Source organism: Thermoanaerobaculia bacterium (genome assembly GCA_018057705.1).
Taxonomy (GTDB): domain Bacteria; phylum Acidobacteriota; class Thermoanaerobaculia; order Multivoradales; family JAGPDF01; genus JAGPDF01.
Genome location: JAGPDF010000023.1, coordinates 1 through 57,671 on the forward strand (window position 1 = coordinate 1; position 57,671 = coordinate 57,671).

The following is a 57,671-nucleotide window of genomic DNA, read 5'->3' on the forward strand; positions in this document are numbered from 1 at the left end:
ACAACGTCCTCGCGGTGCGCGGCGACGACAGCGGTTACCAGAAGCCGCTGCGCGAGGGCAGGAGCGCCAACCGCTTCGCCTCCGACCTGGTGACCCAGATCGACGCCATGAACCACGGACGCTACCTGGCCGAGGATCTCCTCGACGCCGAGCCCTCGCAGTTCTGCATCGGTGTCGGCGGCTATCCCGAAAAGCACTTCGAGGCGCCGAATCTCGCAACCGACGTGCGCCAGCTGAAAGCCAAGATCGCGGCCGGCGCGAGCTACGTCGTGACCCAGATGTTCTTCGACAACCGGCACTACTTCGCCTTCGTCGACGCCTGCCGGGAGGCCGGCATCACGGTACCGATCATCCCCGGGCTGAAGGTCCTCTCGGCGCGCTCGCAGCTGTCGTCGATCCCACGGAACTTCTACGTCGAGATTCCCCTGGCGCTCGCCGATGCCGTCGCCGCGGCGCCCGAGCAGGAGGTCCTGGAGGTCGGCGTCGCATGGGGGAGAAAACAGGTCGAGGAGCTCCTGGCCCGCGGCGTGCCCTCGGTGCACTTCTACGTCATGCAGAGCGCCGGCCCGGTGCGGCAGTTGATGAAGGACCTGCGATAACCGTCGCGAGGCCGGGCTCGCGCGGGGCTGCGGGGGCTTTCGCCTGGAGGGTGCCGGCGCTGCTCGCTCTGGGCCTTCTCGGCCCCACCTTTGCGACGGGCTGTGGGCGGGGAGAGCCGACAGCGGCTGCGCCACAGCCATTCGCGGAAATCCGCTACCAGGATGTCGTCGTGGACCAGGCGCTCTACGGCACCTTCGATCCGGCGACCGGCGTCCATACCTGCGCCGACGAGTCCCGTGACAGCTTCGTCCTCGCGGGCGGGGAGAGTCGTGGCTACACGCTGGCCGTCGAAGGCGCGGTGGAGCTCGAGCTCGGTGGTTGCGCCGAGGGGACGCCTGGACCGGGCGACGGACTGCGCCTGCGCATCCAGTTGCCGGACGGGAGGGTGCAGGAGGAGGCGGTCGCGCTCGGTGGCGGAGCCGGTTGGGTCGAGCGCCGGGTCGCGCTCGCCGCTCCGGATCCGGCCGGCCGGGAGAAAGCCGGGGGCAAGGTACGCTTCGAGCTCTCTGCCGAGCGGGCCCAGGGCGGGCGGGTCTTTGTGGACACTTTCGCGCTGCGCAGCGAGCGGCCGGCGGCGCCGGCTCCCGTCGCGCGGCGCGTGCTGCTCCTCTCCCTGGACGCTTTCCGTGAGGATGCCATCGGAGCGCTGGGTGGAGGCGCCCGGACGCCGGTGCTGGACCGCCTGCTCGGCGGAGCGGAGCGCTTCACGCCGCACTGGGCGCAAGAGATCTCGACCAAGACCTCGCACGCTTCGATGCTGACCGGCCTCCCGGTCGCCGTTCACGGCGTGGACCGAGAGGAGCGCCCGCTTCCGGCCGGCGTCGCGACCCTCGCCGAGCGCCTCGCGGCGGGCGGCGCCTCGACCGCCGCCTTCCTGCAGACGGCGCCGTTTTTCGCCGAGAAATTCGCCTTGAACCAGGGGTTCGTGACCTACCGGCTGAAGGCCTGGACGGTCGAGCAGGAGCTCCGGCTGGCGGCGGACTGGGCGAGCGCGCACCGGGAGAAGGCCTCGTTCCTCTTCGTCCACCTCTACGGCGCGCACTCGGATTTCGGCATCCTCCCCTACGAGGCGGAGGGCGTCACGCGCGCGGACGTTGCGGAGAGGTTCGGCGTCGCCGGCTACGGCTGCCGCGGCGAGAGCTGCGCCAGCCGGATGCTGCTCGGGATCAACTACGGCGCCGTGCCGCGCATCGACCGGGAAGCGGAGATCGTCCGCTGGCTCTACGACCGCGGCGTGGAGACGCTCGACCGCCAGCTCGGCACCTTCTTCGACGACCTCTCCCGCGCCGGGCTCTGGGACGAGACGCTCGTCATCGTGACCGGCGACCATGGCGAGTCGTTCGACGAGCACGGCTACTTCCTGCACACGACGCCGCACGAGGAGACGCTGCGCGTGCCGCTGCTGGTGAAGTGGCCGGGCGAGTCGCCGCGTGCCGGCGTGACGACGGAGCGCTTCACGACCGCGCTCGACCTCGCGCCGACGATCCTCGCGCACTTCGGGCTGCCGGCCGGCGATCTCCCGGGCCACGATCTCGCGCACGCGGCCGCCCGGGCGGGCCGGCTCATGATCTCGAAGGACGCCGTGCGCCTCGACGACCTGAAACTCGTCTTCGCCACCCCGGAGTTCCCGCGCGCCCTCTACGACCTGGCGGCCGATCCGGGGGAGCGGACGAACCTCCTGCCGGCGCGCGAGGCCGACGCCGCGCGGCTCGCCGAGGTCCATCGCCTGGCCATCGCCGCGGCGGGGCGCAAGGCGGCGATCAGCGGACGGACGGACGCCGAAGCCCAGCCGTTCACGCCGGAAGAGGTCGAGAGGCTGCGGTCGTTGGGCTATCTGTAGCGGTGGCCGCGAGAGCGCCGGCGGTCATCGGTGGTATCGCCGAGTCCCCAGTGCTCGGTCGGGACCCCAGTCGATTGGATTTTCTTTCTGGAGGTTGGGGCCCCCCGCCACTGCGCTATGGGAACTCGGCGATCCCACCGCCGCCCGCCTCTCAGCGCTGGCAAAGCCGGCGGCCGGCGAACTCGTGCTTTTGACTTCAACCCGGAGCTGACGTAGCCTACGTGGCACATCACGAGGGCCCGGGGAGTTTGCGGGCACGGCAACCTGGGGCAGACACCCAAGGTGCTCACCGGCGGAATCTGCCGGGATGCGGTCGCGAAAGCGGCAACGAAGTGTCTGAAGCGAAGACGCCTCGTGATGATGATCACGGGGCGTTTTTGTTTTCCGAGGAGTGCACATGAGTCGACCGACAATTTCAGCGGCGCCCATTCCGGCCGCCCTGGCAGATACCGAGGCGCGCACCGCGGCGCTGCTCGAGGCGCTGGACGAGCGCATCCTCGTCCTCGATGGGGCCACCGGCACGGCGCTCCAGGGCTTCGACCTCGCCGCCGAGGACTTCGGGGGAGCGGCGCTCGAGGGCTGCAACGAAAACCTCTGCATCACCCGGCCGGAGGTCGTGCGCGGCCTCTCGCGCTTCTATCTCGCGGCCGGGGCCGACATCGTCGAGACCAACTCGTTCGGCTCGACGCCGCTGGTGCTCGGCGAGTACGGCCTCGCCGACCAGGCGTTCGAGATCAGCCGGCTGGCGGCTGCGCTGGCGCGCGAGGCCTGCACCGAGTTCGACGAGCCCGGGCGGATCCGCTTCGTCTGCGGCGCGATGGGTCCGACGACGAAGGCGATCTCGGTCACCGGCGGCATCACCTTCGAAGAGCTGGCGGAGAACTTCCGCGTCCAGGCGCTGGGCCTGATGGCCGGCGGCGCCGATTACCTGCTCGTCGAGACCTGCCAGGACACGCGCAACATCAAGGCGGCCCTGATCGGCATCGAGGAGGCGTTCGAGGCTTGCGGCTGGCGGATTCCGGTGGCGGTCTCGGTGACCATCGAGGCGACCGGGACGATGCTCGCCGGACAGGACGCCGAGGCGCTCGCGGTTTCGCTCTTCCACGCCGACCTGCTCTACGTCGGACTCAACTGCGCCACCGGCCCGGCGCTGATGGCCGATCACCTGCGCACACTCTCGACGCTCTGCCGGACGCGCGTCGCCTGCGTGCCGAACGCCGGGCTCCCGGACGAAGACGGCAAGTACCGGGAGGGCCCCGAGGTCTTCCGCGAGGTCTTCGGGCGCTTCCTCCACGAGGGCTGGCTGAACCTCGTCGGCGGCTGCTGCGGCACGACCGACAAGCACGTCGCCGTCCTCGCCGAGGTCGCGCGCGAGCACCGGCCGCGGCCGATCCCGCATCACCAGCGGGCGCTCGTCTCCGGCATCGAAGCGGTCGAGCTCGAAGTCAGCAACCGGCCGCTGCTGGTCGGCGAGCGCACCAACGTCCTCGGCTCACGGGTCTTCAAGGGGATCATCGCCAGCGGCGACTACGAGGGTGCCGCCGAGGTCGGCCGCGCGCAACTTCGAGCCGGAGCGCAGGTGCTCGACGTCTGCCTGCAGGATCCCGATCGCGACGAGCTCGTGGACGTCGAGCGTCTCCTCGAGAAACTCGTGCGGGTCGTCAAGGCGCCGCTGATGATCGACTCGACGGACGCCCGGGTCATGGAGCGCGCGCTCACCTGGTGCCAGGGCAAGTCGATCCTGAACTCCATCAACCTCGAGGACGGGCTCGCCCGCTTCGAGAAGGTCGTGCCGCTCGGCCGGCGCTTCGGCGCGGCGTTCGTCGTCGGGCTCATCGACGAGACCGGGATGGCGGTCACCGTGGAGAGGAAGCTCGAAGTGGCGCGGCGGAGCTACCGCATTCTCACTGAGGAGATGGGCGTCGCGCCCGAGGACATCTGGTGGGATCCGCTGGTCTTTCCCTGCGGCACCGGCGACGAGGCCTACCTCGGCAGCGCCGCGGCGACGATCGCGGGCGTGCGGGCGGTGAAGGCGGAGTTCCCGCTCACCAAGACGATCCTCGGCATCTCGAACGTCAGCTTCGGCCTGCCGCCTTCAGGAAGAGAGGTGCTGAACTCGGTCTTCCTCTATCGTGCGACGCTCGCCGGTCTCGACGCCGCGATCGTCAACACCGAGCGCCTCGCCCGCTTCGCCGAGATCCCCGACGACGACCGGCGGCTCGCCGAGGCGCTGATCGATCTCGAGCTCGGTGACAAGACGGCCGGCGAGGCGGCGGTCGCCGCCTTCACCGCCCACTTCCGCGAACGCAGCGGCCAGAAGGGCAACGCCAGCGCCGAGAGCCGCGCCGCCCTGCCGCTCGCGGAGCGTCTGGCGCGCGCCATCGTCGAGGGCAGCAAGATCGGTCTCGAGGCCGACCTGCAGACGGCCCTCGGCGAGGAGCGCTACAGCGATCCGCTCTCGATCATCAACGGGCCGCTGATGGCCGGGATGAGCGAGGTCGGGCGCCTCTTCAACGACAACAAGCTGATCGTCGCCGAGGTGCTGCAGTCGGCCGAGGTGATGAAGGCGGCGGTCAACTTCCTCGAGCCGCACATGGAGAAGACGGAGTCTTCCTCGCGCGGCAAGGTGCTGCTCGCGACGGTGAAGGGCGACGTACACGACATCGGCAAGAACCTGGTGGACATCGTGCTGTCGAACAACGGCTTCCAGGTGGTCAATCTCGGTATCAAAGTGCCTTCGGAGCAGCTGATCCAGGCGGTCGAGCAGCACCGGCCGGACGTCATCGGTCTCTCGGGGCTGCTGGTGAAGAGCGCGCAGCAGATGGTGGTGACGGCCGGGGATCTCTCGGCAGTCGGCATCGACACGCCGCTTCTCGTCGGCGGCGCGGCGCTCACGCGGCGCTTCACCCACAGGAAGATCGCCGCGGCCTACGGCGGCGTCTGCACCTACGCCAAGGATGCGATGCACGGGCTGAAGCTGGTCGAGCGGCTGATGGATCCGGCGACGCGCCCGGCGCTCGAGCAGGAGATCGGCGCCCTGCTGGAGCAGGACAGCGTCGATTCGCCCGTCGCCTCCGGAGCGCCGGTCGAGGAGAGCGCGGCGCCGAGGAAGTCGGCCGTGCGCCGCGACCTCCCGGCGCCGCCGCCCCCCGACCTCGAGCGCCACGCGGTGACGCTCGACCTCGACGCGGTCTGGGGAGAGCTCAATCCGCAGATGCTCTACGGCAAGCATCTCGGCATGCGCGGCGTGGTGCGGAAGCTCGCGGAGGAGGGCGATCCGAAGTTCCGCAAGCTCGAGGCGGTGGTCGACGAGCTGAAGGCGGTCGCGCGCCAGGGCGGCATGCAGGCGAAGGCGGTCTGGCAGTTCTTCCCGGCGCGCTCCGAGGGCAACCGGTTGACGCTGGTCGATCCGAAGACCGGCGAAGTTGCCGCCTCCTGGGAGCTGCCACGCCAGGAGGGCAGCGATGGCCTGGCGATCTCGGACTACGTCCTCGACTCGGATCACGTGGCGCTCTTCGTCACCACCGCCGGCGCCGGGGTGCGCGAGCAGGTGGAGAGATACAAGCAGGCCGGCGATTATCTGAAGAGCCACACCTTCGCGGCGCTGGCGCTCGAGACCGCCGAGGCCGCGGCCGAGTGGCTGCACCGGAAGCTCCGCACCGATTGGGGCTTCCCCGACCCGCCGGAGACGACGCCGCAGGACCGCTTTCAGGCGCGCTACCGCGGCAAGCGCTACAGCTTCGGCTACCCCGCCTGCCCCGACCTCTCCGGCCAGCAGCAGCTCTTCCGGGCCCTGCGCCCCGAAGAGATCGGCGTCGAGCTCACCGAGGGCGACATGATGGACCCGGAAGCGAGCGTCTCCGCCCTCGTCTTCCACCACCCCGACGCGCGCTACTTCGGCGTCTGAGGGGCGGACGTCTCCCCATCGCCAGGGACACTTGACGCTGGGTGATACTGTATCTAGTATTGCTGCCGCATGAGCCGGGTGGAGAAGCTGCTGGGGAAGATGCGGCGGAATCCGCGCGACTGGAGGATCGAAGACCTGGTCCAGGTTGCCGCCCGACAGTGCCTCCAGGTGCGGAATGACGGCGGGAGCCACTTCATCTTCTCCGCCCCCGGCGTGAACCTGCACCTTTCGATTCCGTCGCGGCGACCGATCAAGCCGATCTACATCGAGCGCTTCCTGGCGCTGATCGATCGAGCGATCTCTGCAAAGCAGGAGCTCCCATGACCATCGAGAAGATCCCCCGCGTTCGCCAGCCCAGCTCATTCGAGAGCTACCGCTTCGAGATTCGTTCTCTTTCTCCAGCCGAAGGCGGCGGATTCCTGATCTCCTTTCCCGATCTGCCGGGCTGCATCTCGGACGGAGAGACGATCCCCGAGGCCTTGAGGCACGGCAAGGAGGCGTTTGTGTCGTGGGTGTCGGCGCGCCTTCACGACAGGCTTCCGGTCCCGGAACCTTCCCGGAACGAGGAGCGTAGGCTCGAGGCGTATTCAGGTCGGTTCGTGCAGAGGATCCCGCGCTCCCTGCATGCGGAGCTTGCGGCCAGGGCGGAAGCCGAAGGTGTCTCCCTGAACTCTCTCGTGCTGGCGCTCATCGCCAACGGCCTTGGACGCCTCCGGAATGTGAATCTGGACCGAGACGAGGTGGCGATCGTCGCCGAGCCGACCGCCGCCTACCGAACCGCCAAACGCGCCCGCGCAAGCGCTGCCCGAAGATCCAAGCAGACCTGAGTCGAGCCTGCCGCGCGAGGAGTCGACAACTACGAACTGCCCCGACCTCTCCGGGCAGCAGAAGCTCTTCGCCGCCCTGCGTCCATAGGAGATCGGCGTCGAGCTCACCAAAGGCGACAGGATGGACCCCGATGCCAGCGTCTCCGCCCTCGCCTTCCACCACCCCGACGCGCGCTATTTCGGGGTCTGACGGGGAGAATCCACGGGGCGTCGAGCGCTTCGAGCGCCGGCCGCCGGTGTATCCTCCCGGCATGGTCTACCGAAAGCCGGCGCGCGCGCTGGCACCGCCGAACGAAGGCCCTTTTCAGCGGGTGTACCGACCATGAGGAGACTGCTCGTCGTCACGGCCCTGTTGGAGAGTGGCACCGGTGTGGGGCTGCTGGTCGTTCCGACGCCGCTCGTCCAGCTCCTCCTCGGGGCGGCGCTCGACGGGCCCGGGGGGCTGCTCCTGGCGCGCTTCGCCGGGGCGGCGCTGGTGACCCTCGGTCTCGCCTGCTTCTTGGCGCGCGACGACGACAGGAGTCCGGCCGCGCGCGGTCTGGTGGTCGCCCTGACGTTCTACAACGTGGCCGCCGCCGGGGTGCTCCTCTACGCCGGCCTCGGTCTCCACCTCTCCGCTATAGGCCTCTGGCCCGCCACCGCCTTGCACGTCGCGATGGCCATCTGGTGCGTCGCGCGCCTGCGGTGAGGTGCGCGCGCAACTTCGGGGTGTGCGAGGGACGGACTAGGCGGGCCCGACGACCGGGCGCTCGGTGAGAGCTCAGGGCGCCAGCAGGTGGAAGAGCGGAGAGGCGCCGGCGCGGCGGTCGAACGTGACCGTCGCCTCCGCCCCGGCCTCGCGCCCGGTAGCTCCGATGACGTAGTCGGCGAAGTCCGCCGGCCCCTCCTCGAAGGCGTTGAGGGCTTGCCAGGCGAGCTCCGACCGCTCGATGGAGAGGTCATCGGCCGCGAGGAGGCCGCGCACCAGGGCTGCGATCTGGATTCGGGAATACCGATAGCCGCGCTCGAGCACCCAGACGAGCTCGCAGAGCACGACGAGCGTCACGAAACCGGGCGTCTCGACAGTGCAGGAGGTTTCGACGACTCGGGTGGCCGCACGCGTCTGGCGCGGGTCGTCGCGCACCAGGTAGCGCACCAGCACGTTCGTGTCGAGGGCGATCACCCGGCCCCGTCCAGCGCACCCGCGATCGCGGCGGCATCGATCTCGGCCAGCGAAAGCGGTCGCGGGGGCTTGGGCAGCAGGCCCTTGAGGTCGCGCAGCGATCCCCCGACGCGAATCACTTCCAGCCTGTCGTCTCCCGTGACGATGACCTCGAGGCGCGAACCGGCGCGCAGCCCCAGCCGCCTGCGGGCCGCTGCCGGCAAGGTGACCTGGCCCTTCGAGCTGACTGTGATCGTCATAGGTTCTCCTTCAACGCCTTACTTCTTCGCCTTACATTCTACAGCGAAACGCACGCGTGGGTGGATTGCGACGCCAGGCAAGGACTGCCGCGGCAGATTTTGACTTTGGGTGAAATCTGTCGCAGGCCTTTCCTATCCAAGAGGTCGTCCGGAGAGGCGCATCGACCCGGATTCCCCTCGGAGTGGCGGGTTGATGCGGCACACCGCAAGGCGGGGTGCGGGGCCTCTGGGGCTACCCATTGGAGCGGCCTTCCAGAGGGGAGGGGATGCTAGGTTTTGCCCGCTTCCGAGAGCGAGGATCTGGCGATGAGCGACGGCAAGACCGGCGAATCCGTACCCGACCTTGAGCTGAGCGAGACCCAGCGCGCGGCGATTGCCCGGCTGGCGAAGGACGAGGTGGTGATCAAGCCGCCGTTGAAGCTGGCGCGCGGCGCTCACCTGGTCAACGACGACATCGAGCGTTCGGCGGCTGCCGACGACCCGGAGGTCTTCTGGGCGGAGCGCTCGGAGCTCATCGAGTGGATCGAGCCGTTCCACACCGTGCGCCGCTTCGAGCCGCCGCATCATGAGTGGTTCCTCGGCGGCAAGCTGAACGCCACCGCCAACTGCATCGACCGTCACGTCCACTCCGACCGGCGCAACAAGGCGGCGCTCATCTGGGTCGGCGAGGACGGCGAAGAGGTCACCTACACCTACAACCGCCTCTACCGCGAGGTGAACCGCTTCGCCAACGCCCTGCGGCGCCTCGGTGTGATCAAGGGCGACCGGGTCATCATCTACATGCCGCTCGTTCCCGAAGGGATCGTCACCATGCTCGCCTGCGCGCGCATCGGCGCCATCCATTCGGTGGTCTTCGCCGGCATGGGCACCCAGGCGTTGCGCTCGCGCATCGTCGATTCGGGCGCCAAGGTCATCGTCGCGACCGACTACACCTTCAGGCGCGGCAAGAAGATCTCGTTGAAGCCCACGGTGGACGAGGCGGTGCGCGACCTCACCTTCGTCGAGCACGTCGTCGTCCATCGCCGCGGCTCGCGGCCGGGCGACGCGCCCTTCTCCTTCGAGAGCTCGCGCGAGGTCGACTTCTACGACATCCAGCAGGCGCGCGAGATTCACTGTCACGCCGAGCCGATGGACTCGGAAGATCCCCTCTTCATCCTCTACACCTCCGGAACCACGGGCCAGCCGAAGGGAGTCGTCCACACCACCGGCGGCTACATGGTCGGCGTCACCTATCTGTCGCGCGCCTTCTACCAGATCGGCGAGCGCGACATCTACTGGAGCACCTCGGACATCGGCTGGATCGTCGGCCACTCGTTCATCGTCTACGGCCCGCTCTCGGTCGGCGCAACGGTCTTCTGCCGCGAGGGTGTGCCCGACTATCCGACGCCCGAAGTGACCTGGGAGCTGGTCGAACGCTTCGGCGTCAACCTGATGTTCACCGCGCCGACGGCGCTGCGCATGTGGATGAGCCACGGCGAGGAGGCGCCGAAGAAGTACGACCTCTCGCGCCTGCGGCTTCTCGCCTGTGCCGGCGAGCCGCTCAACCCGGAGGCGCATCTGTGGGCGCAGACGCATCTCGTCGGGCAGGGTGGCGGCATGGTGGTCGACAACTGGTGGCAGACCGAGATCGCCGGCCCGGTGCTGGGGACGCTGCCGACTTTCGAGGCGCGGCCGAGCAAGGTCGGCAAGCCCCTGCCCGGCGCCGTGGTCGACGTCGTGGACCGGTTCGGCAACTCGATGCCGGACGGGCAGGGCGGCCTCCTCGTGCTGCGCGAGCCGCTGCCCTACATGCTGCGCACGGTGTGGGGCGACGACGAGCGCTATCAGCAGTACTGGCGCCAGGTGCCGGGCTGCTACGCCGCGGGCGACATCGCGGTGCGCGACCGCGACGGCTACTTCGCGGTGCTCGGCCGGGCCGACGACGTGATGAACGTCGCCGGGCATCGCATCGGCACCGCCGAGGTCGAGAGCTCGCTGCTGCGCCACCCGTCGGTCGCCGAGAGCGCCGTGGTCGGCCTCCCGGACGACGTCAAGGGCGAGCGCATCAAGGCGTTCGTCGTGCTGAAGCCGGGCGAGCTCGCCGGGCCGGGCCTCATCGGCAGCTTGAAGGACCACGTCCGCCAGGACCTCGGCCCGATCGCGCAGCCCTCGGACATCGAGATCCGGACCTCGCTCCCCAAGACCCGCTCGGGCAAGATCGTGCGCCGCTTCCTCAAGGCGCAGGAGCTCGGCGAAGACCCCGGAGACCTCTCGACCCTCGCCGACTGAGGGCACCGTCAGCGTCCGGCGCCCGCAGGAGCGCCCGTATGACCGTCGTCATGCGAAGGGGGGCGCGGTACTGCTAGCTTTCAGGCATTCCCGAGAGGAGTGCCTCTTGACCCACCGACCGCGCGGTTCCCGTCGCCGTTGGATCCTTCCCCTGGTGTGGACCGGCTTGGGTGTCGCGGCGGTGGCCGCGGTGACCGCGGTGACCGCAGTCACCGCGCTCATCCCGATGACCCAGGCCGACTTTCATCTGCCGGGTACCCAGATCGGCGACGTGCCGAAGGGAGTCCTCGGCACCTCGGACGAGTGTCGGACCTGCCACGGTGACTTCGACGTCGAAGACGAACCGTGGGCGACCTGGGCCGGGAGCCTGATGGGGCTCGCCGGGCGCGACCCGCTCTTCTTCGCGCAGATGACCACCGCCAACCAGGATGTCGCCAACGTCGGCACCTTCTGCCTGCGCTGCCACGTGCCAATGTCCTATGTCACCGGCCATGCGAGCGATCCGACCGGCGGGAGTCTCGACGAGGTGGACCGCGACGGTGTCACTTGCCACTTCTGCCACAGTCAGGTCGACCCCGTCTATGTGGCGGGGCAGAGCCCGGCCGAAGACGCCGCAATCCTCGCCGCTCTGGCCGAGGTGCCGACGAGCTACGGCAACGCGATGTTCGTGCTCGACCCGCAAGGGGTGCGGCGCGGCCCCTACTCCGACACGGACGCGATACACGAGACGATCGACTCGCCGTTCCACCGGTCGGGCGACATGTGCGGCACCTGCCACGACGTCGGCAACGTCGCGGTCTCGAAGCTTCCTAACGGCACCTACCGCTACAACCTCCTCGACCAGCCGACGCCGGACGCGAATCCGTGGATGCAGTTTCCGCTCGAGCGCACCTACACCGAGTGGAAGCTCTCCGAGTTCGCGGCGACCGGCGTCGACCTCGGCGGGCGCTTCGGCGGCACCGGCGGACCGGTGGTCGAAACCTGCCAGGACTGTCACATGCCGAAGACGACGGCGAAGGGCTGCTTCTTCGGCCGCGAGCGCACCGACCTCGCCCGCCACGAGTTCGCGGGTGCTGCGGCGCCGGTGCTCGATCTCATCCTCGAACACCAGGCCGACAACCCGATCGTCGATCCGGCGCTCATCCAGGCCGCGCGGGCGCGGTCGGTGTCGATGCTGCGGCGCTCGGCGACGCTCGATCTCGTGCAGGACGGCGCCGAGCTCGTCGTGCGGGTGACCAACCAGTCGGGCCACAAGCTGCCGACGGGGCATATCGAGGGCCGGCGGGTCTGGATCCACGTGCGCTTCTTCGACGCCGCCGGCGCGGTGGCCGGCGAACACGGGCACTACGACTCGGCCGAGGCGCACCTCGACGAGGCGTCGACGACCGTCTTCGAGATGCACGTCGGACTGAGCGACGACGCGGCCGGAGATACCGGATTCCCGCCCGGCATCACCACCCACATGGCGCTCGCCGACACCATCATCAAGGACAATCGCATTCCACCTCGCGGCTTCAGCAACGCCGCCTTCGAGGCCGGCGGCGCGCCGCCGGTGGGGGCGGTCTATGCCGACGGCCAGTATTGGAGCGACAGCCGCTTCGCGGTGCCGGCCGCCGCGGTGCGTGCCGAGGCCGAGATCTACTACCAGAACACGCCTCGGCACTACATCGAGGCGCTGCGCGACGGCAATGTCACCGATGACTGGGGGCAAACGCTCCACGATCTCTGGACCGCCACTGGCCGCGGCGCGCCGATCGAGATCGCCCGGCGGGCGATCCCGCTCGGCGTCGAGGCCATCTTCGCGGACGGCTTCGAGTCCGGCTACACGACGGCCTGGTCGACGACCGCACCTTAGAGCGCCCGAAATCAGGGCGACGCAGGCGTCGCCTCGGCTGTGCGGCTGCGTACCGCCTCAGGCAGGCTGGGTGGACTCGGATCGCAGCGCTGCGAGGACTTCGTCGACGCCGTAGTCGCGCTCTCCCGGCGGCAGAAAGAGGCGCAGTGAGTCGAGATCGTCTCCGGCGGTGAGGAGCGGCGGCTCGGGTGCGCCATGGATCTGCGGCTCGGCGAGCGACACATTGGCGAGCAGGCTGTTGCATAGGCACTTCCGCCCCACCGTCTGCGCCGCTTCGCCGCCCTTGGCGACGAACGCCTCGACCGGCTCGGCAGCGCAGCGATAGCCGATGCCGCCGTCCTCGCGGCGGTAGGAGCTCCTCAGAAAGCCGAGGTTGCAGACGCGCTCGCGCTGCTCGTAGACCGCCTCTTCCGAGAGCGTGCCGGGAAGATCCACGACCTTGAACGGGAAGCCGGTCGGGGAGGCGCGCGGATCGGTGCGGACCCCGGAGAATCCCTCTTCGACCCGGGCGATCACCGCCCGGCGCAGCGCCGGATCGAGCCCCGACTCGCGGGTGAAGGCGAAGGCGGTGCCGACCTGGATACCGTGGGCGCCGAGGCGTCGGGCTTCGGCGAGCGCGCCCGGTCGGCCGCGGCTGCCGGCGAGCCAGAAGGGCTTGCCGAGCTCGCGGAGCTTCGCGAGATCGACTTCGTCGCGCGGCCCGTAGAGCGGCTGGCCGAGGGCGTCGAAGCGCGCCGCGCCGCGCGGCGGCGCGTTGTGGCCGCCGGCGGCCGGCGCTTCGACGATGAATCCGGTGATGGAGCCAGCGGGTCCGGTGGCGCGCTTGAGCAGGATCTGCGCCAGCGAGGCCGAGGAGATGATCGGCAAGAAGAAGGGTTGCGCGAGCGCCGGCGACACTCCCGCAGAACCCAGGCCGAGCGCCGCCGGATCGAAGGCGATCCGGAGGTCGGCGGTCTCGTCGCTGGCGGTGTCTCCCGTCAGCGGCACCGAGAGCGACGCTGGCCGGTGCCCGGAGAGCGCCTCTAGGGCAGCGGGAATCTCGATCGGAATGCCGGCGCCCATGAGGACGTAGCCGACGCCGGCGAGCATCGCACCGTAGAGCGTCGGCAGAGTCGGCAGGACGATCTTCTGCAGCAGGTTGATGCCCACGGTGCCGTCGTGACCCTCGCGCGCGAGGTCGACCTCGATGAAGCTCGCGAGAACGTTGAGGCCCAGGAGCTCGCGGCCGGGTTGCAGAGTGTGGCGAGCGACCTCGGCGAAGCGCGCGCCGGGGGCGATGCCGCCCGCCACGAAGTAGCGTTTCAGTACCCGGTCGACGAGCTCCCGATACGGAAAGCGGGCCATGGAGCGGCGCAGATCGCCGCTCTTGTCGCCGAGCTGCAGGCGGCGGGCGAGCTGCACGTCGAGCGCCGTGCCCGAGACCACACCGAGCCCCCCGGCGGCGGCCACGGCGCGTGCCAGACGCCATCCCGAGACGCCGACCCCCATCCCGCCCTGAATCACTTCCGGATGCTTCGCCTCGTGCATGAGAGCTCCTCGCGCCGAGATATTACAGCAAGCAGACGATCGGTGATGGCAGAGAAACATCGAGGCGCCGGCCCGGAAGGAGAGGCCGGTGGTTTTCCCTCGACTTGGAGTCGGGCCGGGGACTATGCTGGCGCCACTTTCGAGGGATGGACGAATGGCCTTGAGGCTGACCTGCCCGAATTGCGGCTCGCGCCCGCATACCGAATTCTGGTTCGGTGGCGAGGTCGAAGCTCGGGCGGAGGAGCCGCAGGTGGAGTCCGGCGGCGGGAGGAGCGCCGCCGCCCTCGAGGCCGACTTCGCGCACGTCTGGCTGCGCAGGAATAGCTGCGGCATCCAGCGCGAGCGGTGGTTTCATCACGCCGGCTGCCGGCGTTGGCACACGGCGGTCCGCGACACGCTCACCAACGAAGTTCATGACCGTCGCTGACGACCGTTCGGCCGGCGGTCGCCCGCACTCGGGGCGATTCGAATTCGAGGGCCGCGAGGTCGTGGCGGCGGCGGCGGACACGGTCGCCTCGGCGCTCTATCGCGCCGGCCTCCGCACCTTCTCGCGGTCGTTCAAGTACCACCGCAAGCGCGGTCTCTACTGCCTCACCGGCGACTGCCCGAACTGCCTGATGACCGTGGACGGCGAGCCCGCGGTACGCACCTGCACCGCGCCGGCGGCGGGCGTTCGCGCGGTGCAGCGGGGGAGCGGCTGGCCGACCGCCGGGCACGATGCACTGTCGATCCTCTGGCGCCTTCGGGCCCTCCTGCCGGTGGGCTTCTACTACAAGTCGATGATCCGGCCGCGCTGGCTCTGGCCCCTGGCGGAACGTGTCATCCGCCGGATCGCCGGGCTCGGTCCGGTCACCCGGGGCCTCTCGGTCGCAAGCCGCGAGCGTCTCTACCATCATCCCGATCTGCTCGTCGTCGGCGGCGGCCTCGCCGGCCTCGCCGCGGCTTGCGCCGCGGCGGAGCGCGGCGAGCGGGTGGTGCTCGCCGACGAGGGTGCGATCGGCGAGGGATTGGTCGCAGGCCCGCTGCGCGCCCGCGTCGACGCCTTGCGCGCGCGCCTCGGGCAGCTTTCCGCCGGCGGCGCGATCACCGTGCTGGAGCGCGCGACAGCGGTCGGTCTCTATCCCGGCCCCCTGGTGCCGATCGCGGGAAAGGACTTGCTGCATCTCGTTCATCCCGGGCACATCGTCGTCGCGACGGGCGCTGTCGAGCGCCATGCGGTCTTTCCCGGCAGCGACCTGCCCGGGGTCTTCCTGGCGCGCGGCGCGGCCCGGCTCGCCGGAGTCCACGGACTGTCGCCGGGCCGGCGGATCGTTCTGGTCGCGACGCACGCCGAGGGCATGGACCACTTCGATACCCTGCGCGCCCACGCCGCCCGTGAGTCCGCTAGAGATTCCGCCAAGGATTCCGACTGCACGGTAGTCGCCGTGGTCGCCCCAAGAGCGCTCGCGGCGCGGGTGCCCGTCGGCGTCGAGGTCCTGCACGACGGAGCGGTCGTCGCCGCCCTGGGCAGGGGTGCCGTGCGTGCCGTCGTGGTCGAAACCGCCGCCGGCCGGCGGACGATCGCTTGCGATGCGGTGGTCCTCGCCCTCGGCTTCGAGCCCAGAAACGGCCTGTTGCGGCAGGCGCTCGGCGAATCCGTGCAGGGCGCAGGAGATGCGGTGCTCCCGGGATGCACACCGGCCGAGGCGGAGGCCTCCGGAGTCCGGGCGGCCTCGCCCGACGCGACGATCGCCGTCGCGCTTCCCGCGGGCGAGCGCCCGCTTCCCGCTGTCGCGGCTCGAGGGTTCGTCTGCCTCTGCGAAGACGTCGAGGCCGGCGAGCTCGCAGAGGCCTTCCGCGAGGGCTTCCGCTCCACCGAGCTCCTCAAGCGCTATACGACGATGACCATGGGCGCCTGCCAGGGGGCGCTCTGCCAGTCACACCTGCGAGCTTTCGTCTGCTCCCGGTCGCAGGGGGTGACTGGAGCGATCGGAGCGATCGGAGCGAGCGGCGCTGCCGATGTGAGCCGGCCCACCGTCGCCCGTCCGCCGACGCGTCCGGTGCGGCTCGAGGATCTGGCGGCAGGGGTGCGCGTGCCGCTCGAGTACCACACGGCTCTGCACTCCCGGCACCGCGCTTTGGGCGCCGTCATGGAGTGGACGGGCACTTGGAAGCGACCGTCGAACTACGGCGACGTGCTCGGCGAGTACCGGGCGGTGCGCGAGAACGTGAGCCTCATGGACGTCTCGACGCTCGGCAAGTACCACGTCGCCGGACCGGATGCCGCGCGCTTCCTCGAGCGGCTCTACCCCTGCCACGTCGCCGATCTCGCGCCGGGTCGCAGCCGCTACACGCTGCTGCTCAACGAGGCCGGCTACATCTTCGACGACGGCCTGGTCTGCGCACTCGGCGACGGCAGCTACTATGCGACCTTCACCTCGTCGGGCGCCGACGCCGCGGAGTCGTGGCTGCGCGAGTGGGCCGAAGCCTGGGGGCTCCGGGTCCATATCGTCAATCAGACCTGGTCACGCAGCGCCATCCACGTGGCCGGTCCGCGCACCCGCGACCTGCTCGCGAAGCTCACCCCGGATGCGGTCGACAGCGCCGCGATCCCCTACGGCGGCGTGCGCGAGCTCGAGGTCGCCGGAGTGCGCTGCCGCGCCCTCCGCGTCGGCTTCGTCGGCGAGCTCTCGATCGAGTTCCATCATCCGACGCGGCGCAGTCCGGAGCTCTGGGACGCGCTCTCATCTGCCGGCGCGGACTTGGGACTCCGGCCGCACGGTCTCGACGCGCTGAAGCTCCTGCGTCTCGAGAAGGGGCATTTCATCGTCGGTCTCGACACCGACTTCGACAGCACGCCGGCCAAGGTCGGCGCCTCCTGGGCGGTCAAGATGGAGAAGCCCGAGTTCGTCGGCCGCACCGCGCTCGAGCGCCTCGGGCGGATTCCACGCGAGCGCTCGCTCCTGCCGATGCTCTTCGAGGGCGAGCGCGCGCCGGAGGAGGGGGCGCAGCTCTTCGTCGGCGGTGCGCATGTCGGCCACCTCACTTCGTCGCGCTTCTCGCCGATCCTCGGCAAGGGCGTGGCGCTCGGGTGGGTGCGCCATCCGGAGGGCTCCGCGCCGCTGGCGATTACGGCGCGCGACACCCGCGGCGAGCTCCAGGGGCTGGTGACACGGGCGCCGTTCTACGACCCGCACGGGGAGCGCCTGCGTGCTTGAGATCGGCCGCTTCCACGCCGCGATCGTCGAGTGCCACGCCGGCGCGGCGGCGCTCGACGCGCTGAGGATCCCGGCGGATGTGCATGCCTGCCGGGTGGCGCCGGACGAGCTGCTGCTGCTCGCGGCACCGGCGAGGGCGGCAGAGCTCTTGCAGCGGGCCTCGGCGCACCTCGCGGTCGTCGAGCCCGGCGCGCTGGTCGCCGACCAGAGCGACGGCTGGACGATCTTCAGCCTGGCGGGCGACGGCGGGATGAGTGCGCTCGCGCAGCTGGCGCAGTTTCCGATCCGGGAACGCCGTCCGGCGTTCCTCCAGGGAGCGGTCGCCGGCGGTGCCGCGAAGCTCCTTCTCCTGCCGGGTGTCGTTCACATCCTGGTGCCGTTCGCGCTCCGGGACCATGTCGAAGGCCGGCTGCGCGACGTCTGTGCCGCGCGGCCGTTCCGTCTGGCGACGAGCGAGTCGCCGTTCGCGCCGATCTTCGAGGTCGCCGCCGGGAGTCCGACGGGGCCATCCTCCGGATTTCCCACCTGAGAGCGCCGGCCATGTCCCCCTCGGCGCCCGCCATCTACCTTCCCGAGCACGAGCTCGCAGCGGCCTACGACGTCGTCGTCATCGGCGGCGGCGGCCACGGTCTGGCGACCGCCTACTATCTGGCGCGCGACCACGGCGTGCGCCGGGTCGCCGTCCTCGAGCGCGCCTACATCGGCTCGGGCGGCACGGGAAGAAACACCACCGTGCTGCGCGCCAACTACAAGACGCCGGAGACGATCCGCTTCTACCAGGCGAGCTTCGATCTCTATCGGACGCTCGCCGAGGAGCTCGACTTCAATCTTCTGCGCTCGGAGCGCGGGCTACTGTGGCTCGCGCACTCCGAGGCGCAGGTGAACAGCCAGCGGGAGCGTGCCCTCCAGAACCAGGTCTACGGCGTCGACACCGTCTATCTGGGCGCCGCCGAGGTCGCAGAAGCCTGCCGGGAGCTCGACATGACCTGCGGCGGCACGCGGCCGATTCTCGGCGCGGCCTACCATCCGCCGGGCTCGATCATCCGCCACGACGGCGTCGTCTGGGGCTATGCCGCGGCGGCCGAGCGCCTCGGGGTGCAGGTGCATCAGGGGGTCGAGGTCACCGGCCTCGCGCTGGCGAACGGCCGCTGCACGGGCGTGCGCACGAACCGTGGCGAGATCGCGGCGGGCGCCGTTCTCTGCGCGGTGGGTGGCTACGTCACCCGCATCGCCGACATGGCGGGACTCGCTCTCCCGATCGTCACCCATCCGCTGCAGGCGTTCGTGACCCAGTCGTACAAGCCGGTCCTCGACCGGATCGTCGCCTCCGCCGACCTCCACATCTACGTCTCGCAGAGCGCCCGCGGCGAGCTCCTCGTCGGCGCCGAAATCGATCCGTACACGAGCTATTCGACGCGTTCGACGTTCCCGTTCATCTCCTCCTGCGCTGCGCGGGCGATCGATCTCTTCCCGTTCATGGCGAAGCTCCGGCTGCTGCGCCAGTGGTCGGGGGTCTGCGATATGACGCCGGACTATTCGCCGCTTCTGGGCACGACGCCGGTCGAGCGGTTCTTTCTCTCTTCGGGCTGGGGGACCTGGGGCTTCAAGGCGATCCCGGTGTCGGGCAAGAACATGGCGGCGCTGATCGCGACCGGCCGTGTGCCGGAGGTCATCGCGCCGTTCGCCCTCGACCGCTTCCGGCGGGATCGGGCGGTGCCCGAGAGGGCCTCTGCCGGTACCCATTGAGCGGCATCCATTGACCGTATCGGGCGGATCGACTGCGCCAGGGGGGAGAGAACCGATGTCCACCGGCAAGGTCTCGACACCGATCTGGTCGTCGCGGATCGCCACCTACCTCGCGACGATCGGTGCCGCCGTCGGCCTGGGCAGCATCTGGAGACTTCCCTATCTCGTCGGGACGAGCGGTGGCAGCGCCTTCATCTTCGTCTTCGTGCTCGCCTGTCTGGGGATCGCGACGCCGCTGCTGGTCGCCGAGTTTGCCCTCGGCCGGCGCGCGCGCCAGAGCCCGCCGGATGCCGCCGGCGCGGTAGCCTCAGAGTCCGGGCTCTCCCGGCGCTGGAATGCGATCGGCGTGCTCGGTACGATCGCCGCATTCACGATCATCTCGTACTACACGGTGATCGCCGGCTGGGTGCTCGCCTATACCTTCAAAGTCGCGACGGGCGCTCTCGCGGGGCTCCACCGGCCCGAGGTCGCGGGGCTCTGGCGTGGATTTCTGGCGAGCCCGCTCGAAGTCGGCGCCTGGCACTTCGCCTTCCTGGCGCTCGTTGCCGTCATTTCGGCGCGCGGGGTGAGCCGGGGCATCGAGAGGGCGAACCGCGTACGGGCGCCCGCGCTGCTGGTGCTGCTGCTCGTCCTCGCGACGTACGCGCTTTCGACCGGCGATCCGCAGGCCGTCCGCGACGGACTCCGTTTCGCCTTCGCGCCCAACTTCGCCGCCCTCACGCCGGAGGTCCTGCTGGCGGCGATCGGACAGGCGTTCTACGCCACCGGTGTCGGCATGGCGATGATGCTCGCCTACGGCTCCTACATGGTGCGCGGCACCTCGCTGGTGCGCCCGGCGCTCTTCATCACCGGCTCGATCCTGCTGGTTTCACTGCTCGCAACGCTGACGATCTTCCCGCTGGTCTTCCGCTACGGCATGGATCCGGCGCAGGGCTCGGAGCTGGTCTTCGATGTCCTGGCGACGGTCTTCGCCGAGATGCCGGGCGGGCGCCTGGTCGGCACGCTCTTCTTCCTGCTGCTCGTCCTCGCCGCACTGACCCCGTCGATCGCCGGCGTCGAGCCGGTGGTCGCCTGGCTCGAGCAGCATCGCGGCGCTTCGCGGCCGCGGGCCGTAGTGCTGACCGCCGCGGCGGCCTGGGTGTTGGGACTGGGGTCGGTGCTGTCGTTCAATCTCTGGTCGGGCTGGCACCCACTCGGCTTCTTTCCGGCCTTCGCCGGCATGACGTTCTTCGATTGCCTCGACTACGTGACCTCGAACATCCTGCTGCCGGTCGGGGCGCTGCTGGTCTGTGCGCTGGTCGGCTGGCGTCTCGATCGCAGGATCGTCGACCAGGAACTCTCCGAGACGACGCCTTTGGCGCGCCGGCTGTGCGTCTGGCTCCTGCGCTACCTCTGTCCGCTGGCCATCGCCGCGGTATTCGTCTCCGCGTTGCTCTGAGCTCAGCCGGGCGCTTCAGCCACGGCGGCAGAAGGCGGCCTCTAGATGACCGGTGGCCCCTTGGTGCCCGGGATCGCGCGGGCGCCGCGCGCCAGCATCTCGCAGCGGCCGACAACTGCAGCCGGCCAGGTTGTCGCTTACGACGCGACCATCGGGACTGGTCCGCAAACGCCGGTCTGCCGGCCGGGGGCGGACGCTCTCTCCGTATGACGGCGGTCATATCGGCAGTTTCCTCAGTCTGATAAACGTGAGAAAACACCCGGCTACCATTCGGCTGCTTCTGGGCCGCGGGATCCGTTCTTCAGGCTCGATTCGAACGGGTTCCTGCCCGCAACGGAGACTCGATGAGCGAACTTCAGCGCTTTGGCGTCGTGCAGGTCGCCGCTCGATCCTTTCTGGCGGTCGCGACGGGGTTGCTCGTCGGCCTGGCGGGTCTCGAACCCGACGGTGCCGCCGCCGTCACTTTCACCGTCACACGGGCGGACGACCAACAGGACAGCGCGCCCGGTGACGGCCTGTGCAGCGCCCTGAACGGTGGCGGGTGTTCGCTGCGCGCCGCCGTTCAGGAAGCCAACGCCCTCTCCGGTGCGGACGGCATCTACCTCCCTCCGGGGACCTACTCGCTCACTCTGGCCGGGGCGGGCGAGGATTTCGCGGCGAGCGGCGACCTCGACATCACCAGCGCGATCACGCTGCTCGGAACAGGCTGGGCCTTCACGTCGGTCGAGATGCAGTCCTTCGGCGACCGCATCTTCGACATTCAGGGATTCTCGGGCCTGGATCTCGGCGACGTGACGCTTTCCGGCGGGTGGGTCGCGGGCGTCGGCGGCGGGATCTACGTTCGCACCGGTGGAGGCCTGGCGATCCGCCGCTCTCGCATCCAATGGTGCGCCGCGCACCACGGGGGCGCCATTGGAACGGTCGGTGGCAGCGTGATGATCGAGGACACCGAGCTCGCTCACGACTATGTGTTCGCGAATCCACCGACCTGGTTCGCGCGTGGTCCGGCGATTGCCGCCGATGAGCAGGCGACCGTCACCGTGCGGCGCTCGAGCGTGCACGACAACCAGTACACCGACTCCGGCTCGGCGGGCGGAATCGACGTCTGGAGCAGCGCGCTCTCGATCGAGAGCTCGTCGGTCGTCGACAACGGGGCACCCACGACCTCCATCAATGGAGCGAGCAGCGATCTGACCATCGTCTCCTCGACGATCGGCCGAATGACGGTCGACGGCTCCGCGCTCCCGGGAGCGAGCCTGTCGCTCGGCTGTTCCGTCGTCGGATACTGCACGTTGACGGGGGGGAACGTCACCTACTCGAGCAACGGGATGAACGTCTTCTTCGATGGCACCGCATGCGTCGGGATCAATGACGTCGACGGCGACTGGAGCCTCTACCCCCTGTGGGCACCTCCAGACAAGTTTCCCGCCCGCGTCCCGAACAGCTATTCCGCCGCCCTCGAGGGTGGCCACCCGTTCGTCTGCGCTCCGGCGGATCAATGGAGCCAGGCGCTGCGGCCGTTCGACAGCGATGGTGATGGCACGCCCGTGCTCGAGGTCGGTGCCGTCGAGGCGATCATCGTGATCTTCCTCGACGGCTTCGAGATCGGCAGCACCGCGTTCTGGTCGGCGACGGTGCCCTGAGGCGCCCCATAGTCGGCGTGCCTCTGGGCCTCTGGGCCTCGGGGTGCCGGGGCCGGAGTTGCGGTTGTGTCGTCGCGATTTTCGCCGTGGGGGAGGCGCCTCCGCTCGACGGGCTCGAGCCTGACGATTGGCTCGGTGGGAGTCGCGGGCGGGGCGGACAGCCGAGAGCGTGCCGGCGAGCGCCTCTCCACTCTCTTCGAGCTCGGTATGACACGTGTCATACGAATCTCTTTCGGGCTCGCATCAGGATGCCGTCGTTTCCACGCTGCAGTCGAGAGAATTGGGACCCGTAGTGCCATCGTGCGTCGCGTCTCCGCGACCCGGTCTCGTTCCTCGTGTGGGCGGAGGGTAGGGAGGGAGATGCGGGGAGGAGAGCAGCGTCCCTCCGGGGACCTGGTCGAAGGGATCTATGCCGCGGCGCTCGAACCGCAACGCTGGCCGGCGGTGCTGCGCGACCTCGCATGCTCGGTCGGCGCCCCGGGGGCGGTCCTTCAGGTGCAGGCGACCGGCTCGGGCGAGGTCCTTTTCGCCGCCACCGGCGGCCTCGACGAGTCGGCGCTCACCGAGTACGCGCGCCATTGGGTGCGCTTCGACCCGCGGGTCGGCGTCGGGTTGAGCCGGCCGGTCGGCGAGATCCTGATCCCCGAGGAGCACCTCGGCGTCGCGGCCTTTCGCCGCACCGCGATCTACAACGACTTCCTGCGTCCGCTCGAGCTCGGTGCCACGCTCGGCGGCATCGTCCACGCTGACCGCGAGATCTTCGTCGCCGCGTCGGCACAGCGCTCACTGCGGCCGCCCGGCTTCCGCGAGAGGGACCGCCGACGCTTTGTCGCGTTGGCGCCGCATCTTGCCCGCGCGGCGCGCATCGGCCACGAGCTCGGCGCGGCGGCAGTGGCCCGGCAGGCGCTCACCGACGCGCTCGACCGGCTGCCGCGGGGCGTTCTGCTCCTCGACGCGCGGCTGGCGGTGAAGTTCGCCAACACCTACGCCGAGGAGGTACTCGCGGCGGGCGACGGCCTGCTTCTCGATCGCGCCGGACTTCAGGCGGCGCATCCCGCCGACTCCGCCGTGCTGCGCGCGCTGGTCGCCGGCGCGGCACACCCGGCCGCGGGCGGTCCGAGAGCCGCGGGCGGCTATCTCGCGGTCCGCCGTCCCTCGCTGCGGCGACCGCTCGAGCTCCTGGTGACGCCTGTGACCCCGGAGCTCGCCACGGTCGCGCCCGGCCGCGCCGTGGCCACGGTCTTCCTGGTCGACCCGGAGCGCCGCCTCGAGCTGCCGCACGAAGCGCTCCGCCAGCTCTACGGCCTCACTCCGGCCGAAGCGCGTCTGGCGAGCCTGCTCGCCGAAGGCGTCGGCCTCCCCGAAGCCGCCGCGCAGCTCGGCATCACCCGCGAGACGGCGAAATCGACGCTGCACAGCATCTTCGCCAAGACCGACACCCGCCGCCAAGCCGAGCTCGTCCGCCGCCTGCTCACCGGTCCGGGAACCTGCACGAGTCTCCGCCCCTCCCCCCGAACGGGGGATGCGATCTGAGCTCGAGCCGGTGCACGATCCTGTGGCCGTTCTCAGAATGCAGGGTTGCAATCTGATCGTTCTACCGATCGCCTCGCGGTCTGCTCAGCGCCAGGCGATCCCTCCGGAGGAGCCCGATGAACGTGAGCCGCCCCGCCGAGACCTCGGCCTCTTCGCACTCCTGGCTGCGACGCCTCCAGGCTCTTCTGTTGGGCGGCCTCGCTTCCTTCGCCTTCGCCGGGCCGACCGACGCGCAAACGGAGGCCTGGCGAGCGAGGTTCAATCGCGGGGTCGATCGTGATGCCTATCTTGGAGACACCGGCGACTACCGGCGCAGCGAGCAGTCGCTCGTGGTCGATCCGGCCGGGAACACCTATGTGGCGGATGCGGCCCATGACGGCGCGGCCTGGAACTTCCTGGTGGCCAAGTACGGGCCGGATGGCGCCGTGCTCTGGTCCGTCTTGATCGACAGCCCCAGCGCGGGTACCCAGCACGACTGGCCAACGGCTCTCGCCCTGGACCCGTTCGGGAACGTCTACGTGACCGGATACTCGTCTGGAAACCCCGGCGGAACCGATCTGCTCACCGTGAAGTTGAACAGCCTGGGTCTCCAGCAGTGGGCCGTGCTCCACAACGGCGTCGGGAATCCCGAGGAGTTGGGGCGTGCGATCGCCGTGGACGCGGCCGGCAACGTCCTCGTGGCGGGGGAACGGAGCGGCAACTCCACCGACTACCTCGTCGTGAAATACGACCCGAGCGGCGTCCAGCAGTGGTCCGCGACGCTCGATGGAGCGACCCACGGCGAGGAGCGGCTCTTCGGCCTGGCAGTCGACGGAAGCGGGAGCCCCTACGTGACCGGCTGGAGCCGCGACGCGGTCAGCGGCGCGTGGGATTTCATGACGGTGAGGTGGAGCACCGCCGGCTCGCTGCTGTGGGCGGTTCCCTTCGACAACCCGGCACCCGGCTCGCAGGAGGACTGGGCCTACGGCCTGGCGGTCGATGCTTCGGGCAACGCGTACGTGGTCGGCGGGTCGAACTCCCAGTTCATGGTCGTGAAGTACGACCCCGCCGGCGCGCAGCAGTGGGCGACTCCGTACGCCGGGGTGTCCGTGGGCGAGGCCTATGCCGTCGCGGTGAACGCGGGCGGCGACGTCGTGGTGACGGGCGCGGGAACCGGCGGATCGTCGGGATGGGACCTCTTGACGGTCAAGTACGACCCCGCGGGGCTCCAGCAGTGGGCAGCGACGTCAGAGAACCCGGAGCCGGGTGTCCAACAGGACTGGGCGTACGCAATCGCGTTCGACGGCCTCGGCCACGTCTACTTAGCAGGCGAGACGAGAGACGCGACCACCTCCCGCTATGACTATCTGACCGCCAAGTACGACGCGGCCGGCGTCGAGCAATGGGTGCGGGCCTTCGACAGCCCCCTCGCAGGAGCCCAGTACGAAGTCGGGTACGCAGTCGGTGTGGACGGCGCCGGAAACGTGCTGACCGGAGGGATCTCCTCCGGCAGCACCCCGGATGCCCGCATCGTCAAGTACGACCCCGCCGGGACCGAACTGTGGACGGCGATCGAGCCGCCGAGCGGGGCGACGACCGACAAGGTAGCAAGCGAGACGAATCAGTTCGCCCGGGGTGGTGTCGCGGTCGACTCGACCGGTCGGGTCGCGGTGACCGGGCTCGCCAACGATGCTTCCAACTTCAATGACTTCATGACCGTGAGCTACGGTCCGAACGGCGCGCAGTTGTGGGCTGCGGCTTTCGAGAATCCGGCCGCCGGCTTCCAGCACGACCAGGCCGTCGCCGTCGCGGTGGATGGGGACGGCAACACGTTCGTCACGGGCCAGTCCTTCAACGGCGCGAACTGGGACTACATGACGGTGAAGTACGACGCAGCCGGAGCCCAGCAATGGGCCACCCCTTTCAACGGCGCCGTCAACTCGCATGACACGCCCTCGGCGATCGCCGTCGGCGCTGGCGGTGACGTCTATGTCACCGGTCAGTCGGTCAGTGCGACGGGTTACGACTACCTGACGGTCAAGTACAACGCGTCGGGCGTCCAACAGTGGGCGACTTCGTACAACGGTTCGGGAAGCAACGACGAGTACCCATACGCCCTCCACGTCGACGCGTCCGGCAACGTCTACGTGACGGGGCAGGCGTTGCGAGCGGTTACGGGCTGGGATGTGCTGACGGTGAAGTACAACTCCGCCGGCGTGCAGCAGTGGGCGGCGCCGTTCGCCGGCGCTTTCAACTACGACGTCGGCTACGCGGTCTCCGCCGACTCGGGGGGCAATGTCTACGTCACCGGTTACGTGCAGATCGACGGTTCGACCGGCGATGCGCTGACGGTCAAGTACAACTCCTCGGGCGTGCAACAGTGGGCCCGGACTTGGGAGAACCCGGCGGCCGCGGTGCAGCACGACATGACCTATTCCCACGCCCTCGATGCCAGCGGCAACCTCTATGTGACCGGCTTCTCTGGAAACGTCGGGACAGGTCTCTTCGACTACCTGACCCTGGAGTACGACGCCTCGGGCACCCTCGAGTGGGCGCAGATGTTCGACAATCCGGCGGCCGGCAGCCAGGACGACACGGCCTTCTCGATCGCCCTGGACGGGCTCGGCAGTGTCTACGTTGTCGGCCGGTCGCACAACGGCTCGAATCAGGACATGGTGACCGTCCGCTATGACAGCGCCGGGACGCAGCAGTGGACCGGGACAATCGACAACGGCGGTCAGGACTACGGAACCGCGATAGGTGTGGGTCCGAACGGTGCGATCGTCGTCGCCGGGACCTCCGACGGGCTGGGCCAGGACTACGTCGTCGCGAAGTACGTCGCAGCCGAATCCAACGCCCCCAGCGATCCGGCGATCGATTCGACCTCGCCGGCCGCGAGCAGCTGGTCGAACGACAACACCGTCCAGGTGGCGTGGTCGGGCGCAGCCGACGCCGGTGGCTCCGGTCTCGCTGGCTACTCGGTGGAGTGGAACCACTCCGCTGTCTCGACGCCGGACGCTGTGGTCGACACCCCGCATTCCGTCGACCCGCACTCGACGACAAGCGCGCCGCTCGCTAACGGCAACGACTGGTACTTCCACCTGCGCACCTGCGACGTCGCGGGCAACTGCACCTCGACCGTCCACGCCGGGCCGTTCATGGTCGATACCGTGGCGCCGCCGGTGGCCTCGGGTCTCGGCAGCAGCTCCCACGTGGTGGGGACGCCCTCCCACGCGAACGTGATCGAGGCCTTCTGGATCGAGCCGGTCGATGGCAGCGGCTCGGGGCTCGACGGCTACTCGTGGGCTTTCGATGGCAGCGCGACCTGGGTCTGCGAGACGACCAAGGAGGCGGAGGAGGGCACCACGACCGCCGCGAGCGGAGCGCTGGCCGCCGGCAGCTGGTACTTCCACGTCTGCGCGCGTGACCAGGCCGGCAACTGGGGGCCAGTGGCGACTGCGGGCCCCTACTTCGTCTACACGGCGCTGCCGCCGCCGAATGGCTGTGCGGGTATCGGCACGGCGCTCCGCGCCTCCTACCCGTTCTCGGGCAGTGCCCATGACGCCAGCGGTTTCGGCAACCACGGCACAGCGTTCGGTGGGCTCCTGCCGGCGACCGACCGCTTCGGAAGCGCGGCGAGCGCCTTCGAGCTCGACGGGGTCGACGACTTCGTCGCCGTGGGTGACGACGACGCCCTCGATGTCGGCAACGGCGACTTCTCCGTCGTGGCCTGGGTGCGGACCTCGACGGCGAGTGCTATGCGGATCTGGTCGAAGGGGAGTTTTTGGTGGACGACCGGGTACATGCTGCGCACTGCGGGGAGCACGGTCCTGTTGGAAGTCTCCGAGGGCGGCAACCCGCTGATCGCGGCCTACGGCGGGGCAGGCGTCGACGACGGCGCCTGGCACCTGGTGGTTGGTGTCGTCGACCGCGACCTGGGGGGGAGGATCTACTTCGACGGCGCCGCCGGGAGTCTGGCTGCGGTGGATTCGTCGGCGTTCGACCTGTCGAACGCCAACAACGTGGCGATCGGTCGCTACGACGGCCAGGCGGAGGAGCACTTCGCGGGCGATCTCGACGACGTCTGTCTGTTTCAGCAGGCGCTTACGGCGAGCGAGATCGCCAGGATGTGGGACCTCGACGGGGACAGCACGGCGGATCACCTCGACCCCGACCGCGATGGCGACGGCAGTCCGAACGGCACGGACAACTGTCCGTGGCATGCCAACCCGACGCAACAGGACACGGACGGCGACGGCCTCGGCGATGCCTGCGACGCGGGCGATTCGACGGCACCGACCGACCCGACCCTGGGCGCGATTGCGCCGCCGGCCGGTGTCTGGACGAGCGACGAGACCGTCCGCGTCGAGTGGTCGGGTGCCGCCGATAACGCCGGGGGGACCGGGCTCGCCGGGTACTCCTTCACGTGGGATCACACGGCCGAGGCGACGCCCGACGCCACGGTCGATCTGCCTCACACCGCCGATCCGCACGCGACGACGAGCGCTCCGCTCGCCGACGGCAACGACTGGTACTTCCATCTGCGCACCTGCGACGTCGCGGGCAACTGCACCGCGACCGTGCACGCCGGGCCGTTCTGGATCGACACGGCGGCGCCAGCGGCGCCGGCCGGGGTGATCAGTTCGAGCCATGCCGCGGGCATGCCGTCCGAGACGGACACGATCGATGTCTCCTGGACCTCGCCGGTCGACGGCGGCTCGGGGATCGACGGCTTCTCCTGGGCCTTCACGGCGAGCCCGGCCTGGAGCTGCGAGACCGCGAAAGACGGCGAAGAGGGTACGGCGGGCGCCTCGAGCGGGCAGCTCGCCGCCGGAACCTGGTACTTCCACGTCTGCGCCCGCGACAACGCGGGCAACTGGGGCGCGGTCGCCAGCGCCGGTCCTTTTCAGATCACCACCACGACGCTGCCGACGACCTGCGCCCTGCCGTTCGAGCGCAAGTGGGGGAGCTTCGGCACGGGAGCCGGCCAGTTCCGCCGGCCGTTCGGTGTCGCTGCCGGGCCGAGTGGCGAGGTCGTGGTGGCCGACTTCGACAACGGCCGGCTTCAACTCTTCGACGGCCAGGGAAACTTCGTACGCCAGTGGTCCACCGCCGGCGGGCCGGTCAGCGTTGCCCTGGACAGCCACGGCCACGCCGTGGTGTCGAACCTCTATGCCGGAAGCGTGCAGGTCTTCGCGCTCGACGGCACGCTGGTCGACCAGTGGGCGACGGGAAGCCCGTATGGGTTGACGGTCGATGCCACCGATCACATCTACGCCGTCAACGACACAGCCAACGTCGTGACCAAGTACGACCACGACGGCATCTTCATCCTCCAATTCGGCTCCGCGGGCACGGGCAACGGACAGTTCCTGCGGGCCTGGGGCGTCGCTACCGCACCCGGCGGCGACGTCTTCGTGACCGACGTCAACGGCCACACCATCCAGCGCTTCACCTCCGCGGGGGCCTTCGTCGGGAAGTGGGGAAGCCTTGGCGCAGGCGCCGGGCAGTTGAACGCGCCGGCGGGCATCACGATCTCGCCGGCGGGCGTCGTCTATGTCTCCGAAGTGGCCAATCGACGCATCCAGGCCTTCACCCTGGAGGGCTTCCCGCTCTGTGCCTGGGGGAGCTCCGGCAGCGGCGACGGCCAGTTCCTCGATCCGCTGAACGTTGCGTTCTCCTCCGGCCACCTCTTCGTGGCCGACCACCTCAACCACCGCATCCAGCGGTTCGGGCTCGACGAGCTACCGCCCAGCGACCCTCCGCTCCTCTCGACCTCGCCCATGGCCAGTACCTGGACGAACGACACGACCGTCTTCGTCGAGTGGTCGGGCGCCGCCGACGATCCCCACGGGTCCGGCCTTGCCGGCTACTCGTTCGAGTGGAACCACTCCGCGTTCTCGGCGCCGGACGCGGTGGTGGATGTGCCGCACACCGCCGACCCGCACACGACCATGAGCGCGGAGCTCGCCGACGGCAACGACTGGTACTTCCACCTGCGGACGTGCGACGTGGCGGGCAACTGCACGGCGACGGTGCACGCCGGGCCGTTCTGGATCGACACCACGCCACCGTCGGCGACCGGAGTGGTGAGCTCGCTCTCGCATGGTGACGGGCTGCCGAAGTCCAACCCGACGGTCGACATCTCGTGGGGGGCGGCGAGCGACGGTCTCTCCGGCGTGGCGGTCTATCGCTACGGCTTCGCGCCGACGGCGACACCGCCGGCGTGCGGCGACCTGGGCACGACGACCGCCACCCTCGCGGGCAGCTCGGGGAGCCTCGCCGACGGCATCTGGTACGCGCACGTCTGCGCGGTGGACGGGGCGGGGAATCTGGGCGCGGTGGCGGCGGGCGGTCCCTATCTCGTGGACACGACGGCACCGACCGGTCTGGTGGTCTCTTCGTCGAGCCACACGGCGTCGACCTGGTCGAGCGATGCCTCGATCGAGTTCGCTTTCAGCGGTGCGACGGATGCCAACGGCGTCGCGGGTTACGCGGTCGTCTTCGACACCGCAGCCGGGACGGTGCCGGCGTGCGCCGTCACCCAGGCGGGCCAGAGCTTCACCGGCACGGCCTCTCCCGACGGCAGCGGCTGGCGGCTGCATGTCCGCGCGATCGACGACGCCGGCAACTGCGGCGGGTCGGTCTCGTTCGGTCCCTTCTGGATCGACACCACGGCACCTCCGGCGCCCGGGGCGGTGGTCTCAACGTCGCACGACGGGGGCGCGACGAACGACCCGACGATCGACGTCGAGTGGGGCCCATCGAGTGTCGGGGACGGGGCGCCGATCGCCGGCTATCGCTTCGACTTCTGGAGCGGCGCCGTGCCGCCGGCCTGCCCGGCCCTGACCGGAAATTCGGCCGGGACTTCGGCGAGCTCGCCGGTGTTGGGCGAGGGGGACTGGTATCTGAGCGTCTGCGCGGTCGACGGGGCGGGCAACGAGAGCCCCGTCACGACGGGCGGTCCCTACACGATCGACACCTCCGGGCCCACCGGCCTCGCGGTCGCTTCGACGAGCCATGCCCTCGCGACCTGGTCGAGCGACGTCGACGTCGATTTCGCCTTCTCGGGTGCGATCGACCCCAACGGCGTTGCGGGCTACTCGATCGCCTTCGATCAGGCTGCCGCGACGGTGCCGGATTCCACGCCCGAGCAGGCGGGAACGACCTTCACCGGCACGGCCTCGCCCGACAGCGCGGACTGGTACCTCCACGTGCGGGCCTGCGATTCCGCCGGCAACTGCTCGGCCGCAGTGCACGCCGGTCCCTACTGGATCGACACCGGCACTCCGAGCGCGCCGGGCACCCTGACCTCGGCCTCGCACGGTGACGGCGAGCCGCACTCCGACCCAACGGTCGCGATTGCCTGGGGCGCCGCCAGCGACGCTCTCTCGGGCGTCGCCTTCTACCGCTACGATTTCACCGCGCTCGCCAGCGCGCCCGACTGCGCGACTCTGGCTGCGACGACTCCAGGGCTCACGGTGATCTCCGGGAGCCTCGCGGACGGCACCTGGTACGCCCACGTTTGCGCGGTCGACCTCGCGGGGAACAGTGGGGCGGTGGCCTCCGGCGGGCCCTACCGGATCGACACCGCGCCGCCGACGGTCGAGACTTTCGACAGCGTCGCCCGCACGGCGGACCACCTACTCACCGAGGGCGAGGTGGTCGATCAGCCATTGACCCAGGTCTACGTCAGTTTCGCCGAAGAGATGTTCGACCCACCCGGCGACACCACCCCCGGCGACGTCACCCACCCGGCCGGTTGGCTCCTCGTGGCCTCCGGCCCGGACGGCATCGTCGACAGCGCCGGCTGCACCGTCGCGGGCGACGATGTCGCGCTGCCGCTCGCGGTCATCTGGTCAGCAGCGACCCGCACGGCGCACCTGGCGCCCGGTGGAAACCAGGCGCTCGCCGCCGGCGGCTACCTCGTCGCCGCCTGTGGCACGCTGCTCGACCCGGCCGGCAACCCCCTCGACGGCGACGGCAACGGCACCGGTGGCGACGCCCGCGCGCGGACCTTCAGTGCGCGCGGCACCGACCTCGCCGGCAACCCGAACTTCGACGCCGGCCTGGCCGGCTGGACGGTCGTGGCGACCGTCCCGGGCGAAGTGGCGGCGGACCTCGATGACGCCGGCGAACAGCCGACCTCGGGCTCGGTCGCGGTCACCTCTTCCGCCGGGGCGGGCGAGACCTGGCGGGTCGAGCAGTGCGTCGCTCTGCCGGCACACGGCTGGAGCCGCCTGTCGGGTCGTCTGCGCTCCGCGAGCGCCCTGCCGGGCGCCCCGGTGGCTCATCTCGAGGCGCAGTACTTCGGTTCCGCCGACTGCTCGAGCGGCGCTCTTTCCGCGCTCCTCTCGCCCGCGCTCGCCGGCGACACCGGCGCGGTCTGGGTGACGGTGGCGAGCGGCGGCGCACCCTTCCCGGCCGGCGCGCACTCGGCGAGCGTGCGCCTGATCGTCGAGGCCGGCACCACCAACGACGTCGACCTGCGCGCCGACGAGCTCTTCTTCGGCGACGACGGTCTGCTCTTCGCCGACGGTTTCGAAAGCGGCGGCACCGGCATCTGGTCGTTGGCGGTGCCTTGAGCCGGGTGGACCGGCCATGGCAGCCGGTGGCGGCCTCGAAAAACCCGCCACCGCCTGCCATCTCGATGGCGAAATCGCTCCCGACGCGCGCCCACTGACCGCGGAGCTCAGACGAGGGCTCGTGCGAGTCGGAGGTGCAGGAAGAGGACCGCACATTCTTCCCAGCACGTGCCTCTCGAGGGGTTCAGCCGCATCGAGAGCTGGATTCTTCGCGAACGACCCACGCTCGGCATGATGCGACTTCTTCGCGGGGAGCCGCTCCCGGCAGTGGCGTCGGCGAGAGTTCCTACCCCGAGGGGTGGGCATTCCTTCCGCGCAACTTAGGGTATGACACCGATCATACGGGCGCTACGTTTCCTCAAACTACTCTACTGATGGCTTCCATCTCGACGTCCCACAGCCATGGAGGATCACTCAGTGTCGAAATTCACGATGTCCGCTGGCACCGGCGCCAGTCTTCTGCTCGTTCTTCTCGGACTCGCCGGCTGCGGCGCCGAATCCAAGCCGGCGCCCGCGGCAGCGCCGGTGGCTGCGGCGAAACCCCCTGCGCCGCAGGCGGCGGGCTCCTCGGCCAAGCTCGCCGAGGAGATCTTCGTCAGCCGCTGCGTGACCTGCCACGGTCCGCAGGGCAAGGGTGACGGTCCGGGCTCGCTCGGTCTGGTGCCGCCGCCGCGCAACCTCTCCGACGCGGCCTGGCAGGCGACGGTGACCGACGAGTACCTCGAGAAGATCATCGCCTACGGTGGCATCGCGGTCGGCCGGAGCGCCGGTATGCCGCCGAATCCCGATCTGATGGCCAAGAAGGAAGTCGTCGCCGCGCTGCGCGCCAAAGTGCGCGCGCTCGCCAAACCCTGATTCCCGACTCGAGGAGAGCTTCCATGAACCGCACCCGGTCTTCTTCTCTCATCCTCGCCGGTAGTGCCGCCCTCCTGCTGGCGTCGGCCTGCAGCAAGTCGCCGGCAGAATCCAACGGCTCGACGGCCACCATCCAGCGCCTGATGCAGGCCCGCAACCTGAGCGAGGAGAACGTCATCGCCGCGCTCAAGACCTACACGCCGACCGGCGTCAAGGACGAGTACTACATTTTCGCGTCGGGCGGCCACAGCGGCCAGCTGATCGTGATCGGCGTGCCCAGCATGCGCATCCTCAAGTACATCGCCGTGTTCACGCCCGAGCCCTGGCAGGGCTACGGCTACGGCGACCAGACCGACGCCCTGCTGCGCTCGGGTGACCGCGACGGCAAACAGCTCAACTGGGCCGACACCCATCATCCGGCGCTGTCCGAGACCGCCGGCGACTACGATGGCCAGTACGTGTTCATCAATGACAAGGCCAACGCCCGCGTCGCCGTGGTGAGCCTGAACGACTTCGCGACCAAGCAGATCGTCTACAGCAACCTGATCCGCAGCGACCATGGCGCCACGTTCGTCACCCCGAACACCGAGTACGTGATCGAGGGCGGCCAGTTCCCGGCGCCGCTCGACGGCAGCTACGCGCCGATCGAGAGTTACCAGGAGAAATATCGCAGCGCCGTCATCTTCTGGAAGTTCGACCGCGAGAAGGGGCGCATCGTTCCCGAGCAGTCGTGGGCGATCGAGCTGCCGCCCTACATGCAGGATCTGGCCGACGCCGGCAAGCTGGTGAGCGACGGCTGGATGTTCCTCAACAGCTTCAACACCGAGATGGCCTTCGGCGGCAACGCCGAAGGACGCCCGTCGCTCGAGTCGGGCGCCTCGCAGAACGACATGGACTACCTCCACGTCATCAACTGGAAGGCGGCGGAGCAGCTGGTCGCGGCCGGCAAGACGGAGGTGATCAACGGCACGCGCGTCCTGCGTCTCCAGACGGCGATCGACGAGGGGATCCTCCATTTCATCGGCGAGCCGAAGAGTCCGCACGGCGTCGACGTGACGCCCGATGGACGGGAGATGGTGGTCGCGGGCAAGCTCGACACCCACGCCACGGTCTACAGCTTCGAGAAGATCAAGGGACTGATCGACCAGAAGACGTTCGCCGGTAAGGATCCTTTCGGGGTGCCCATTCTGCCGTTCGAGGCGTCGATTCGCGGCCAGGTCGAAATCGGCCTCGGTCCGCTGCACACGCAGTTCGACGCCCAGGGCAACGCCTACACCTCGGTGTTCATCGAGTCGGCGGCCGCCAGGTGGTCGCTCAAGGACCTCAAAGTGATCGAGAAGATCCCGGTGCACTACAACATCGGTCACATTCTCGCCGCCGAAGGCGACACGGTGAACCCCGACGGCCGTTACCTGGTGGCGATGAACAAGTGGGCGCTCGACCGCTTCGGCGACGTCGGGCCGCTGCTGCCGCAGAACTTCCAGTTGATCGACATCGCCGAGGAAAAGATGCAGCTCCTCGCCGACCTGCCGATTCCGCTCGGCGAGCCGCACTACTCGCAGATGATCAAGGCGGACAAGATCAAGTCGATCACCGCCTACACGCCGGCCGGCATCGACCCGATTACCGACGAGCCCGATCCGTTCCGGGTGGCGGGCGGGCAGGAGGGGATCGAGCGCAAGGCCGACGGCGTCCACGTCCGGATGACCGCGGTGCGCAGTCATTTCACGCCCGACACGATCCGGGTCAAGAAGGGCGACACGGTCCATCTCCACATCACCAACATCGAGCAGGCGCACGACGCGACGCACGGCTTCGCGATCGCGTCCTACAATGTCAACCTCAGCCTGGAGCCGGGCGAGCACGCGAACGCCACCTTCAAGGCGGAAAAGGCGGGCGTATTCCCGCTCTACTGCACCGAGTTCTGTTCGGCGCTCCACCTCGAGATGGCGGGCTACCTGCTCGTGGAGCCCTGATCGACCGGCGCGAGGTTCAAGCGCCCGGAGTCCGGGATGACGCACGCTCCGGACTCCGGCCGCTGACCCGTTCGGCGGCAGCCGGCATGACCAGACTTGCTTTCCTTCTGGGCGCTCCGGCGCTCGTCGCCTTGGCTTGCGCCCGCGGGCCGCTCACTCCGCCCGGAGTGCCTCTCGCCTGGGCGGCCCTGCCCCCGCCCGCGCGCCCGCCGGAGTGCCGGTCCGTCCGGCCCGGCGAGCCGCTGGCCGCTCTGCTCGCCGCGGCCCGCCCCGGCGATGCCTTCTGCCTCGAGGAGGGCATCCACCCGGGCCCGGCGACGCTCGGCGAGGGCGTGACCCTCTGGGGGCCGCGTAGCGCTGTGATTCACTCCGCGGGGAGCGGCGACACCGTCCACCTCGCTGGTACCGGCGCGCGGCTGGCGGGGATGACCGTCGACGGCAGTGGCGGGCGCTTCGACCTGCAGGAGGCGGCGGTCCATGTGCGCGGTGACCGCGCCGTGGTCGATGGCACCCGGATCGTCAACGCCCTGTTCGGCATCATCGTCGCGCAGAGCCGCGGTGTCGTCTTGCGCGGCAACGAGGTCGTCGGATCGGGCGCGCCGCAGATCGGCCTGCGCGGCGATGCCGTCCGATTGTGGGAAACTCGCGATTCGCGAATCGAGGGGAATCGCATCGTCGGCAGCCGCGACATGGTGGTCTGGTATTCGGGCGGCAACACGATCGCCGGCAACGAGGTGACGGGAGGACGGTACGGAACGCATTTCATGTACAGCCACGACAACCTCGTCACCGGCAACCGCTACGTCGGCAACGTGGTCGGCATATTCGCGATGTATTCGCGTGGTCTGACGCTCGAGCGCAACCTGCTCGCCGCCTCCACCGGCGCCGCCGGCATGGGCCTCGGGCTCAAGGAGTCGAGCGCCGTGACGGTGCGCGACAACGCCCTGGTGCAGAACGCCGTCGGCATCTACTTCGACAACTCGCCTTTCGAGCCGGGTCAGTTGAACACCATCGCCGGCAACGCCATCGAGCTCTGCGATCTCGGCATCCAGTTTCACGCCTCGACGCGCGGCAATCGGCTGCGCGGCAATCGCCTGCATGGCAACGGTGCCCAGGTGAGAGTCGACGGCGGCGGCGACGCGCTCGGCAACGAGTGGGCGGGCAACGATTTCGACGACTACGCCGGCTACGATCTCGACCAAGACGGCGTCGGCGACGTGCCCTACGAGCTGCGCAGCCTCTCCGGATCGCTCGCCGCGCGGCACCCGCAGATCGACCTGCTGCGCGGCGCCCCGGCGCTCTTCGTCCTCGACGCCACGAGTCGAGTGCTGCCGCTGCTGCGCCCGAAGCCGGTGCTCGTCGACGAGCGCCCCTGGATGGGTCGCGGCCGGCCGGAGGCTCTCGGTGCGGATTGAGACCCGCGGCCTCGGCCGCAGCTTCGGGCCCGTCCGGGCGCTGGCCGGAATCGACCTCGCTGTGCCGGCGGGGCGGCGGGTCGGGCTGGTCGGGCCGAACGGCTCCGGCAAGTCGACCCTGTTGCGCGTCGTGATGGGACTGCTGCGCTTCGACGGCGAGGTGAAGGTGGGCGGTCTCGATCCGCGCCGGGAGCGCCTGAGCCTGGCCGGCCGGCTGGCCTACGTGCCTCAGAGCGCGCCGGCGCTCGCCGCGCCGGTGGCGGAGCTCGTCCGGTTGATCTCGACCGTGCGCGCCGTGCCGCTCGCCGAGCTCGACCGGGTCGCCCGGGCGCTCGATTTCGATCTCGAAGCGCGCGCCGCCGTGCCGTTCCGGGCGCTCTCGGGCGGCATGAAGCAGAAGCTCCTCCTCGCCCTGGCGCTGTCGTCGCAGGCCGAGCTCGTCGTGCTCGACGAGCCGACCGCGAGCCTCGACGCCGAGACGCGCGAGCGCGTCTTCGAGCTCTTCGCCGGGCTGCCGAAGACGGTGACCCTGGTGCTCTGCTCGCACCGCATCGACGAGATGCGCCACCTGATCGATCACGTCGTGGCGCTCGCCGACGGCCGGGTCGGTTTCGACGGCTCCGCCGCGGACTACCTGCGCACGCGCACGCGCAGCGTCGTCGAGGCGCAACTGCGCGGCGACGCCGACACGCGGTGGCTGGGCGACCTCGGCTTCCAGCCCGGAGTCGGCGGCTGGTGGCGCCGGCTGGTCGACCAGGAGCAGAAGGCGGTGCTCCTGCCGCTGCTCGCCGAGCGGCTCTCGGGCGCGCTCGTCGACCTCCACGTGCGCGACCTCGAGACGATCGCGGTCGACGAGGTCGAGCCGTCGTGAGGCGCGCGCTCTTCGCCGCCGCGCTCGCCGCTGCCGCGGCTGGGTTCGTCGCCCTCTTCTTCTTCCTCGGGCGGCCGCCCTCCGGCCCGGTCGAGCCGGCCTGGGATCGCACCACCTGCTCCCACTGCCGCATGCACCTGAGCGAGCCCGCCTTCGCCGCCCAGCTGCAGTCCGAGAGCGGCGAGCTCCTCTTCTTCGACGATCCGGGCTGCCTCTTTGCCTGGCGCGGGGAACACGACGATCCGGGTCGCGTCTTCTTCCGGCTCGCCGGCGACGGCGGCTGGCGCGAAGAGCGCGAGGTCGCCTTCGTGCCGGTGGGGGAGTCGCCGATGGGCTGGGGCCTGGCGGCGGTCGCCGCCGGCACGCCGGGCGCGATTCCGCCGGCCGAGGCGGCGCGCCGCGTGCTGGAGCGCTCGCGCTCCGCCGACGAACCGGCCCACGGCGGGGCCTCGCGATGAGCGCGCGGCGGGTCGAGATCGCCGCGCTGGCGCGGCTGGACACACGCGAGGTGCTGCGCTCGCGCTGGCCGGTGGTCACTGGGCTGCTCTACGGCCTCGTCGCGCTGCTCTTCACTTTCGGCGCGATGCGCGAGTCGTCGGTGCTCGGATTCACCGGCACCGGACGGGTGCTGATGGGCTTCACCCACGCGCTCGTCCTCCTGGTGCCGCTCCTGGCGCTCGTCGCCACCGCGCCGACGCTGAACCGGGCGCGCGAGGACGGTTCGCTCGAGCTGCTGCTCGGCCATCCGATCTCGCCCGACGGCTACTACACGGCCGTGACCCTGGTGCGGCTCGTCCTACTGCTCGCGCCGCTCGCGCTGCTGCTCGCGGGCCTGCCGCTCGTCACCCGCGTCGCTTTCGGCGATCCGGTTCCGTGGGCCGCGATCGGGCGCACGCTGGCGGTCGCCGCCGCGCTGGTCTGGGCTTTCGTCGGTCTCGGCATGGCACTCTCGGCGTACGTGGCGCAGAGCGCCAAGGCGACGATTCTGGCTCTCCTCGCCTGGGCCGCGGCGGTGGCGCTGCTCGACTTCGCGCTCATCGGGCTCATGTTGCAGTGGCGGCTGCAGCCGGCGCCGCTCTTCCTGCTCGCGGCGGCCAACCCGGTGCAGTGCGCGCGCCTGGCGCTGCTCGCCGGGCAGGTGCCCGAGCTCGACGCCTTCGGGCCGATCGGCTTCTTCCTGGCGCAGCGGCTCGGTTCCGGCGGGCTGCTGGCGCTCGGTCTCGGCTGGCCGGCGCTCTTCGGCACGCTTTCCTGGCTCGCCGGCCGGCGGCGGTTCCGCCGTGGCGATCTGGTCTGACACGACAAGGAGATTCACCATGCGCGACGCGCTCGAGAAGTTCTACCGTTTCGTCGAGGAGCCGATCCGGCTCGGCAGCCGGCCGATCCTGGTTCTGCTCGTTCTCCCCCTAATCCTCGCCTTCACGGCACCGTTGTGGAATATCTCCATGAAGGCGCCGCAGTATCCGCAGGGGCTGTCGCTCGACATCTACGCCCACAAGGTCGAGGGCGGCAACGCCGGCAACGACATCCAGGAGATCAACACCCTCAACCACTACATCGGCATGGCGCCGCTCAACCGCGCCGCGCTCGCGGACCTCGACTGGATTCCGTTCGCGCTCGGTGTGCTCTTCATCCTGACCCTGCGGGTGGCGGCGGTGGGCAACGTGCGCGCGCTGATCGATCTCTCGGTGATGACCCTCTACTTCTCGCTCTTCTCGCTGGCGCGCTTCGTTTACAAGCTCTACACCCTCGGCCACGACCTCGACCCGAAGGCGCCGATGACGATCGAGCCGTTCATGCCGGCGGTCTTCGGCACCAAGCAGATCGCGAATTTCACCGTGACCAGCATGCCGCGCGCGGCGAGCGTCTACATGGCGATCTTCGCCCTCGGTGTCGCCGCGCTGACGATCTGGCACCTGGTGGTCGGTCGGATCGAGTCCCGGCGCGCCGCCGCGTCGGCCGACCCCTCATCCACGCTGGCCGGCCGAGACGAGACCGCTCGAAGAGCCCCGCGGTAGACCGCTGGTGCGCACCCAGTTCATGCCCGACGGCCGCGCCTCCGGTATCTACGCTCTTGCCGGCGCCCCGCGCCGCCAGCGCAAACCTGCATCCGCCGTCGGCCGGATCCGCGCCGTCAAGACCTGAATCTACTGAATCGAGGAGTCACTGCCATGGAAATCTCGCCGCAGGCGCGCATCGGCAAGAACGCCGCCGACCTTCCACTCGCCACCCGCTTCCTTGCCAACCTGAGTCGCCGCGCTCACTTCGAGAGCGACGTCCTCATCTCCCGCCTATCGGCCGCCTGAGTCCTGGACCCGACCCATGCCCCACACCATCACCGAGCCCTGCATCGGCGTCAAGGACACCGCCTGCGTCGACGTCTGTCCGGTCGACTGCATCTACGGCAAAGGCGAGGATCTCGAGATGGTTTTCATCCATCCCGAGGAGTGCATCGACTGCGGCCTTTGCGTCGACGCCTGCCCGGTGCAGGCGATCTTCCCGGAGGAGGAGGTGCCGGCGAATTGGCGCAGCTTCATCGCCCGGAACTACGCGCACTTCGGTCTGACTCGTCCCTGAACGACGTGGAGAGGCCGAAGCCAGCCGGCGAGGTGCCCGGCGATGGGCCACCTCCGACGGCTCGGCCATCTGTCCGGCGGCTGGTACACGAACCGGACGGCTCCGTGGGGCGCGGGTACCTTCGCGTTTTCGAAAGGAGTCGATGATGTACGGCACGATGCTTCTCCTGCACATTCTCGCCGCAACGATCTGGACCGGCGGGCACCTGGTTCTCGCCCTGACGGTGCTCCCGCGCGTGATGCGCGAGCGGTCGCCGTCGAAGCTGCTGGAGTTCGAGTCCGCGTACGAGAGGATCGGAATCCCGGCGCTCGTCGTGCAGGTCGCGACCGGTCTCTGGCTGGCGCACCGCCTGGTGCCGGAGATCAGCCGTTGGCTCGCTTTCGACGACCCGGTGGCGCGCCTGGTGGGCGTCAAGCTCCTCCTGCTCGCGACCACGGTCGGTTTCGCCCTCGACGCGCGGCTGCGCCTCATTCCGCGCCTTTCGGAGCGTAACCTGCGCTCGCTCGCCTGGCACATCATCCCCGTGACTCTCGTTTCAGTGTCGTTCGTGGTCGCCGGCGTCGCCTTTCGAACCGGCTGGTTCTACTGACCGCTCACCCGTCCAGAGACCGGCGCAGGGCTTCGAGCAGCGCGCCGGTGGAGAAGGGCTTCTGGAGGAAGGTCTCGTCGCTGGAGAGTGCGAACTCCCGCCCGGCGACCTCCGCGCTGTAGCCGCTGGTGTAGATCACCTTCAGCCCAGGCCGGTCGGCCCGCAGGCGCTCAGCCAGCTCGCGGCCGCCCACGCCTTCGGGCATCACCAGGTCGGTCAGCAGCAGCGCCACCCGATCGCGCGCCTCCGGCCAGCCGCGCAAAGCCTCCGCCCCGCTGCTCGCTTCCAGCACCCGGTAGCCGCGCTGCTCCAGGATCTCCCGCGCCAGCTCGCGCACCGCCGGATCGTCTTCCACCAGCAGGATGGTCTCCGTACCGCCGCGCGGCGCCGGGCGGGCCGCCTCCTGGGTGACCACCTCCGCGGTCGCCAACGCCGGCAGGAAGACGCGAAAGTCCGTGCCCCGTCCCGGCGCGCTCTGGGCGTCGATCCAGCCGCCATGCTGCTGCACGATTCCGAACACGGTCGCCAGACCCAGGCCCGTCCCCTCTCCCGGTCTCTTGGTAGTGAAGAACGGTTCGAAGACGTGCGGCAGATCCTCCGGCGCGATGCCGGAGCCGGTGTCGCTGACCTGGAGGCAGACGTAGCGGCCCGGCGACGCGTCGGGATGCAGGCGCGCCCGGGCGTCGTCCACTACTACCTGTGCCGCCGTTTGGATACGCAGAGATCCGCCTCCGGGCATGGCGTCGCGTGCGTTCACCGCCAGGTTCATCAGCACCTGCTCCAGCATGCCGGCGTCGGCCCGGGTCAGCAGGCGTGCCGGGTGGAGATGGAGCTCCAGACGCACGCCCTCACCGAGGATGCGTTGCAGCATCCTGGCGAAGCTGGCCACGACCGCATTCAGGTCCAGGTCGCGCGGCTGCAGGAGCTGCTTGCGACCGAAGAGCAGCAGCTGCCGTGTCAGATCCGCCGCGCGCTCGGTCGCGGTTTGAAGTTGCTGCAGTCCCTTCTGCACCGCCGTGGGCAACTCTCGGCTCTCCTGCATCGACTCTGTCTGCATCAGGATCACCGCGAGGATGTTGTTGAAATCGTGCGCCACGCCGCCGGCCAGAAGGCCGATGGCCTCCATCTTCTGCGACTGGCGCAGTTGCTGCTCCAGCTCCCGATGTTCCGTCACGTCACGCGAGTTGAGGACGACGACGCTCTCGCCGGAGGAGTCCGCGATGCCCCGGCCGATCGACTGCAGCATGCGCCACGAGCCGTCCTTGTGTCGGAAGCGATACTCCACGCTCGTGGAGGCCCCCGGGCTCGTCAGTGCGCGATCGATGGCGGCGGCGACCCCCGGCACGTCGTCGGGATGAATCCGTTCGAAGGTCGGAGCGTTCCTCATCTCTTCGGGTGTGTAACCGAGCAGGCGCTCGCTCGACGGACCCTGAAAGCGGACCACGCCGTGCGCGTCCACCAGGGTCACCAGATCCGAAGCGTTCTCGATCAACCTGCGGAAGTGCGAATCGCTGGCGGCTCTCGCGGCCTCCGCCTGCTTGCGCCCGATCAACGAGCCGATCTGTGCCGCGACCGCCGCGATCAATCTCATCTGCTGCACATCCTCGTCGGTCGGCTCGAAGAGGAAGAAGTCCAGCACCAGCACGACCTCGCCGTGCGCCAATACGGGCACGCCGAGCCCCGCGGCGAGCCCGGCCCGGCGGGCGACCTCCAGTCGCGGGAAGCGCGAGCGCGGGCCGAGGTCCGCGATCCACTCCGCCTGTCTCGTCTGCCAGACGCGCCCGGGCAGGCCTTCGCCGGGCGCGAAACTGAGCTGCCGGCTGATCTGCCGGAACTCCGCGAGCCCCGACGCGACGCCGTGCCAGACCGGGTGGCACTCCAGCCGCGAACGGTCCGCGTTCGGCAGCCAGGCCTCGCCCATCGTCCAGCCGGTCGTTTCGCACACCTGACGCAGGACGAAGCGCAACGCCTCGTCCAGATCCTCGGCCTCGCCGACGCCCAGGGCGATGGTGCGCAGCAGGCCAGCCTCCGCCTCCGCGCGTCTGCGCGCGCCGATATCCACGCCCATGCCCACCAGATGTGGTTGGCCGTCCAGCAGTACCCGGCGGCCGGTGAAGTAGTAGGGGGTGCGTGTGCCGTCCTTGGCGGTGAAGTGCGCCTCGACGTCGGACGCACCCTCGGCGAAGACGATCGCGATCCGCTGCTGCACCAACTCCTTCTCCTCGCCGGTGAAGAAGTCCAGGGCGTGCAGGCCGGCGATCTCTTCTCCCGTGTAGCGGCTGATGGCCTCGAAGCCCGCGTTCCAGCGGACGAAGCGGCCCTGGGCGGTCAACAGATAGAAGATGCCAGGAAGGCTCTGGATGGTCGCTTCGGCGAACGCCCGTGCATGCGTCTCGGCCAGCTCCGACCGCCGTCGCCGGGCGTCCGCCGCCATCGCATCCAGCGCGAAGGAGATGTCGGTCGCCATCTCGGTGACGAGGCTCTGCAGATCCGCGTCGGCGAAAAAGTCCGCCTCCGCGGAGGCCAGCACCACGAAACCGGCGGCCTCGCCGCCGCAATGGAACGGCACTGCGGCGGCGGCGCGAAGGTCGTGCGCCTCGGCCAGCGCCTGCATGTGACCGAGAGTCGGGTCAGTCTGGATATCGCCGCTCGAAGCCAGCCGCCCGCTGCGCAGCGCGCGGCCGATCAGGCCGTTCCGGACAAGCGGGTCGTTCAGGTCGATCCGCACTGCGGCCGCCGGCTCTGCGGCCGCGCCGCACGTGGCGACGGCGGTCACGATGTTCGACGCGGGGTCCAGCAGGCCGATCCACGCCAGAGCGAGTCCACCGTTTACCACCGCAGCGCGGCTGATGGCCGGGAACAGCTCCTCGCGCGTCTTGACGCGGACGATGGTCTGGTTGATCTGACTGAGCGTGGCGTAGAGGCGCGACAGATGCGCCACGCGCGCATCGGCCCGCTTGCGCTCTGTGACGTCGCGCAACGCCACGATGCGGATCTTCCGATTCCCCCGAACCAGCAGCCTGCCGCGGAGCTCGGCCACGATGCGCGAGCCATCCTTGCGCAGGCCGACGGCTTCGTAGGGTTGCTCGCTGCCGCTGCGAACGTGCTGCAGCACGGTGTCGCGCGACTCCGGGGCCGCCAGGTCCAGGACGGACTTGCCGATCAGCTCGTCCTCGCGGTCGTAGCCGAACATGGCGCAGAACGCCCGGTTCGCTTCCAGGATTCTGCCCTGGTCATGGAGGGCGATGCCCTCGAACGTGGCCTCGGCCAGACGGCGCCAGCGTTCCTCGCTCTCCCGGAGCGCCCGGTCGCGATCCTCCGGCGCGGGGCTCTCGTCCGCGACGGCCGCTAGAGCGCCGGAGATCGTGCCCTGCTCGGCTCGGACAGCAATCTTATCGAGTCGCTCCAGGAAGCTGTCCGACTGCGCTGGGTCGAGAAAGAGGGCGTTCGTACCCGGATCGAGAGTGAGCTTCTCGGTCTGTGGGGCGGTGGGGGCTGCGAGGTAGGCGAGGATCGGTATGGCTGCGAGCTCGGGGTCGGCCCTCCACTCCCGAAGCAGTTCGCAATCGTCCTTCGCAGGCAGGCCCAGATCGGTGATGGTGACGTCCGGCGGCATCTGGCGGGCGAGGGTCAATGCCTCCGCGCCGTCTCGGGCTTCGATGGCCTTCCAACCATGCCCAAGCAGAAGATCGCGCAGCTGCTGCCGAATCTTCGGCTCGTCGCTGACGATGAGCGCGCGTTTCATGGGCCTCCCAGCCGAGCCGGCTCACAGCGAAGCCGTGATGTTGCAACTCGGCGCACGGAGTGTAGATCAGTTCGGCCGCATCGAAGGATCGGTTCCTGTCGCTGCGCTGGGATTGCCTTTTCGGGTGCCGACGCCTGCGAGCGCTGAGGCACGCAGTGAGGCGAGCTCGGGCCAGGGATGACGACGGTCATGGGCCTGGCGTCGGCGGTGCTGAGAGAGTCCGCCCATGGGGCAGTTCGACGAAGCTCGCGGGCGCGACCGCCGCGCGGTTGCCGGCTGGCTGTTCGCCTGCTGCGCCGTGCTTGCGCTGCTGGTCGGCGTCGGCGGGATCACGCGGCTGACGCGCTCGGGCCTGTCGATTCCGAACTGGCGGCCGGTCACCGGCATCCTGCCGCCGATCGGCGAGGCGGCCTGGAAGCAGGCTTTCGCCGAGTACCGCGAGACGCCCGAGTACCGGATCGTCAATCCCGCCATGACCCTCGACGAGTTCCGGGGGATCTTCGCCTGGGAGTATGTGCATCGGCTGCTCGCCCGGCTCCTCGGCCTGATCTTCGCCGTGCCGCTCGCGGTCTTCGCCTGGCGCCGGCGCTTGCCGCCCAGCGCGGGCGGTCCGCTGGTCGCAGTGCTCGCGGCGATGGCGCTCCAGGGAGCCATGGGATGGTTTCTAGTGCGCAGTGGGCTGGTCGCGGAGCCGCGGGTCAGTCCTCTGCGGCTCGCGGCGCACCTCGGACTGGCCTTCCTGATCTTCGGCGCGATGCTCTGGCTCGCCCTCGGAATCGGGCGGCCGCGGCTCCCACGCTCCGCCCGGCGCGGAAGCCTTGCCAAATGGCTTGCCGGCGCAATCGTCGCCGCGGTCTTCGCGCAGGTGCTCGGCGGAGCGCTCATGGCGGGGACCCACGCCGGATACCTCTTCCCGACCTTCCCTCGGATGGCGGGCGAGCTTATCCCGGCGCGGCTCTTCGCCCTCGACCCCTGGCCGCGCAGCCTGGTCGACGACCTGGTCACGATCCACTTCGTCCACCGTGGATGCGGCGTCGCGATCGCCGTGCTCGCTCTCGGTCAACTCGCCGCGAGCTTCGCGCGACCGGCCAGTCGCCCCCGGCACCGCGCGGCGCTCGCGGTCGCCGGTGCCGCCCTGGCGACCGCTGGGCTCGGCATCACCACCGTGCTCTCGGGAGTCTCGACGGTTCCGGCGGCAGCCCATCAACTCTCGGCGCTGCTGTTGTTCGCCTGTACGATCGTCTCGCTGCATGTGGTCCTTCAAGGCGGGGCGGAGACGTAATCAGCCCATCCAGCGAGCCGGTAGCGCCGGCCGGCCGGGCGCTCGCCGCGACGCAACGGGCGGAGAGGCGGAACCGGCCCGTATGACGGCGGTCATGTCCGCCGTCGCCGGAAGGTCCAAGAATGGCTACCTTGGACTCCCCTGCGCCGCGCTCCGCCGCCGATTTGCGCCGCATTTCACGGCGTCGCGCCGCCGTTCTGATCGGCGTCCATCTGCTGATCGGCCTGCACATCGCCCATTGGAAGCTCCACGGACGGACCCTCGCGCCGCTCGAGCTCAACGAGGTGATGCACACGCTCGAGCTCGGCGTGGTGACCGCCGGCTTCCTGCTGATGGCGACCGCCGTCGTGTCGGTCTTCTTTTTCGGCCGCTTCTTCTGCTCGTGGGGGTGTCACCTGCTCGCCCTGCAGGATCTCGCGGCGGCGATGCTCGGGCGGCTCGGGGTCCGGCCGGTGCCTTTCCGTTCGCGCGCGCTGCGCTGGATCGCCGCCGGAGCGGCCTTCTACATGTTCGTCTGGCCGCAGGTGGCGCGGCTGCTGGTGCAGCGCGTGCCGGCGGCGGAAGCCACTCTCGGAGCGCGCCCGGAGTTCCGGCTGCGGGTGCTGGGTGACGGCGAGGGCTGGGCGTCCTTTCTGACCACCGACTTCGCGCGCAACCTTCCCGGGCCGGGGATCACCCTCCTGACCTTCGTGGACTGCGGCTTCGTCGCCATCTGGCTGCTCGGCACCCGGGCCTTCTGCCGCAACCTTTGCCCTTACGGTGCGGTGTTCTCGCTCACCGATCGCTTCGCCCGCCGCCGTGTCGTGCTCTCCGGCGACTGCACGGCCTGTGGCCGCTGCACCGCGGTCTGCGACTCCGGCATCTCGGTGTTCGAAGAGGTCCGCCGCCACGGCGCGGTGACCAGCGGAGACTGCCTCAAGGATCTCGACTGCATCGCGGTCTGCCCGACGCGCGGGCTCGAGCTCGCCGCCCACCGGCCGCCGGGTTTCGGGAGGAGGGGAGTGCCGCGCGCCTCGCACTTCGAGCGCCTCGAGGAGGGACTCGCCCTGGCGGTCTTCCTGCTCGCGCTGCCGGCCCTGCGCGGCCTCTACCGCGTCGTTCCATTCCTGCTTGCGCTCACCCTGGCGGCGTGCCTCGCCTTCGTCTCTGTGCTCGCGCTGCGGCTCTTGCGCGGCGGGGAGGTGCGCTTTCAGCGCTGGTCGCTCCGTCGCGGCGACAGGGTGACCGCGCGCGGCTGGATCTTCGCCGCCGCTGCGGCCGCCGCCGTCACCGCGACGGCCCAGGCCGGCGTCGTTCGCTGGCACGAGTGGCGGGGCGACCTGGCCTGGGACGACTGGAGGCAGTCGGCCGCCAGCGGGGGCGATGCCGGGAGCATCGCCCGCCGTGCCCTCGCCCATCTCGAGGCGCGCGAACGCTGGGGCTGGATGCTCCCTCCGGACATCCCGGCGCGGCGCGCCGAGCTGGCGCGCTCTCTGGGCAGAGCGGATCTCGCAGAGGAGGCGTTGCTGCAGCTCGTTTCTGAAAACGTCGCGGCGCGCCTCGATCTCGCCGAGCTGCTCGCCTCGCAGGGACGCTTCGCCGAGGCTGAGCGGGAGCTGCGCGCGGCGATCGCCGCCGATTCGACGCTCGCGCCCGCACACTACGGACTGGGGGTCGTCCTCGCGGCAGGTGGCCGGGTCGTCGAGGCGGTCGCTGCGCTGCGGCGGGCGCGCGAGCTCGCACCCGAGGATGCCGAAGTGCTCAACAATCTCGGCTACTTCGTCGGCGAGCTCGGCGACATGAAGGAGGCGGAGGCGCTGCTCGGCGAAGCCCGTTGGCGGGCCCCGACCTGGGCGCTCCCCTGCTTCAACCTGGCGGCGCTCCTGGATCGTCAGGGGCGAGGCGGCGAGGCCGAAGCGCTGGCCGCGATCTGTCCTGCGGGTAGAGAACCCCCTGCGGGGCGCAGTCCCAGCTCGAGGTGACCTCGCGAGTAGCCGGTCCCTGCCGGTTCCAGAGTGGAGCGCCGCCAGGGCCGAGATTCGGAGTGGTCTCGCTCCACGAGCCTGCCTCGAGGGCACGGCACCAGAGGGGGATAGAGCATGGAAGGTGACCGACGCGGAGCCACGATTTGGGTGATCTCGGTGATCGCCGTCGTCTTTGGCGTGATGACTTTGAAGGAGGGCGGCGCGGTGCTCTTCGGCAGCGGCGAGGCCCGCGCGGCGGCCGGGAACTACGTCCCCTTCGTGCTCTGGTTCAATTTCCTCGCGGGCTTCGCCTACGTCACCGCTGGAGTGGGGATCTGGCTCGGGCGGCGCTGGGCCGCCCTGCTGGCGCTCTTCGTTGCCGCAGCGACCGCCCTCGTCTTCGCCGCCCTCGGCGCGCACGTGCTCGCCGGCGGAGCCTACGAGACGCGCACGGTAGTGGCCATGAGCCTGCGGACACTGGTCTGGGTCGCAATCGCGCGGATCGCCCGGCGTCGGCTGCTGGCGCGAGAATGGTGATTCCACAACGGTTCACGAGGAGGTCTTCATGAAGTGCAGAAGATCAGGTGCTTTCAACGCTTCCGGGTATCTGGTCCTGGCGCTTCTAGCCGCCTGTGCCGTCGCCGGCGGCGCCCAGCAGCATGAGCACGCGGTGTCCGCTCCTCCCGCCGCGCCGGCGGTAGCGCCTACCGGACCGATCCAGCAGCTGTCGCCGGAGCTGCGCGGGCTTTTCCGCGACGAGATGGTGGCGCTCCAGGGCGCGATGCTCGAGCTCGTCCCGGCCATCGTCTCCGGAGACTCGGAGGCGACCGCACGCCTCGCCGAGCGCATGCGCGCCGGCTACGTGCTGGCGCAGAAGCTCACCGACGCTCAGCGCGAGGAGCTCGAACGACTGCTCCCCGCGGCATTTCTCGAGCGCGACGGAGAGTTTCACGAGCTCGCCGGCAGGCTGGCCGAGGCCGCGCGGGAACATCAGGCGGATCTGGTGCCGTTCTACCTCTACAAGTTGACGGAGAGTTGCGTCGGTTGTCATGCACGCTACGCCGCCCACCGTTTCCCGGGCTACGCGAAGCCGCCCGAGGCGAAGCCAGCGCACGCGCACTGAGGCGCGCTGTCTCCTGCAAGGTGCGCACGCCCCGTGCGGCGGTCTCGATGCAACGACTCTCTGGCTCGGGTGAATTCGCCCGGATCTCCGGACAAGGCGGCGAGGTGGATCTCGCGGAGTTGCTCCAAGCCCGGCGAGACAGCGTTGTTCAAGGACGTCGTCCATGGAGGTAGAGGCACTGCCGAGGTGACGCTCCCAAAGCGACCGCACGGTGTCAGGCATCGGTCGGCGGCATCGACTCCGACCTCCCTTGCGGAGCCTCGATTCGCGCTCGATCTGGCGGCGCCGCCGCGGGTCCTCGAGCGGCTCCGCGGATTCTCGGAGTAGAGGCGCTGACGCTGGACGTGGAAAGCTCGATCGTCGAGATCCACCACTTCCAGGAGCATGTCGCGCCCATCGGCTGCGGCACGGTGCGTTGGCCGCATCCGCTGCTGGCCTTCCAGCTCATCCTCCTGTCCGCCGTCGAGACGGCGCCCTTCGCACGCTTTCTGGTCCTCAGGCTGCTGCGTCACGCTTGCCCGATCGCCATCGCCCCGGTGCTGCGGTCGATCCTCGGGTGACGCCGGGCCGGGCTCACGGGTACGGTCACACTCCAGTTGGCGTGGCTGCCGCGCTCGAAGCCGTCGTCGAAGTGCGGTGCCGCGGCGCGGAGAGACTGCACCGCTATCGCTCCTTCGGCGGTGTCGAAGCGCCGACAGACGCTCCCGCCCTGTGGGGGCGAAGCGAGGATTGAAGAGGACGGAGCCGAGAGGAGAGCGGCCGAGACTGCGTGGTGGAAGAACCGGAAGCCGAGCGCCTGCATGCGCCAGATCCTTCGCGGGCGAAAATGCCCGGTGGACTGAAGCTTGTCCTCCGGCCCGGCCGTGGCTCCACCCCTAAGGGCAGGCGGCTCAGCGGCGGAAACGGAAGGCGGCTTCGTAGATGACCGGGCGGGTCGGCGGGGCGGATTCCGGCGCTACCGGCCGCGCTCCGGCCGCCGGCCGGTTGTACTCGGTCAAGGCTACTGCCGGGTCGGGAGCGAAGCCGGCCTCGCCCAGCTCGCCGATCAACTGCTCCGCGGTCAGGAAGCACTGCGGCTGGCCGGAGAACTGGGTGAAGACGAACGGCTCTCCGGCGACCGGCGCGGTCGCGGACGGAAAGGTATTGCGCGAGAAGGTGAAGACGAAGAGCCCGGCGCCGGGAGCGGCGACCCGGCCCGCCTCGCGTAGCGCCTGCCGGAGCTCGGCCGCCGAGCGCGCCAGGTTCCAGATGCCGTGCGCGATCACGAGGTCGCAGCTCGCGTCGGGGAGGGGTATTCGGTCCATGGCGGCGAGCGCGAGGTGCAGTCCGCCTCCGCCCTCGGCGATGGCCGCCGTGCCGGTGCGCGCCTGCGCCGCGGCGAGCATCGGCAGCGAGTTGTCGAGCCCGACGACGTACCAGCCGAGGCCGGCGAGCGGCACGGCGTTCCTTCCCGCGCCGCAGCCGAGGTCGAGCGCCCGGAAGGGGCGCGGCCGCGCGGTCGCGACGCGCTGCAGCTCCGCCTCGGCGAAGCGCATCAGGACCGGGTTCGGTGCGGAGCTCGCGAAGCCGGCGACGACCGACGGAGCGCTCCAGGGTGAGCCGGCGGGCGAAGTCATCCCGGTAACGTAGCATGCAGGGATCGACGGCGGCTCGCACCGGGGAATCTCTCCGTGGCTCTCTCGACCACCGGCGAGGAGGGGGACTCATGTCCACCACGAAGCAGACCATTCCGGCCGCCCAGGCGCTCGCGCTGCACGACCTCATCACCCCGACCGAGCAGGGGATCGCAAGCCGTGTCCTGGCGCGCACCGGCGGCGGCAATCTCACCCTGTTCGCCTTCGACGCCGGGCAGGGGCTCACCGAGCACACCTCGCCCTTCGATGCCCTGGTGATGGTGCTCGAAGGCGAGCTCACGCTCACCATCGGCGGCGTCCCCGTGCAGGCGACTCCCGGGACGATTGTGCAGATGCCGGCCGACGTCCCCCATGCGGTCGAGGCGCCGGAAGCGGCGCGGATGCTCCTCCTGATGCTGCGCGACGCCAAGCCGGCCTAGGAGTCTGCGCGGCAAAGGCTGGCCTTGGCACCGGGCCTTCACTATCGGGGCGTGCGAGACCGGTCGGTGCACCCATCTGGGGACCTGCAGCGGGGGGCCGTGAGCGCTGGCGATCGTGGCCCGCTTTGCACCCCCGCTGTGCGTCCCCGAAAGATCACGTATGACGAGCGTCATTCTCGCCCCGGAAGATCCGGCGCTACGGTTCGACTGCCGCCAGGTGAATACCCACGTCCGCGGCAGGAGACCGACCATGCGCATCACCGACGCTCTTTACGGCGAACACGGATCGCTCTACACGCTGATGAACGCCATCGAGGGGCGGCTGGCCGGGGCGGAGCTCGCCGAGCTCCAGACCTCCGCCGTGCTCTTCGAAGCGGCGATCCTCGCCCACGCCCATTTCGAGAACGATCCGTTCTTCGCGGCGCTGGACCGCGTGATGCCGGGCGGCGGTCCGGTGACCGCGATGCGCGCCGAGCACGAAGAGATCGAAGGCGAGCTCGCCAAGGTCCAGACGAGCCGCGATGCCGGCGCCGCGCGCCAGCACCTGGCCGCCGCGATCGCCGAGGCGCGCAGCCACTTCCACAAGGAGGAGGTCGTCCTCTTCCCGATGGCCGAGCAGCTCCTCGCCGCCGACCTCCTCGAAGAGATGGGCGCCGCCTGGGCGCGGAACCGCGGCGTCGCCGTCCGGGGCGGAGCCCGCAGCGCGGTGGGCGCGCGCTAGGCGAGACAGTCGCGAGATGCCGGACGCAATCGATGCGCTTCGATGCGCTTCGCTGCGCTCGACGCATCCTACATTTCGATCAGGGGTGTGGCTCTCTCGCACGGGCGACGCGTGCATCGCCCGTGTTTCCGCGCCGGCGATGGGCTCTTACGGCACGAATTCACGGAGCTCAGGAGTGGTCGTAAGCGTCCAGGAACTCGTCGCGATCGATCTTCGCTTGAGTCAGGGCGGCTCGAAGAGTCGAGCCTTTGATGGTGCGATGGCCGGGGAGGGTCATCGGTATGCGGGTCCCATCGGCCGCGATGCGCAGAAGGGAGACGTGGTTGCCATGACGAACCACTTCGAACCCGAGACGAGCGAGGGCTCGCAGTACGCGCGAGAGGGGTGCGTCGACAGGGAAGCTCGGCACTTCAGGAGGCGATAGCGGCTTCGGCTACGAAGGCCTCGAGCACCGGGCTCTCGATATCCAGGGCGCCAGGGCCGAAGGTCTCGAGGTGGAAGGCCAAGGCTGAACGCACGTCCGCCAGAGCCTCTTCGTAGGTCGCGCCTTCGCCCACGATGGCTCCGCGGATACCCAGTGGATAGGCAACATAGTTGTCGGCGTGTTTCTCGACGACGATCTTGATCGCTTGGCTCATTGTTCGACCTCGACTTGAGGCTAGCACGAGCCCCGGAGGACTTCTCTACGCCTGGCGGACTCCTAGCCGGGAACGACGATGGCGCGGATCGGGAGGCCGGCGCGCAGGGCGTCGAGGCCGTCGTTGATGCGGTCGAGGGTGAAGCGGTGGGTGACGAGCTCGGCCACTTTGATCTTTCCCTGGCGCGCGAGCTCGATGACTCTGGGGTAGTCGACCGGGCGGCAGCCGAGGGAGCCGGTGACCTCGATCTCGCGGAACATCACGCGGCCGCTGTTGAGCGTCATCGGCTGCGGGCTGTAGCCGACCAGCACCAGACGGCCGCCGGTCTTCAGACAGTTGAACGCCTGCTCCTGCGTCTTGGCGTTGCCGATGGCCTCGAAAGCGGTATCGGCGCCGGCGCCGCCAGTCCACTTGCGCACCTCCTTGTCGAGCCGCTCGACTTTCGAGGCATCGATTACCACCTCCGCCCCGAGCCGCCCCGCCCAGGCGAGCTTGTCGGCGGCCATGTCGACCGCGATGACCCGCGCGCCGATCGCCGCCGCGAGCTGCACGATGTTCAAACCGACGCCGCCGCAGCCCAACACCAGCACCCAGTCGCCGGGGACCACTTTGCCGCGTCGCACGACGGCGTGGAAGGGGGTCGTGATGGCGTCGGCGATGATCGAGCCGGCCTCGAGCGGAATCTCCGGCGGCAGGCGGTAGACATCCTTGGCGGGCGCCACCACGTACTCGGCGAAGCCGCCGTCGACGTGGTTGCCGAACATCCGGTTGTCGTCGCAGATGTTCTCGCGCCCGTCACGACAGGCGGCGCAGACCCCGCACGTCAGCACCGCCGGCAGCAGCACCGTCTCGTCCGCCTTCCAGCCCGTGACGCCTTCGCCCAGAGCGGCGATCGTTCCGCTGATTTCGTGGCCGAGGACCAGCGGCGGCGCCTTGAAGGTCGGCGTGTCGTGGTCGATGAAATGCAGGTCGGTGTGGCAGAGGCCGCAGGCCGCGACCTTCACCAGCACCTGGCCCGGGCCGGGCTCGGGAGTCGGAATCTCGGTCACCTCGAGCGGGCGGTGCGCGGCGTGAAAGACGGCGGCCTTCATCGGTCGTTCTCCTTGGGCTTGCGGGTGTAGATCGTCTTGAAGGCGAGCAGGGTCGCGAGCTGGCAGTCGGTGCAGTCGGCCGGCAGGTGGGAGCCGGCGAGCGCCACGGCTTCGACCTCGTAGCCCAGCGCCTCGTAGAGCGCCACCGCTTCGGCGGCGCGCGGCCCGTCGGCGAGGAAGCGCCGCTCCCAGCCTGCGGCGAGCCGGGCGGGATCGGCGGCGAGCGCCGCCGTCGAAAGGACGCGATGCTCGTCCTGTTTCAGGAGCAGGAGGAGGGCGGCTTCCTCTTCCGGCAGGCCGCCTGGCGGCGAATCGGTCAAGCTCAGGCTCCGCTCGCCCCCAACGCGATTGAATCCGGAGGAGATGTGCTCGCGCTGGCCGCGGCATCGGGACCGGCCGCGGCAGCCGCCGCGGCATTGGGACCGGCCGCGGCCGCCGCCGCGGCCTCGGCGAGCCGCTGCAGGCGCAGCTGCCCGAGGAGCGCCGCGCCGAGCGCCGAGGTGAACTGCACGAGATCGCCTTCGGGTACGTTCACCTGCTCGCCCAACTGCTCGCGCACCACCGTCACCATCTTCTCGAAGCGCATGATGCCGCCAAGCAGCGTGAACTCGGGCTCCATCTGGGCGCGCTTCATGAGCTGCACCGAGCGGCCGACCAGCGAGACGATGGCGCCGTGCATGATGTCGGCCGGCGGCGTCCCTTCGGAGAGCTGGTTGATCACCTCCGATTCAGCGAAGACGGCGCAGACGCCGGAGATCGGGACGGCGCTTTTCGAAGTGTTGACCAGCGGCCCGATCTCGATCGTCGAGTAACCCATGTAGCGTGCTGTCTTCTCGAGGAAGGCGCCGGTACCGGCGGCGCACTTGTCGTTCAGGCGGAAGCTCTTGACCGCCGCCGTGGAATCGAGGCGGCTCGCCTTCATCGTCTGGCCGCCGACGTCGAGGACGGTGCGGGTGCCGGGGAAGAGGAACATGGCGCCGCGCGCGCTCGCCGTCAGATCGGTGACCTGGGTGTCGGCGGAGGCCATCTGGTGGCGCCCGAAGCCGGTCGAGACGATGTACTCGACCTCGGAGCGCTCGACGCCGGCCTCGGCGAGCGCCTGCGCGAGGACGTTCTCGGCCACTTCGTCGAGCTTGAAGCCGGTCGGTTCCAGCCGGCGGCCGAGGATGCGGTTCTCGGAGTCGAGGACGATCGCCTTGGTGTAGGTGGAACCGACGTCGATGCCGGCGGTGATTCTCATCTTCCTGCCTCCAGGCCGGGCATCTTGCCGCTCCCGGCGCTAGCGGAGAGGACCTCGCCGGCCGGGACCCGGCTCGCGAGGATCCGGTCGAGCGCGAAGAGCGCCGCGCCGATCGCGCCCATGAAGTGCGACTCTTCGCTGACGTTGAGCCTGAGATCGAGCCGGCTCTCGAGAGCGGCGATCATCGCCGGGTTGCGTGCCACGCCGCCGGTGAAGGTCACCTGGTCGGCGACGCCGACCCGGCGCAGGAGGCCGACCGAGCGCGCGCCGATCGACTGGTGCACGCCGAGCAGGACGTCCTCGATTTTCTTGCCCTTGCCGAGCCAGGAGAGCACCTCGGACTCGGCGAAGACCGTGCAGGTGGTGCTGATCTTCACCGGGCGCTCGCCGCGCATGGCGGTCGAACCGAGCTGGTCGAGCGGGATGTCGAGGGCGCTCGCGGCGGCGCCGAGGAAGCGGCCGGTGCCGGCGGCGCACTTGTCGTTCATGCAGAAGTCGACGATTTCGCCGTTCGCGGCGACGGAGATCGCCTTGGTGTCCTGGCCGCCCATGTCGATCACGGTGCGGGTGGCCGGGAACAGGTGCACCGCGCCGCGTCCGTGGCAGCTGATCTCGGTGACCTGGGTGTTGCCGAAGGTCACCTTGTAGCGGCCGTAGCCGGTGCCGACGACGTACTCGACCTCCTCTTCGCGCAGGCCGCTCGCGGCGAGCGCCTGGTCGAACGACTCCTGGGCGGCGCGCACGACGTTGGCGCCGGTCATCATCAGGGCGCGGCCGACGATGCGGCGTTCCTCGTCGAGGATGACCGCCTTGGTCTGGGTGGATCCGACGTCGACTCCGGCTGCGTAGGCCATCGTTCCTCCCTCAGGCTCCGCCGGCGCTCGTAGAGCTCGCTGCGGTCGCTGCGGTCGCGGCGGTTGCGGCGCCGGCGGCACTCGCTGCAATGGCCGCCTGCCGCTTGCGGGTCGCCAGCCCCTCGAAGAAGGCGTCCACCCGGTTCTTGAGCTGGGCTTCCGAGACCACGCGGCGGTCCATGTGGTCGGACTCGATGAACAGCGTCGCGGTGTCGAGCTTCGAGAGCAATGAGCGCCGGCTGTCGGCGAGGCCGGTCGAGACCGTGCGGCAGCTCTTGATCGGGTGGAAGACGACGCCGTCGGCGCCATAGTCGGCGATCATCTGCTCGAGGATGCCGGGCGAGAAGAACATGCTGTCCATGGCGTCGCGCACCGACATCAGCATCCCTTCGGCGAGGCTCTCGAGCGGCCGCGCGAGGTCGTACTCGAACCCCAGGTTCCCCCCGCCAGAGGCGAACCAGAGGTAGGTCGAGTTGACGAAGGTGCCGCCCCACTCGGTAAAGAGCTCGTTGAAGCGGCGGAAGATCGGATAGCAGGGCACGCCGACGAAGAGCAGGCGGTACTCCTCCGCGGTCAGGGTGCCGATGCCGTGCGCCGCCTTGTACTCCATCTCCTCGACCAGGTCGGTGAAGTAGGCGGCGCCCCTGGCGTCGCCGCGCAGGCCGTTGGCGACCCCGAGGTAGATCGTGCCGTCGGTGAGCGCATTGAAGAGCGCCGGCCGGCTGCGGTTGAGCTCGAGCACCCGCTTCCAGCAGCGGTTCATGGTGTTGGCGTGACCGAGGGCTTCGCGCAGCCGGTCGATGTCGAAGCGCTGGCCGCTCACCCGCTCGCAGAGCGCGATGAGCTCGGCGATCTGGGCGAGGACGTACTTCTTGTCGTTCTCGAAGTCGACCTGGCCGGGCCCGGTGACGCGTCCGCACGAGCGCGTGCCGGGCACGTCGAGGGTGAAGATCGGCGTCTCGTACATGCGCTCCCAGATCTCCGCCCATTTGATGTAGGTGTTGCAGGCGTTGGTGTAGACCGCGAGCGCCGGCTTGGGGATCCGGCCCATCGGCAACTCGCCGCCGCGCATCTGGGCGGCGAAATCGGCCTTGACGTAGCCGCAGATGTCGGGCGAGTAGCCGAAGTCCTCGGCCTCGTTGAGATAGTCGTGGGCGAGATGGCGCACGGCGGTCTGCAGCGAATTGATCTCGGGGAAAACGATGGGGAAGTCGAAGGTGCGCAGGAGCTCGGCGAGGCTCCCCATCACGAAGACGTAGGCGCCGCCCTGACCCCGCTCGGCGGCGTCGCCAAGGGAGGAGAACCAGTCGCGGAAGAGCTGAGCGCCGTCCCGGTTGGCGCGGCCAACTAGAGGATGGGCCAGCGGGGCGATCGGTGCGAGCGGACTCGCGGCGGGAGAGACGAGCGGGTTGCCGGCGGAAGCGTTTTCCATCAGGGCGCCCTCAACGGAAGAGAAGGTTCTCGACGAAGGTCTGGAGCTGGATCTCGAGGTGGTCGAAGCTCGTCATGCTCTCTTCGAACTCGCTCACGAAGTACGGAATGCCGGCATGGTCGAGGGCCTTGGTGTAGGCGACCTGCTCCTCGAGGCCGGGCTCGCACATCTTGGCCGCCATGACGATCGCGGCGTCGGCGCGGGCGTTGCGGATGCGCTCGAGGAGCATGCGCTCTTTGGGCTTGCGCAGATCGTGTTGCACCGGGCTGTAGCTCGACTGCTCGAGATAGGCGGTGGCGAGATTGGCGAGCGGGTCTCCGGCGACCGAGACGTCGCTCGTCAGCCAGCGCAGGCCGATCAGCAGGTCGTCATCGACGACGTAGCAGGAGCGGCCGATCGAGCGCACGAGGTCGAGCGGTGGCTGCTCGCAGAAGCCGCCCTCGAGCACCACCCGCGTGCGGTCCATCTTCTTCGCGGGACGCTCCGCGAGGCGCGGCAGCATGAACCGGAGGATCTCGTTGTGCTCCTCACGCGGCAGCAGGCCGGCCAGCGCGACCAGGACGTAGGCCTCGTCGGCCGAGACCTGCCAGGGGGTCTCCCGCTTCAGCCGGTAGAGGTCGCGCATCAGGGACCGGTTCTCGTTGAACACGGCGATCGAACAGGCGAGCGCGCGGTCGGCCTCGTCGCGGGTCATCTCGCAGCCGACGGCTGCCTCGACGCTGCGGCGCAGGCGGTCGTACTCGCCGCGGAGCCACATGGCGGCGTGCGCCGAGTTGGCGTTCTGCGGCAGGTAGAGGATCTCGGCCGGGTAGGGGAAGTTACGGCCCCAGATGGCGGCGAGGTTGCGGGCGGCGTCGCAGATCGGATGGCTGACGAACAGGTCGAGCTCGATGCGCTTCGAGAGCGCGAGGTCGAGCGAG

General features: G+C 69.7%; 46 protein-coding genes and 1 riboswitch (1 of these 47 running past the window's edge). Of the genes, 33 read left to right on the forward strand and 13 right to left on the reverse strand.

The features are described from left to right. The 7 genes from KBI44_09430 to KBI44_09460 all read left to right on the forward strand — a co-directional run. Positions 1 to 599 (forward strand): methylenetetrahydrofolate reductase (locus KBI44_09430; protein MBP9144691.1); only part of this gene is annotated, 599 nt, incomplete at its 5' end. A 170-nt stretch (positions 600 to 769) separates the two neighbouring features. Next, entirely contained in the window at positions 770 to 2,440 is a 1,671-nt protein-coding gene (locus KBI44_09435; GenBank protein MBP9144692.1) for a sulfatase, read from the forward strand. Between the two features lie 221 nt (positions 2,441 to 2,661). Then, a riboswitch (SAM riboswitch) is annotated at positions 2,662 to 2,782 on the forward strand. A gap of 55 nt (positions 2,783 to 2,837) precedes the next feature. After that, positions 2,838 to 6,347, forward strand: coding sequence for a methionine synthase (metH, locus tag KBI44_09440; GenBank protein ID MBP9144693.1), 3,510 nt, complete (start codon positions 2,838 to 2,840; stop codon positions 6,345 to 6,347). Positions 6,348 to 6,416: 69 nt separating this feature from the next. Further along, the gene (locus tag KBI44_09445) at positions 6,417 to 6,671 is read left to right on the forward strand and encodes a type II toxin-antitoxin system HicA family toxin (protein MBP9144694.1); all 255 of its coding nucleotides are present in this window, start codon (positions 6,417 to 6,419) and stop codon (positions 6,669 to 6,671) included. Continuing rightward, a complete protein-coding gene (locus KBI44_09450) occupies positions 6,668 to 7,174 on the forward strand; it encodes a type II toxin-antitoxin system HicB family antitoxin (GenBank protein MBP9144695.1) in 507 nt (168 codons plus the stop codon). Before KBI44_09445 ends, KBI44_09450 begins: the two co-directional genes overlap by 4 nt. A 121-nt stretch (positions 7,175 to 7,295) precedes the next feature. Then, entirely contained in the window at positions 7,296 to 7,364 is a 69-nt protein-coding gene (locus KBI44_09455; protein MBP9144696.1) for a hypothetical protein, read from the forward strand. 132 nt (positions 7,365 to 7,496) lie between these two features. Further along, the gene (locus KBI44_09460; protein MBP9144697.1) at positions 7,497 to 7,862 is read left to right on the forward strand and encodes a hypothetical protein; all 366 of its coding nucleotides are present in this window, start codon (positions 7,497 to 7,499) and stop codon (positions 7,860 to 7,862) included. A 72-nt stretch (positions 7,863 to 7,934) separates the two neighbouring features. On the opposite strand, the gene KBI44_09465 is transcribed toward KBI44_09460, so the two are convergent. Beyond that, positions 7,935 to 8,336 (reverse strand): type II toxin-antitoxin system VapC family toxin, encoded by a 402-nt coding sequence (locus tag KBI44_09465; protein MBP9144698.1) that lies wholly within the window; start codon positions 8,334 to 8,336, stop codon positions 7,935 to 7,937. After that, the gene (locus tag KBI44_09470; protein ID MBP9144699.1) at positions 8,333 to 8,575 is read right to left on the reverse strand and encodes an AbrB/MazE/SpoVT family DNA-binding domain-containing protein; all 243 of its coding nucleotides are present in this window, start codon (positions 8,573 to 8,575) and stop codon (positions 8,333 to 8,335) included. Before KBI44_09470 ends, KBI44_09465 begins: the two co-directional genes overlap by 4 nt. A gap of 306 nt (positions 8,576 to 8,881) precedes the next feature. Here KBI44_09470 and acs point away from each other — a divergent pair, with 306 nt between their 5' ends. Further along, positions 8,882 to 10,843: an acetate--CoA ligase gene (gene acs / locus KBI44_09475; GenBank protein ID MBP9144700.1), complete on the forward strand. Its 1,962-nt coding sequence runs from the start codon at positions 8,882 to 8,884 to the stop codon at positions 10,841 to 10,843. Positions 10,844 to 10,949: 106 nt separating this feature from the next. After that, positions 10,950 to 12,698, forward strand: a complete 1,749-nt coding sequence (locus KBI44_09480; GenBank protein MBP9144701.1) for a hypothetical protein — start codon at positions 10,950 to 10,952, stop codon at positions 12,696 to 12,698. 57 nt (positions 12,699 to 12,755) lie between these two features. On the opposite strand, the gene KBI44_09485 is transcribed toward KBI44_09480, so the two are convergent. Beyond that, the gene (locus KBI44_09485) at positions 12,756 to 14,225 is read right to left on the reverse strand and encodes a nitronate monooxygenase (GenBank protein MBP9144702.1); all 1,470 of its coding nucleotides are present in this window, start codon (positions 14,223 to 14,225) and stop codon (positions 12,756 to 12,758) included. A 154-nt stretch (positions 14,226 to 14,379) separates the two neighbouring features. On the opposite strand from KBI44_09485, the gene KBI44_09490 reads away from it, so the two are divergent. The 17 genes from KBI44_09490 to KBI44_09570 all read left to right on the forward strand — a co-directional run bounded on the left by KBI44_09490 (position 14,380) and on the right by KBI44_09570 (position 40,629). Continuing rightward, positions 14,380 to 14,652, forward strand: coding sequence for a sarcosine oxidase subunit delta (locus KBI44_09490; protein MBP9144703.1), 273 nt, complete (start codon positions 14,380 to 14,382; stop codon positions 14,650 to 14,652). After that, the gene (locus KBI44_09495) at positions 14,639 to 17,422 is read left to right on the forward strand and encodes a (2Fe-2S)-binding protein (protein MBP9144704.1); all 2,784 of its coding nucleotides are present in this window, start codon (positions 14,639 to 14,641) and stop codon (positions 17,420 to 17,422) included. The genes KBI44_09490 and KBI44_09495 overlap by 14 nt, the downstream gene beginning before the upstream one ends. Next, the gene (locus KBI44_09500; protein MBP9144705.1) at positions 17,415 to 17,951 is read left to right on the forward strand and encodes a hypothetical protein; all 537 of its coding nucleotides are present in this window, start codon (positions 17,415 to 17,417) and stop codon (positions 17,949 to 17,951) included. Before KBI44_09495 ends, KBI44_09500 begins: the two co-directional genes overlap by 8 nt. A gap of 11 nt (positions 17,952 to 17,962) precedes the next feature. After that, the gene (locus KBI44_09505) at positions 17,963 to 19,168 is read left to right on the forward strand and encodes an FAD-dependent oxidoreductase (protein ID MBP9144706.1); all 1,206 of its coding nucleotides are present in this window, start codon (positions 17,963 to 17,965) and stop codon (positions 19,166 to 19,168) included. 55 nt (positions 19,169 to 19,223) lie between these two features. Then, positions 19,224 to 20,606: a sodium-dependent transporter gene (locus tag KBI44_09510; protein MBP9144707.1), complete on the forward strand. Its 1,383-nt coding sequence runs from the start codon at positions 19,224 to 19,226 to the stop codon at positions 20,604 to 20,606. Positions 20,607 to 20,950: 344 nt separating this feature from the next. Continuing rightward, a complete protein-coding gene (locus KBI44_09515; GenBank protein ID MBP9144708.1) occupies positions 20,951 to 22,249 on the forward strand; it encodes a right-handed parallel beta-helix repeat-containing protein in 1,299 nt (432 codons plus the stop codon). Between the two features lie 360 nt (positions 22,250 to 22,609). Beyond that, a complete protein-coding gene (locus KBI44_09520; GenBank protein ID MBP9144709.1) occupies positions 22,610 to 23,782 on the forward strand; it encodes a helix-turn-helix transcriptional regulator in 1,173 nt (390 codons plus the stop codon). 116 nt (positions 23,783 to 23,898) lie between these two features. Continuing rightward, entirely contained in the window at positions 23,899 to 32,346 is an 8,448-nt protein-coding gene (locus KBI44_09525) for an SBBP repeat-containing protein (protein MBP9144710.1), read from the forward strand. Between the two features lie 417 nt (positions 32,347 to 32,763). Next, positions 32,764 to 33,201: a c-type cytochrome gene (locus KBI44_09530; protein MBP9144711.1), complete on the forward strand. Its 438-nt coding sequence runs from the start codon at positions 32,764 to 32,766 to the stop codon at positions 33,199 to 33,201. 23 nt (positions 33,202 to 33,224) lie between these two features. Continuing rightward, positions 33,225 to 35,177: a Sec-dependent nitrous-oxide reductase gene (nosZ, locus tag KBI44_09535; protein MBP9144712.1), complete on the forward strand. Its 1,953-nt coding sequence runs from the start codon at positions 33,225 to 33,227 to the stop codon at positions 35,175 to 35,177. A gap of 86 nt (positions 35,178 to 35,263) precedes the next feature. Continuing rightward, positions 35,264 to 36,592 (forward strand): nitrous oxide reductase family maturation protein NosD, encoded by a 1,329-nt coding sequence (nosD, locus tag KBI44_09540; GenBank protein ID MBP9144713.1) that lies wholly within the window; start codon positions 35,264 to 35,266, stop codon positions 36,590 to 36,592. Further along, positions 36,582 to 37,463 carry an ABC transporter ATP-binding protein gene (locus KBI44_09545; GenBank protein MBP9144714.1) on the forward strand — a complete coding sequence of 294 codons (882 nt, stop codon included), beginning with the start codon at positions 36,582 to 36,584 and terminating at the stop codon, positions 37,461 to 37,463. Before nosD ends, KBI44_09545 begins: the two co-directional genes overlap by 11 nt. Further along, a complete protein-coding gene (locus KBI44_09550; GenBank protein ID MBP9144715.1) occupies positions 37,460 to 37,921 on the forward strand; it encodes a hypothetical protein in 462 nt (153 codons plus the stop codon). The genes KBI44_09545 and KBI44_09550 overlap by 4 nt, the downstream gene beginning before the upstream one ends. Then, complete coding sequence (locus KBI44_09555; GenBank protein MBP9144716.1) at positions 37,918 to 38,760, forward strand: ABC transporter permease subunit; 843 nt, start codon at positions 37,918 to 37,920, stop codon at positions 38,758 to 38,760. Before KBI44_09550 ends, KBI44_09555 begins: the two co-directional genes overlap by 4 nt. Positions 38,761 to 38,779: 19 nt before the next feature. Further along, a complete protein-coding gene (locus KBI44_09560; protein ID MBP9144717.1) occupies positions 38,780 to 39,481 on the forward strand; it encodes a hypothetical protein in 702 nt (233 codons plus the stop codon). Between the two features lie 304 nt (positions 39,482 to 39,785). Next, a complete protein-coding gene (locus KBI44_09565) occupies positions 39,786 to 40,040 on the forward strand; it encodes a ferredoxin family protein (GenBank protein MBP9144718.1) in 255 nt (84 codons plus the stop codon). Between the two features lie 145 nt (positions 40,041 to 40,185). Then, entirely contained in the window at positions 40,186 to 40,629 is a 444-nt protein-coding gene (locus tag KBI44_09570; GenBank protein MBP9144719.1) for a CopD family protein, read from the forward strand. A 4-nt stretch (positions 40,630 to 40,633) separates the two neighbouring features. Here the strand turns inward: KBI44_09570 and KBI44_09575 are convergent, their stop codons facing one another. Next, entirely contained in the window at positions 40,634 to 44,374 is a 3,741-nt protein-coding gene (locus KBI44_09575) for a PAS domain S-box protein (protein ID MBP9144720.1), read from the reverse strand. Between the two features lie 226 nt (positions 44,375 to 44,600). Between KBI44_09575 and KBI44_09580 the strand changes: the two genes are divergently transcribed. From KBI44_09580 to KBI44_09600, 5 genes are all read left to right on the forward strand, one after another. Next, a complete protein-coding gene (locus KBI44_09580) occupies positions 44,601 to 45,656 on the forward strand; it encodes a COX15/CtaA family protein (protein MBP9144721.1) in 1,056 nt (351 codons plus the stop codon). Positions 45,657 to 45,778: 122 nt separating this feature from the next. Then, complete coding sequence (locus KBI44_09585) at positions 45,779 to 47,617, forward strand: 4Fe-4S binding protein (protein ID MBP9144722.1); 1,839 nt, start codon at positions 45,779 to 45,781, stop codon at positions 47,615 to 47,617. A 117-nt stretch (positions 47,618 to 47,734) separates the two neighbouring features. Beyond that, the gene (locus KBI44_09590; protein ID MBP9144723.1) at positions 47,735 to 48,136 is read left to right on the forward strand and encodes a hypothetical protein; all 402 of its coding nucleotides are present in this window, start codon (positions 47,735 to 47,737) and stop codon (positions 48,134 to 48,136) included. A 28-nt stretch (positions 48,137 to 48,164) separates the two neighbouring features. Then, positions 48,165 to 48,722 carry a hypothetical protein gene (locus tag KBI44_09595; GenBank protein MBP9144724.1) on the forward strand — a complete coding sequence of 186 codons (558 nt, stop codon included), beginning with the start codon at positions 48,165 to 48,167 and terminating at the stop codon, positions 48,720 to 48,722. Positions 48,723 to 49,066: 344 nt separating this feature from the next. Further along, positions 49,067 to 49,282, forward strand: coding sequence for a hypothetical protein (locus KBI44_09600; GenBank protein MBP9144725.1), 216 nt, complete (start codon positions 49,067 to 49,069; stop codon positions 49,280 to 49,282). Positions 49,283 to 49,612: 330 nt separating this feature from the next. Here KBI44_09600 and KBI44_09605 read toward each other — a convergent pair whose 3' ends face one another. Next, the gene (locus tag KBI44_09605; protein ID MBP9144726.1) at positions 49,613 to 50,338 is read right to left on the reverse strand and encodes a class I SAM-dependent methyltransferase; all 726 of its coding nucleotides are present in this window, start codon (positions 50,336 to 50,338) and stop codon (positions 49,613 to 49,615) included. A gap of 89 nt (positions 50,339 to 50,427) precedes the next feature. Between KBI44_09605 and KBI44_09610 the strand changes: the two genes are divergently transcribed. Both KBI44_09610 and KBI44_09615 read left to right on the forward strand, forming a co-directional pair. Next, entirely contained in the window at positions 50,428 to 50,775 is a 348-nt protein-coding gene (locus KBI44_09610) for a cupin domain-containing protein (protein ID MBP9144727.1), read from the forward strand. Positions 50,776 to 50,935: 160 nt separating this feature from the next. Continuing rightward, positions 50,936 to 51,496, forward strand: a complete 561-nt coding sequence (locus KBI44_09615) for a hemerythrin domain-containing protein (protein ID MBP9144728.1) — start codon at positions 50,936 to 50,938, stop codon at positions 51,494 to 51,496. A gap of 169 nt (positions 51,497 to 51,665) precedes the next feature. On the opposite strand, the gene KBI44_09620 is transcribed toward KBI44_09615, so the two are convergent. The 8 genes from KBI44_09620 to KBI44_09655 all read right to left on the reverse strand — a co-directional run. Further along, entirely contained in the window at positions 51,666 to 51,905 is a 240-nt protein-coding gene (locus KBI44_09620; GenBank protein MBP9144729.1) for a type II toxin-antitoxin system HicA family toxin, read from the reverse strand. Position 51,906: 1 nt separating this feature from the next. Further along, positions 51,907 to 52,134, reverse strand: coding sequence for a type II toxin-antitoxin system HicB family antitoxin (locus tag KBI44_09625; protein MBP9144730.1), 228 nt, complete (start codon positions 52,132 to 52,134; stop codon positions 51,907 to 51,909). A 62-nt stretch (positions 52,135 to 52,196) separates the two neighbouring features. Next, complete coding sequence (locus tag KBI44_09630; protein MBP9144731.1) at positions 52,197 to 53,225, reverse strand: zinc-binding dehydrogenase; 1,029 nt, start codon at positions 53,223 to 53,225, stop codon at positions 52,197 to 52,199. Then, complete coding sequence (locus tag KBI44_09635; protein MBP9144732.1) at positions 53,222 to 53,545, reverse strand: hypothetical protein; 324 nt, start codon at positions 53,543 to 53,545, stop codon at positions 53,222 to 53,224. The genes KBI44_09630 and KBI44_09635 overlap by 4 nt, the downstream gene beginning before the upstream one ends. 2 nt (positions 53,546 to 53,547) lie before the next feature. Beyond that, positions 53,548 to 54,465 carry a 2-hydroxyglutaryl-CoA dehydratase gene (locus KBI44_09640; protein MBP9144733.1) on the reverse strand — a complete coding sequence of 306 codons (918 nt, stop codon included), beginning with the start codon at positions 54,463 to 54,465 and terminating at the stop codon, positions 53,548 to 53,550. Then, positions 54,462 to 55,319, reverse strand: coding sequence for a 2-hydroxyglutaryl-CoA dehydratase (locus KBI44_09645; GenBank protein MBP9144734.1), 858 nt, complete (start codon positions 55,317 to 55,319; stop codon positions 54,462 to 54,464). Before KBI44_09645 ends, KBI44_09640 begins: the two co-directional genes overlap by 4 nt. A gap of 10 nt (positions 55,320 to 55,329) precedes the next feature. Beyond that, the gene (locus KBI44_09650) at positions 55,330 to 56,751 is read right to left on the reverse strand and encodes a 2-hydroxyacyl-CoA dehydratase (protein ID MBP9144735.1); all 1,422 of its coding nucleotides are present in this window, start codon (positions 56,749 to 56,751) and stop codon (positions 55,330 to 55,332) included. A 10-nt stretch (positions 56,752 to 56,761) separates the two neighbouring features. Continuing rightward, positions 56,762 to 57,671, reverse strand: the 3' portion of a protein-coding gene (locus KBI44_09655) for a 2-hydroxyacyl-CoA dehydratase (protein ID MBP9144736.1). It continues 284 nt past the right edge of the window; 910 of the gene's 1,194 nt are visible here — the last part of the coding sequence; its start codon lies off the right edge, out of view; it ends in the stop codon at positions 56,762 to 56,764.

What these genes read in the sequence shown, in the direction of transcription:
- nosD (MBP9144713.1), top strand. Translation starts at nt 35,264, where the DNA reads ATGACCAGACTTGCTTTCCTTCTGGGCGCTCCGGCGCTCGTCGCCTTG.
- KBI44_09510 (MBP9144707.1), top strand. Translation starts at nt 19,224, where the DNA reads ATGTCCACCGGCAAGGTCTCGACACCGATCTGGTCGTCGCGGATCGCC.
- KBI44_09585 (MBP9144722.1), top strand. Translation starts at nt 45,779, where the DNA reads ATGGCTACCTTGGACTCCCCTGCGCCGCGCTCCGCCGCCGATTTGCGC.
- KBI44_09575 (MBP9144720.1), bottom strand. Translation starts at nt 44,374, where the DNA reads ATGAAACGCGCGCTCATCGTCAGCGACGAGCCGAAGATTCGGCAGCAG.
- KBI44_09640 (MBP9144733.1), bottom strand. Translation starts at nt 54,465, where the DNA reads ATGAGAATCACCGCCGGCATCGACGTCGGTTCCACCTACACCAAGGCG.
- KBI44_09570 (MBP9144719.1), top strand. Translation starts at nt 40,186, where the DNA reads ATGTACGGCACGATGCTTCTCCTGCACATTCTCGCCGCAACGATCTGG.
- acs (MBP9144700.1), top strand. Translation starts at nt 8,882, where the DNA reads ATGAGCGACGGCAAGACCGGCGAATCCGTACCCGACCTTGAGCTGAGC.
- KBI44_09460 (MBP9144697.1), top strand. Translation starts at nt 7,497, where the DNA reads ATGAGGAGACTGCTCGTCGTCACGGCCCTGTTGGAGAGTGGCACCGGT.
- metH (MBP9144693.1), top strand. Translation starts at nt 2,838, where the DNA reads ATGAGTCGACCGACAATTTCAGCGGCGCCCATTCCGGCCGCCCTGGCA.
- KBI44_09590 (MBP9144723.1), top strand. Translation starts at nt 47,735, where the DNA reads ATGGAAGGTGACCGACGCGGAGCCACGATTTGGGTGATCTCGGTGATC.
- KBI44_09470 (MBP9144699.1), bottom strand. Translation starts at nt 8,575, where the DNA reads ATGACGATCACAGTCAGCTCGAAGGGCCAGGTCACCTTGCCGGCAGCG.
- KBI44_09630 (MBP9144731.1), bottom strand. Translation starts at nt 53,225, where the DNA reads ATGAAGGCCGCCGTCTTTCACGCCGCGCACCGCCCGCTCGAGGTGACC.
- KBI44_09505 (MBP9144706.1), top strand. Translation starts at nt 17,963, where the DNA reads ATGTCCCCCTCGGCGCCCGCCATCTACCTTCCCGAGCACGAGCTCGCA.
- KBI44_09615 (MBP9144728.1), top strand. Translation starts at nt 50,936, where the DNA reads ATGACGAGCGTCATTCTCGCCCCGGAAGATCCGGCGCTACGGTTCGAC.
- KBI44_09625 (MBP9144730.1), bottom strand. Translation starts at nt 52,134, where the DNA reads ATGAGCCAAGCGATCAAGATCGTCGTCGAGAAACACGCCGACAACTAT.
- KBI44_09515 (MBP9144708.1), top strand. Translation starts at nt 20,951, where the DNA reads ATGAGCGAACTTCAGCGCTTTGGCGTCGTGCAGGTCGCCGCTCGATCC.
- KBI44_09645 (MBP9144734.1), bottom strand. Translation starts at nt 55,319, where the DNA reads ATGGCCTACGCAGCCGGAGTCGACGTCGGATCCACCCAGACCAAGGCG.
- KBI44_09490 (MBP9144703.1), top strand. Translation starts at nt 14,380, where the DNA reads ATGGCCTTGAGGCTGACCTGCCCGAATTGCGGCTCGCGCCCGCATACC.
- KBI44_09610 (MBP9144727.1), top strand. Translation starts at nt 50,428, where the DNA reads ATGTCCACCACGAAGCAGACCATTCCGGCCGCCCAGGCGCTCGCGCTG.
- KBI44_09495 (MBP9144704.1), top strand. Translation starts at nt 14,639, where the DNA reads ATGACCGTCGCTGACGACCGTTCGGCCGGCGGTCGCCCGCACTCGGGG.
- KBI44_09485 (MBP9144702.1), bottom strand. Translation starts at nt 14,225, where the DNA reads ATGCACGAGGCGAAGCATCCGGAAGTGATTCAGGGCGGGATGGGGGTC.
- KBI44_09520 (MBP9144709.1), top strand. Translation starts at nt 22,610, where the DNA reads ATGCGGGGAGGAGAGCAGCGTCCCTCCGGGGACCTGGTCGAAGGGATC.
- KBI44_09445 (MBP9144694.1), top strand. Translation starts at nt 6,417, where the DNA reads ATGAGCCGGGTGGAGAAGCTGCTGGGGAAGATGCGGCGGAATCCGCGC.
- KBI44_09650 (MBP9144735.1), bottom strand. Translation starts at nt 56,751, where the DNA reads ATGGAAAACGCTTCCGCCGGCAACCCGCTCGTCTCTCCCGCCGCGAGT.
- KBI44_09595 (MBP9144724.1), top strand. Translation starts at nt 48,165, where the DNA reads ATGAAGTGCAGAAGATCAGGTGCTTTCAACGCTTCCGGGTATCTGGTC.
- KBI44_09565 (MBP9144718.1), top strand. Translation starts at nt 39,786, where the DNA reads ATGCCCCACACCATCACCGAGCCCTGCATCGGCGTCAAGGACACCGCC.
- KBI44_09450 (MBP9144695.1), top strand. Translation starts at nt 6,668, where the DNA reads ATGACCATCGAGAAGATCCCCCGCGTTCGCCAGCCCAGCTCATTCGAG.
- KBI44_09560 (MBP9144717.1), top strand. Translation starts at nt 38,780, where the DNA reads ATGCGCGACGCGCTCGAGAAGTTCTACCGTTTCGTCGAGGAGCCGATC.
- KBI44_09555 (MBP9144716.1), top strand. Translation starts at nt 37,918, where the DNA reads ATGAGCGCGCGGCGGGTCGAGATCGCCGCGCTGGCGCGGCTGGACACA.
- KBI44_09525 (MBP9144710.1), top strand. Translation starts at nt 23,899, where the DNA reads ATGAACGTGAGCCGCCCCGCCGAGACCTCGGCCTCTTCGCACTCCTGG.
- KBI44_09605 (MBP9144726.1), bottom strand. Translation starts at nt 50,338, where the DNA reads ATGACTTCGCCCGCCGGCTCACCCTGGAGCGCTCCGTCGGTCGTCGCC.
- KBI44_09580 (MBP9144721.1), top strand. Translation starts at nt 44,601, where the DNA reads ATGGGGCAGTTCGACGAAGCTCGCGGGCGCGACCGCCGCGCGGTTGCC.
- nosZ (MBP9144712.1), top strand. Translation starts at nt 33,225, where the DNA reads ATGAACCGCACCCGGTCTTCTTCTCTCATCCTCGCCGGTAGTGCCGCC.